Below are 57,671 nucleotides of genomic sequence, written 5' to 3' on the forward strand. Positions count from 1 at the left end.
CGGTAAACAGGTCTTGCGACCGGCCGCACAACCACCCTGGGCTGTGGTCCCACGCGCACTCTCACACCGGCATCTGCAGTTTGAGAAGTCCCCCACATGGTAGCGCCTGCGACAATTGCGCTCAGAACTAAACTACGAAACATGATGGATCTCCCGATCAGGAACTCTGGCAAATCGCGCCGGCCACACACCCTGGGAGCCAATCAGGACGCGATTTTTTTCGTTTCGCTCATGATGATCTGATGGGAGACAGCTAACGCAGCCGCCGTGCCAAACGGGGTAGAAGTGTAGCTCGGTGTGACACAACAATATGCCAATCAATAACTTGTGGATTTCTTGATTTTTGAGTTAGCACCGACCTGGGGCATTTTTGGCCGCTCGGCGATCAACTTGACTTCAGTTCTGCCTCACTTCAGCGTCAGGCTTTAACGATTACGGCGAATCTGGCGAACGTAATGATTGATGTTGTGCTTCATAGACAATGTGGCAAAAAAGCGACATGTGGCAGCAGTTTTAGTGGACTTCCCATCATCCTAAGGTGAGGATACGGCACCCCAAAGAGAGGATAAATCAGCATGCAACGCCGTGCGGAAGCACTGGAAATTCTGCATAAACTTCGCGAGAGTCTCGCAGATCGTATGTCCGAACGAATCATCGACTCTGTCGACGATCTCATCGATGACGCTCTAGGCGAATCCTATCGCGGGGAAATTGATCTGCTGTATGAGCAGTACGGCGCCAAACTGGTTTTGATTAATCAGATCATCGGGAATTTCCCGGTCGACAATGTTCCTCAGCCGCCACCTCATTTCGATGCCGAAGAATTTCGCTCGGAAGATCTGATTTCCTCCAAAGATTTCGCATCTTATAAGTCTCTGGAGGTGCATTATGATCTACCGGAGAGCGCGAATCCTTCAGGCGTAACCCCACTGGAACAATCGTCTCATCGAGAAAAACGAGAGTTTTCCAATCTTCAGGCGTCAGATTTTGAATCGACCTGGGGGCAGTTCCTAAGGCAGATTCGCTCACGGGATATTCTGGCAGCAGGCGAGGCATTTGCCTTGATGAGTGCTCTTCCTATGGAACGGGCCGAACTTGCGGCCTCACATTTCCTGGCGCGATGCGATCAGGACGCAGGGTTTTTCGATCATGCCCGGCAACTTGTCGAAGATGTCAGGCTGGCCAGCGTCAATGACGCTCTCGAAATCCTCTACGGCTCATTCGGGCTCGAAGGAAATGATGCACTCGCCACCTTAGTCTCATTTCGTCCCTTCCTGGCCCGTGAACTCAGTACATCACAGGATATGTGGGAATAAGACCGAATTCTTTCTGTCGATTTGTGTGGCCGAGGAACAGGAAGATCCCGAACATGCAAGAGGCTCGTGAATCCCATGCTTGGGTATGGGATCAACTCTGGATCCGACTGCTGGCAGCCGTCGAAGATCGACAGTCACCGTGGCGAACACCCGTATTGGCGACACTGGATGGGGCGACACTGGGTGGGATCGCTCTGGATGGTCACTGGCCAGCGGCTCGAACTGTGATCCTGAGAGACGTCTTGCCCCAAAGCCGTCACCTCGTGGCCCATGTCGATCGGCGATCTCCCAAGATCAACCAGTTACAGTCGAATCCTCACGCATCCTGGACTTTTTACGACCCTGCCGCTGCGATTCAACTGCGTATCAACTCCCAGATCTCACTGCATACAGAAGACGAACTGGCGAGTTCCCAATGGTCGAAAACGCCGGCTTCCAGCCGCAAAAGCTATCTTTCAACCGAGCCGCCGGGGGCTCCTCTTCCCGGGCCCATCAGCACCTTACCGGCTGAACTTCGAGGCCGAGAACTGACAGAGCAGGAACTCATGGCTGGCCGGCCAAACTTCTGTGTGCTTCTCGCCCGAGTGTTGGAAATCGACTGGTATGACCTGCATCCCGCAGGACACCTGCGACTCAAGTTCGACTGCCGGGCTGAACAGGTCGATCATCAGTGGATTGCCACCTGAGTCCTTCCTCATATCACTTCGTGGATGATGAGAGCAAATGGTCGAACAGAACAGAGACTTGATTTCTGCCCATTGATCAACTGACGATAAGGGGCCTTCTACTTCGAGAAATCTCCACAGCCACAAAGAGTCTCCGTCATGTTGCATCGACGCCAGTTTCTCCAACAGTCGGCCGCACTCACCTTATTGACTGCGGGATGGAATCGAAGAGGCTGGTGCAGCGACACTCCGGCGGAAGAACTCCCTCCTGTCCGTGCCATCACACGTGCCCCGGGCCACCACTGGTTTGGTTATTACGACAAGCTGCAATTCGACCCCACCAACACCAAAGTGCTGGGGATGAAAACGAACTTCGAGCATCGCTCCCCGAAGCCCGATGACGAAATCGAGATCGGCTATGTCGATCTTGCGAACAACGACGAGTGGGTCCGCTTAGGTGCGACGACCGCCTGGTGCTGGCAGCAGGGATGTATGCTGCAGTGGCTGCCTGGTTCGAGCTCGAAAGTGATCTGGAATGAACGCGGTTCCCACCACTATCAATCGCGAATCTATGATCTCTCGACAGGCGAAAGCCAACTCCTCGATTCGGCGATTTATACTCTGGCACCCGATGGGAAGTCGGCCATCACGACCGACTTCCGTCGCCTCAATGATGTCCGCCCAGGATACGGCTATACCGGTCTGGCCGACCCTTATAAGGACGAGTTGACACCCCACGCCTCTGGCATCTGGAAGATTGACCTGCAGACAGGAACATCCGAACTGCTCATCTCGATTGCCCAGGTCGCGGCACTCGGCCCGTCTCTTCCGGATATGCAGGGGGCTAAGCACTGGTTTAACCATCTGCTGATCAATCCTGATGGCAGTCGCTTCACATTCCTGCATCGCTGGAAACCAGTCAATTCCCGAGTGGCGTTCCGAACTCGCATGCTCACAGCCAGACGAGATGGCAGCGATCTGTTCGTGATCGATCCATCGGGAGAAACCTCCCACTTTGTCTGGCGCGATCCCGAAACCATCACCGCCTGGACAAAGCCGCAAGGAAAGCCGTTTGGCTTCTATCATCTGCGCGATCGCACCGCTGAGGTCGAAGCAGTCGGTGCGGGCGTGATGACAGTGAATGGTCATAACACATATCTGACTGGTCTCGAAGCAACGCCGACGGCGTGGATTCTGAATGACACTTACCCCGATCAGGCACGCCTGCAGCATCCTTACCTGTTTCATGTCCCAACGGGTCAGAAATATCCCTTGGGACACTTTCATTCACCGCCGGCTTACACGGGCGAATGGCGCTGCGATAATCACCCTCGCAGCACCCCCAATGGACGACTCGCCTGCATCGATTCACCTCATGGCGGAAATGGTCGCCAGCTTTATCTCATCGATCTGGAGCCAGTTCTGCGTTTTTATCACGATCCCACCTGAGTTCAGCGAGAACCAGGTATGATCGATCGACACTTCAGGAACTCGAGCGGATGGACCAGCGAAGTTTTGCAGGGATCGAGCGGGGATTATCGTGCCGCTCCTGAGGAGTCGCTCGAATCACTTCGCTCGAAATCTCCCGATAAACTCCGCTTGCCAAGCCAGCCTGAAACGCTTTCTTCACCCGGCGGTCTTCACCCGAGTGAAATGTCAGAATGGCAATCCGGCCACTAGGCTTCACACATTGCGGGATCGATTTCAGCAGAATATCCAGCGTCGAAAACTCATCGTTCACAGCAATTCGTAGGGCCTGAAACACCCGACGAATGGTTGAAGTCACGTCTTCCTCATCAAAGGAACCAATTTTCGCCAGCACTTTGCGGACAGCTTCGGCCAGTTGTCCCGTCGTGACGATGACCGATGACTCTTGCGCAGCGATCAGACCACTGGCTAACGGCTCAGCCCAAAGTTCATCAGCAGCATCAACAAGCAGTTGTGCCAACCCTCTTTGATCGATCTTCGCGAGAAACTCAGCAGCACTGGATCCACGCGCTGGATTCATCCGCATATCCAGTGGGGCATCGACTTTGAAGGTAAATCCCCGTGCCGGATCGTCAATCTGCATGGAAGAGAGACCAAGATCAGCCAGTAAAAAATCGGCACCGCCAGGTAACAGAGCAGGGATCAACCCCGGCAAAGCAGCAAAGTTGGTGCGCTGCACAATCAGCGTTTCGGCAGGAAAACCTGCACTCCGTAATCTGGCTTCGGTCTTCGGGAGTTCAATGGGGTCTGCATCAATTCCCAGCAGGCAACCATCCGGCTGGATTGCCCTTAAAAGCTTCTGTGCGTGGCCACCATATCCCAAGGTGCAGTCAATACCCCGCTCACCCGCTTGAGGAGCGAGAACCTGCAGAATCTCATTGACCATAATCGGCCGATGGGTTCCCGCAGGAGTCTTGCCACTCTTGAGGATTTTCTCAACATCTGCCGCATAGCGATCCCTCGCCAGTTCCTTGTACTTCTCGTGGAACTTTCGGGGATGTGTCCCTGCATATCGCACTCTTCGGGCGGGACGTTTCCCCGGATCCTGCTCTGGGACGGACATTGGTGCATGAGGCTCAACGGGAGAAGACTCAGGAGCTTCATCGGGCAATGGTGGGTCTGACTCGGTCATAGTCTTCCCATCATACCAACCCGCTGGGCATAGTCATCCCACACCAATCGACTCATTCGAGACAGCGAGGATGATGGCCAGTATCCCCGGCAGTGCCAGTACGACAGTCACATAGATCAACCTGCGGTGTGGGCATTTTGGCCAAAGGGCCGGAATGAGAAAGATCGCCAAACTCAAAGGCATGATTCCCGAAGCAAAGAATGTCAGCAGAGGGAGTTCGCTGTAGGTATTCGTTGCAGCCCCGAGTGTTAACGCAGGATAAAACACCGCTGGCCCTGTCCAGCAACCGATCGAAGAACCCAAGACAGAAAATTTCTCACGGAACGATTCGTGAGTTGCTCCAGCCAGATCGCAATTCTCACTCGATTTTTTCATTTGGAATGCCGGAACAATTCCCGCAGCAAACAAGGCACAGCTCATGGCTATCGCGAGTTCTGTAAAGATCAACGAATGGGCGTGAATCATCACTGTGACACTGGCCAGACCCCACAAGAAGGCGAGTAACATCCATGCTTTTCCAGCCAGTGCCGCTTGCCAGACCGTTGTCAGCAATAAGGCGATGGAAATCATGGTGATGCCCAGAATGCCCGCAGCCACTTGCCGTGGAATCAGCATTTCATTCCACGTCAAATCGCCCGGCGCAAGCCACCAGCCGGCGAACAGGAGTGCGGCAACATTCAAGCCCAGCGCGACCCAGCCCATGAATGCTCTGCCGGAAAATCTTTCTGCAATGAAAGTGGTCAAAGCCCCCACGATGAGGCACATCGCGGTGGCCGGGAACAGGCTGTACCAACTGTGCTCGAACAACAACCATTGACCCGATTGATCCAACCACCAGTCCAGCCGTTGTTCAAAGAGGTTCGGGAACGCGAAACCAGCCAGGATGCCGACAGGGAGAGCGGCTTTGGCAAGTGCTGGCCATTTAATGCCCACCAGAGGGATCAGGCCACCCCCCAGAAGTGCTGGCAGAATTAGATAGACAATCTGGTCTCGAATCACTTCGAATGGAGGAAGTGGTGGCATCGCGAAAATCCCCATTGATTCCGTTGAATCCTCATGCTGCTGAAGAGCAATCGCTTCGAATTTCAGGCATTGTCCGAGGTGTGCCGACGAGTCCTGCTCAGAGAATTCAACTTTGTTGGATGCGAGGAATTACTGCCGGTAACAAAAAAACTTACAGCAAATCCTCAGCGGGTCACGCTCAGGGAAGTTCATAAATGCGATAAGTGTCGTTCTGGTAGACAGGCTCTGTTTCAAACGGCCCGAGTCGATCGGTAATGAACAGTTGCAAACCCGTCTGTTCGTGGAGATCTTTCAATCCCGCTTTGGTGATCAAAGCGGGTTTCGCATCCGAACCATTGGCCCATTGTTTCTGCAGCCAGTTGGTAATGATCAGCAAGCGGTTGTTCCATTCGACAATTCCAGCCGCATCCTGTGGGCAATCCTTAAACGATACATATTCCGGTCTCTCGGCAAACCATTTGAGTGAAGTGTGCCCCGTCGGTGCGAAGCACAAAGTCTTTCGAGGCGTGTTCTTGAAAATCCACTCACAGGTGGCTTTCCAATCCTGATGCTGCTTGATGGCCACTGTGATCGCCTGCCATGAGCCATGCCTGCTGACTGCAAAACTCACGAGCAGAGCCAGCATCATGGCCGGTATCACAATTGCGAAACTGTTCAACAGCCACGGAGTCACACTTTTTCGTCGCTTCATTCGACATGCGGCCATGATCGACAACTCGCCGAGTGAGAACGAAAGCAGCAAGGGGACGAGCACATCGGCCATTCGGAAGAAGTAGAATTTCAAGAGCAGCATGCGCCAGGCATAACCCGCCATTTTCTCAGCCGGACGCGGGCCAAAGCCGATGAGAAATCCAGCGATGGAAAGTAAAATTGCCAGGAGAGCCGACCACCCCAGCAGTTGCCACGCCCTGCGCCGGGTGAATGAAGCACTCTTCAAGAACACACTGTGAGTTAGTACCACCCAGGCAGCAAAGGTTAATCCCGCTGCCGAGATCCCGCGCAGCCATGCGGTTGTGGGGATAGCCATCGGGTCGAGATGATGGGCCAGGCGATAGTACACCTGCAGATAGTTGGCCTGAAACCGAACGGTTTCATCGGCTCCACTCATCAGGCTCACCTGCAGAGCCGCTGCGATCGACCATAAAGCCGCCAGCCAGCCGGCCAACAGGCACAGGTTTGTCAGCAGACCAGTTGATCGTGTTCCGACATTCGTCTCTGAACCTGCACTTCGAATCGGTCGATCTTTATTCAAGATCGATTGCAGCACCAGGCTGCCGAGAATGATCAGCGCCCCCCATAATCCGACGATCGGATGCCACGCCACAGACCACGCCAGCAACGACAAACTGGCCCATGATTTCGTCAGAAACGATTCATCATCACTCAGGCAGGCCATGGCCCAGAACAAAAAACCATAGGCAAAAACTTTGGATTCGGCTCCACCAACAATCCACTCGCCAGAAACATTGATCGTCGCCACCAGGACCGGCCATAACCACAGTCCGGAAAGATAACCGCCACCAGACAATCCCAGCACCTGACTCAGGCGATAAGTTCCATAAGCCAGCACCAAAAGGCCTGCAGCTCGCACCAGTAAAGCAGTGGCTGTCATGCCGAAAAATGGGGGCAGCCAGCCGGTGCTCGCAAAAAACACGACATGCACGCTGGGAGAATTCAGGAAGAAATCGTTCTCGCACCAGGCGGGATTCGCAAAGTGTCGAGCTTTGCCCAGGTAGTGCGTTTCATTCACCGCAGGGATCGGGGCCAGTATCAGACTTGCAAGGACTAAACCCAGGCAGCCCACCACCCAGGTTTTCCACGATGAAGTCATCATGATTGCGGTTTCAGCATGAGGGCTCGCTGTGCGATTTGCCGGTTCAAAAACCAAGGGAAACCTCCGGCAATCACTTGAAACGAGGCTTACTGATCTGCTGCACGCAATCTATGGAGTCGTGGCTCCATGTGCCATATTTGCCGCTTTGGGCTATCAATTACACACAACTTTGCGTTCTAGTCCACCCCGACAAAATGATGTTGGGTGGCCCGGCCAACTTGTGGCTGGGTCGTTGTGTTCGACACAACGACAAGAAGCCGCGCCATGTGCGTCCCTTTATCTTACAACGTCATTGGCAGGTTGGGGTTGGTTGTCATCATCCGACCCCAGTGAAAGAGCGCTGGCAGTAAAAAATCATCCGAGACATCCATTTCATGGCATTCGACTCAATTCGCCATCACCATTGAGAGTCCTGTGAACTGGGGGCAAACGAAGACGTTTGACCCCAGCCACCCGGTTTTGAGTCATTCAGTTTCCGGCCACCAAGTCTTACGCCACCCAGTCATCAGCCACACCTCAAATCAGAAAATCCTGCAGAGTCGTGTGTCAAAGGCAGCCGCTTTAGGAAAGCATGTTTTTGTGAGCCACGACGCGCGATTTCAAGTTGCGATTTGAATTACTTCGTGGCTTTCTTGGTCGCTTTCTTCACAGCTTTCTTGGGGGCAGCCTTCTTTGTGACAGCTTTGACAGCAGCCTTTTTGACAGCCTTGGCGGCAGCAGGCTTTGCTTCGGCTACTGGCTTGGCAGCAGCTTTTTTGGTGGCTGGCTTCTTGGTACCACCAAAAATACGGTCATAGTTCTCGGAAAACTTCGGGCTCGCACCGCTGCGGATAATTGGACCACTCATGTCAAAACGCCTTCTCTTCCTGAGTTCCACCAGATGATTCAAACCGACTGATCTTCTCAGCCTCAGACAATAGGACTTGTTTGCTGTGAAGATACATCGACTCATTCATGGTCAACGCATTTCAGCAGATCAAGGATGATTGCGCGGCGATTGTTCTCTTGATCGACCGAAGTGTCAAGCGGCAAAGGGTTTCAAATCACTCCACAAGACTTGCCATCCCCCCTCCATTTCCGGTGAGGTCCCCGTCATTTTATGATGACGCGACCCGCAAACACAGAGATTCATCCTGCACGGAAAGTGTCGCTTCACCAAACCGGCTCCATGGAAACATCGAGCGAAACCTGGAGTTCGATTGTTGGAATCATGCTTCAACAGGTAATCTGCTGAATTGTGCGGCCAGTTCCATCAGGATAAATCTGACATCAACAAAATGTGGTTCAACCCACCCACTTCGGCTAGAAAGTTCTTCGCTCATGAAAGCGGTCGCTGTTTACCCTGGCAAACCTCACAGCATTCATCTGCGGGAGATCGAACCCCCGCAACTCGATTCGATTCCCGGTGGCCGGGGAGTTCTGGTCAGGTCGCTGGAAATCGGTGTCGATGCGACCGATCGTGAAATCAACGAAGCCCTCTATGGCAATGCCCCCACTGGGTTCGACTATCTGGTGCTGGGCCATGAAAGCTTTGGCATTGTCGAGGCCGTCGGTCCGAATGTGAAAGATCTGCAGCCGGGCGATTATGTCTCCTGTACAGTTCGTCGGCCTGGCGGTTCGATCTACGACCAGATCGGCCGCAACGATATCACCAGCGAAGAAACCTATTACGAACGCGGCATCAACCTGAGGCATGGCTTTCTTACCGAGCGCTGGGTCGATGACTGCGAATTCATGGTCAAGGTTCCCAAACAACTCAAGCACCTGGGTGTTCTCAGTGAACCAGCCAGTGTCTGTGCCAAGGCAATCGAACAGGCTTATTTGGCACAGCAGCGCCTGCAGGTCTGGAAGCCCGAAGTCGCTTACGTGATGGGTTCCGGTCAGATCGGCCTGCTTTCCACCATGATGCTTCGCCTCAAAGGTCTCGAAGTTTATACCGTGGCCCGCTCCAGAAAAGCTGGCAACAAAAAGGCCGAGATTGCCGAAGCCTACGGTGCCACCTACGTCAGCACTGCCGAAACGCCACTCGATCAACTGGTCAAGCAAACGAGTAAGCCTCAGTTGATTGTCGAAGCCACAGGCTCGAGCCAACTCGCCTTTCAGGCCATGGAAGTCTTGTCACACAACGGTGCCCTCGTGTGGACGAGCATTACTGGCGGGCAAGGGACAGCGACTGTCCCTTCCGACAAGATCAACCTCGAATGGGTCCTGGGAAACAAACTCCTTGTGGGCTCTGTTAATGGCAACCGTCGCCATTTCGAGCTGGGTATTCAGGCTTTGGCTCATGGGGAACTGGCCTTCCCGGGCGTCACCGAAAAGCTGCTCACCACCCGGGTCGATGGGCTGGAAAACTATGCCGAACTGATTCGCCGTCTCGTCGAAGACAAAGAGGCCATCAAGGTCTATCTGCGAGTGACCAGCGATTAATCGCCACACTTATCAGCATTGTGCTGCCAGTTGAGATGATCTCCTCACTTCGACTGGCAGTTTCCTTTATTCCTGCATGGGAAGACGCAACGTGAGCGTTTTTCCACTGCGGATGACCTGCACCGGAATCACTTGCCTTGGCCTGGTCTCTTTGAGTCCATACGCAATGAGATCCGCCTCTCGAAGAAGATGAGTCTGGTTGTCGTAAGCGACAATCACATCTCCTTTTTCGAAACCTGCCGACTTCGCGGCAGCATGGGGGCCATACTGGCCAATATGCTTGGCCCGTAAGGCCATTTTACCCTCTTCAATCGACAGGTCTTGTCTCTCGGCACTCGTCAGTTCCTCAAGCACCATCCCGCCGGTCGTCATCCGCCGCAATCCCCATGTGGAACTTCGCCACGTGAGATCGCCCGTTTTTCGCCAGCCGGCTGGCAATTTCAACAAAACCTTCTTCACTGATCCATTGCGGAGCACTTCCAATGAGATCGCCGCCCCGGCAGCGTCTGCCTGATGCAGCACCCATTGCACATCAGCCATCGAAAGCAGTGGCTGGCCATTCATCGTTTGCAACTGATCACCTGCCTTCAGGCCCGCCTCCTCTCCCCACGAACCTGCGACCACATCTTTAATGGTGGCACATTCATGAGGATCAAGAATCAATCCAATCGATGCCGGATGGGGATAAGGAAAGATCAGTTCCTCAGGGAATGGTTCCGATCGCGATCGCTGCAGAGTCCGCCTGGCATCGCCAATCTGGTGGCAATGAATACAGCTTTTGACCACATTTCCTGAGTAATCCAGCTTGGAGCCATATTGAGTTTTCAGAGCAGGAAACTGCTCCGGTGTGGCAAACTCGGGAGTAGCCCCTCGCTTGGCCGCCAGCGATGGCTTCACGTTCTTAAAGTCAGCATGCAGGCTTAATGTTTTCTGCAGTGCTTTGGCGAGCCCCTTGAGCGAAACATCTCCCACCCATTCCGTGCGATGCGAACGAGTGCCAAATCGGCCGTAGATGGTTTGATCTGCATTCAGGAAAAATACAGCGAACGATTGATCTGTATCGAACTGAAACAGCGAAAGATCCAGCCCGTTTGTTCCCACAATCCGCACGCAGACGAATTGATCGAGCAGTGGCCGGACGACAGGATCTTTTTCCATGAGGTCGTCGTCGAGTTTGACACATTCTTCACAGGGAATGCAGCGGAGCACAACCACCGGTGGTTTGCCCGTCTTTCTCGCCTCTTCCAAGCCCCGCGCAAGATCGTTGTAAATCCAGAAACCTTCCGACTCAACCTTGGCTTTATCAGCCCGCACTTTTTCTTCGCGAGTCGGCTTCGACTGGCCAAATGCCGCAGGTAACCCCACGTTGAGCATCAGACAAAACAACAGCAGGATTTGAACGCCACTTCTCATGATGACCCTTTCTGCAAGGAAGCTGCTCAACGACAAAGCGCCCGGGATGGCAGGGCCTGATGGCACTGGTCTGTCTCGTTCGCTGGCCTGTATCGTTCACTGGCGTAGTTGGCCACGTTCCAAGAGCTATCGAGTCACTCGCAGAAAAGCAAAATCTTCCTGCCGCTGATCCGCAAAGAAGAGGAATTGCAGCTAATCATCGCTTACGACGGTGTGGCGGTCTTGTTAAGAATCTGGCGGATTACCGTTTTGGACCGCTCTCTCTGGCCTTCCCGCATCACGCCCTTGAGCACAATACGATGAGCCAGCACTGGCCCTGCGAGGGCCTTCACATCATCGGGGATGGCGTAATCACGCCCACTCAAAAAGGCCTGGCTCTGCACTGCCCTGTACAGCGTAATCGCCCCGCGCGTACTGACACCTAATTGCAGTTCTTCATGAGTCCGCGTGGCCGTCACCAGATCGAGAATGTAGTCGTTGATCGAGTCATCCACTTTGACTTCGCGTGTGGCCAGTTGCAGTTGCCGTAATTCGTCACTGCTGATGACAGGGCCAATACGATCGACCGGTTGACCACTCCGATGATTGACCAGCACCTCTTTCTCGACGTCACGAGCGGGATAGCCGATCTCAATGCAGATCATAAAGCGGTCCAGTTGGTTCTCTGGTAGTGGATACGTCCCTTCGAACTCAAACGGATTTTGTGTCGCCAGTACAAAAAAAGGTGCTTCGAGTGCGTAAGTCGTCCCTTCGATCGAAACCTGCCCTTCGCTCATTGCTTCCAGCAAAGCACTTTGCGTGCGCGGCGTCGTGCGATTGATTTCGTCAGCCAGCAGAACATTGGTAAAGATCGGCCCTTTCCGAAACTCAAAATTTCCCAGGTTCGGCAGATAGACACTCGAGCCGAGAATATCACTGGGAAGCATATCCGGCGTGAACTGCAGGCGGGTAAAGTTGCAATCCAGGCTTTTCGAGATCGCTTTCGCCAGCGAAGTCTTGCCTACGCCGGGCGCATCTTCGACAAGAAGATGCCCTTCAGCAAGCAATGCCACCAGCGATTGACGGACAGGCTCGGGCTTACCCAGAAGTGCCAGACCGATATTCTGCTCCAGCCTGGCAACAAGTGCGTGTAGATCAGCCACCCGTGGTTCCTATCTGCTGGTCAAGAAAAAATCATTCCTTTATCCGACGCCATATCTTAGCGCGGAATGCCGACAAGCTGCCACCAAAGAAGACCATCTTCTGATGAAGATTTCGTGTGAATTACCACGCCAGGATTGCCCCCGAGTTTTTCGATACCAGCAGGAAACGCAAAAATCAGCTTGAATCTGCGCGATTTCTCCGCCACTTTGACAATAACTTTAATTCCGCCGACATCAGCAAACTCGCCAACCTTCCCCATTGATCCAGTAAATCATCTGCCACGAGAACCTTCGATGACTACTCCATCCTCGCCTCTGGATCGCCGGGATTTTCTCGCCACAACCTCGCTGGGCCTAATCGCTGCCAGCAGCATCACGAATCCCACCTGGGCCCTGGAGAAACCCCTGGCTCAATCCGCAACTGCCAACGGAACCACCTCAAAAACTGCCGATCGAGTTCGTGTCGGTGTCATGGGTCTGGGACGAGGGATGGCCCATGTGCAATCGGCTCTGGCAACTCCCGGCGTCGAACTGGCATGGATTTGCGATGTCGATGAAAAACGGCTCAACAGTGGTCTCAAAGCCATCGCAGCCAAACAGGACCAGGCTTCCGCTAAAATCGTGCTTCCTCAGACCACCGGCGATTTTCGTCGCATTCTCGACGATCGGACGGTCGATGCACTCGTCATTGCGGCTCCCAACTTCTGGCAAGCCCCGGCCACCATTCTCGCCTGTGCCGCCGGCAAGCATGTTTATGTCGAAAAGCCAGGGAGTCACGATCCTCAGGAAGCGATCTGGATGGTCGAAGCGGCCCGCAAACACAAACGCCACGTTCAAATGGGGAATCAGAGGCGCAGTTGGCCTGCCATTCAGGAAGCGATCAGCAAGCTGCATGAAGGAGTTATTGGCCGACTTACTTATGCCCGCTGCTGGTACAACAACCTGCGAAAACCGGTGGGCCCGCAATCTCCAGCCGCCATTCCGGCTGGATTGAATTTCGAGCTCTGGCAAGGGCCTGTCCCTCGCCGGGATTACGTCGAGAACCTCGTACATTACCAGTGGCACTGGTTCTGGGATTACGGCAACGGCGAACTGGGCAATAATGGCATTCATGCTCTCGATCTGGCTCGCTGGGGCTTAGGTGGCCGCCAGGGGGAGCGAGATCATCTGCTCGCAGTCAGTTATCTGGGTGGGCATTACCATCTGGGAAAAACGCAGGAATCCCCCGATACCGGCGGCTGCCTCTTTGATTACGGGACACATGGTATTCTCTGGGAAGGAAGCAGTTCTCACGCACGCAGGCCCGATAAGCTCCCCTTTGTCGAATTCTACGGCGAGCAAGGTTCCCTCTCGATCGAAGGCTCAGGCTATCGCGCGTTTGATATGGATGGTGCCGAGATCGCGAAAAATACGGGGACTGGTGGCGATCTGATTCACTTCGAGAACTTCATCGAAGCCATTCGCGGCAACCAACCTCTCCAGGCCGAGATTGAAGAAGGCCAGAAAAGCACCATGCTCTGCCACCTGGGAAACATCTCCTGGCGGACAGGCCAAACCCTGCATGCAAGAGAGGTTACTTCTCCTTCAGCACAACCAGCCGACCAATCCGATCCTTTCGTCAACTCGTCAACCAGTTCCTTGAGTCGTGCCAACGCTCTCTGGAACTCGACACCCGAGATCAATGGCCTCTGGACCCGCCCGCACTACGCCCCCGGCTTTGCACCGCAGGTGTAATACTTCCGTTCTTACCCTTCTTCATCGTGTGCCACTGTAGTCTTGATGGTGTGCCACTGCTGGCTCGCCAGCAGTGCTCCGACATCACTTTCACACATGCTCCAGGATCGAGCCTGGCGATCTTGCACGTGCTTCCGTCGAAGCCATGAGATGTCAATCAACGTGCATCAGCTCACCACACCCCAGAACGAGGTCGAAACGCAAGTTTCTCTCGTGTGGCACGCCCTGCAGGCTCTGCGAAAGGGCCTGGGCTTCCAGCGTTGAATCCTCGATGTGGGAAACCTGCTACAGATTCTTGACCTTCCGAGTCAGCCCACCAGCATTCAGAATCCTGTATACGCAGGTCATAGGGTCATCAGTAACGCCGTTTGACATCCTCTGTCGTCAAAAAGTCCTGCAACGCCTCATCGGAGACTTGTGGTGCAGTTCCCAGTGGTACTGCTGCAAGCATCATGGAGTTAATCACTCTCCGGTGATGTGGCAGCGGCGATGGGATGGTGGCGGTGTGCAGCACCCCTTGCAAGCTTCCGCTCCCGAGAGTCGCTAAGCTGTTATTGATCACTACGATCTGCGGTCTGGCGGGATCGAACGAGATGAGGGATGTTGTATATGGTGAGAGTTTTTCCTCACCCGGCATGAACATCGGGTTAAATCGCTCCAGCACTTCAGCGGGAGTTATCCCCAAGTCGACAGCACATTTGGAGAAGTCTGCCATGGCCAACTGCGAACGGACTTCACTTGGTTCATAGCCAAGCACCAACAGGCTCTCATCTGGCCCGCCGTCGCGATGCAATTTCGTCGATTCCTGCTGATCGAAGCGACCAGCCGACCAACACACAAAGTCTTTTCCCACACGCTCCCGATGAATTCTGGCCAACTGATTCTTGAGGATGATCTGAAAACCTCTCAGTGCTGGCGATTCGATGTCGGATCCGAAGTGAATGACACAAAATCCAGGCTCACTATGATCCGTCCGGCAGACCTTGCGATACACGGTTTCTTCGAGTTCCACACCAACCACCTGGCTGCAAGGCGAAGGGACTTGTGAAACCTCGATTGTATAGTTGGCTGACTCCCACATCGCGAGTTTATCCACTGTTGATCTATGAATCGCGCGGCACAGATTGTCGCTGCTCGACAATCTGGCAGTCGTTGGACATCTTCACGAAGTTGTTGGTTCACTCCAGGTTTAAGGAAACTTGCCTTTCAAAATCATCTCGCTGGTCACTTTGCCTCAGTGGTCACTTGGGTGGAACGGCATCTTTCATCACCTGCCCCTTCAACTTGGCCATTTCCGCTTCTTCGATCTCTCGAAGCTCCTGAATCTCGTGAGGAAAGTAGCCCACGCGAATTCTCCCGCGACCAATTCGCGAGATCGAAGTCTTTATCTCCGGCGGTGTCGAGTCAAAAAACTGCCAATTGCTGGAGTAGGCTGCTGTCATTTTTCCATCCACCATCCAGACCGAAGCGCGGTCCTTACCAAGATCGCTGTCGAAGTTGTAGTAAATCACGCAGCGGCCGAACTCTTGCCGTGATCGCGGAGTGGCAACGGCAAGCAACTCCTCGATTGATGAGCCTTGACGTAGAATTCCCTGATCCAAAGCCAGCTTCAATGGCGAGGCTTCTTCTCTCATTGCAAGATACGAATTGAGATCTCCAGATGAATAAATGTCCTTACTGTTGCAGAAAGAAATCCCGAACACGCATATGGCAAACAGAGAAAAGCCTATTGCGGTCATGATTCGCCAAAGTATGTTCATGTCGTAGTCGCCAAATCAGGTGCTAGAGCCAGTTAGCCAGCAATGCTCTACCTCTTCAATCACGGACACCCTCCTCAAAAGTACCCACCAATTTCACCCTTCTCCACTCTTCTCCCCACCTCCCCACCTCCCAACTGCCGGAAAGATCGCAGACATCCTCGTGTTCCCGACTGGTCTTGTCTTGACACAGACGAAAGAAGCTCTCTATTGTATCTGCGAGGATTACAAATGTACTGAAGCGGTGCTGATTTGATGGATACGCGGTTTACGGTTGCGGCTCATGTGCTGGGCTATCTGGCCTGGCAGGGTGAGCAAGGTGTAGAGTGGGTTTCTTCGGATGAGTTGGGGCGAAGTATCAATACCCATTCGGTGGTTGTCCGCCGGTTGCTGACCCAGTTGCAGAAAGCGGGGTTGATTGAAACTCGTCGCGGGGCCAGCGGTGGCTCACGCCTGGCCCGGGCTGCCAGTGCGATTCATCTGGGGGAAGTCTTTGATGCCGTGGTGGAATCTGGCACATCGCTGATCAGTTTTCCACGCGAAGTCGAGCGGGATGAATGTCAGGTCGGAGAACATATTGAAGCTGTGTTGCGAGAGGTGATTGCTGAGGCCGAAGCGGTCTTCCGCCGGAATCTGGGACGCACCAGTGTGGCAGAATTCTCTCAGATGGTTGTCAATCGCATGATCAAACTGGGGATCTGCTGCCCCTCGGAGGAAGAAAGCCGACCAGCGGCTGCCAGAAAACACCTTCCATCGGTTCGGCCTGTGGAACAGTCCAAAACTTCATCAGGTTCTCGAAAAGGCAAAACCACACGTTAATCGCGAGCAGATTCGCTGACGCAAACGACGTGGCAACGATATTCTTCATCACGAAAAATGTAACTTTCAGGATTACGAATATGCAGACTGATTCATCAGCCAGTCCTCCAGAACTGGCAAGACATCCGGAAGGGGCATCGACTCCAGCAGTTCAGCCGCGCACTTTGCGCTGGTGGCCGGCGGCATGCCTGGTAGTGCTGATGTTTCTGCTGCGCATGATTCCTGCCGTGGTCGAATCGCCCTCTTTACCGGTGATTTTTGCGAGCTTCTTAGGTCCTGCCGTCGCAGGTGTGTTGATCCTGCTGTGGTGGGTTACATTCAGTCGCTCGACGATTCGCGAACGGCTGCTGGGTGCCCTGCTCACAATCGCCTTGATCGGAATTTCCATCACACTTCTGCATCCGAGTCTGGCCAACATGAATGCCATCATGTATGTCGTGCCTTACGGAGCGGGCGCTTTTGCCGTGAGTTTATGCCTTCTGGCAGCCCAGCCCAGGTGGCGGTTGCCGGTGGCATTGGGAGCAGTAGCTCTCACCTTGGGATACTGGGATTTGTTGCAATCGGCTGGGGTGGACGGAACCTTTCAACCCGAACTCTCCTGGCGCTGGATCCCGACTGCTGAAGAGCGGTATCTGCAAACAGTTACCAGTCAGGCTACCGAGACTCCCAGCCCTGCTCCAGCGGAAAAGATCCTGCTGGCTGATGCCGCCTGGCCGGCGTTTCGAGGAGCCGCTCGTGATGGACGTCAACCGGGGATCGCCCTGAAGTCGAACTGGGAGGAGGCACCTCCGAAATCGATCTGGAAGAAACCGATTGGCCCCGGTTGGTCATCATTTTCTGTCGCAGGAAATCGGCTCTTCACTCAGGAACAGCGCGGCGAAGACGAAGCTGTGGTCTGCTTGAATGCGTCCACCGGTGAGACAATCTGGGCCACAACATACCCCAGCCGCTTCTGGGAAGCCGTGGCGGGAGCCGGCCCTCGGGCAACTCCGACGATTGCCGATGAAGGTCTCTTTGCCCTGGGTGCCAATGGAGTACTACTGGCACTGGACCCGGTCACGGGAGCCAAGCGCTGGACGCGCGATCTCCAGGTGGATGCCGGGAGAAAACCACCCATGTGGGGTTTTGCCTCATCACCTTTAGTGGTGCAGGGATTGGTGATCGTGCATGCCGGTGGTGCAGAAAACAAAGGTGTTCTCGCTTATCGGGCGGCTGATGGTGAACTGGCGTGGTCAGTCCCTTCGGGCGATCACAGCTACAGTTCCGCTCAACTGGCGACCTTTGATGGTGTGAGCGGGTTGCTCATGAGTACGAATTCCGGTCTGCAATTTCTGGATGTCGCCAATGGTCACACGATCTGGGAACATCGCTGGGCTGGCGACAATTATCGGGCCTTGCAGCCACTGGTGGTGGGAAACTCGGCATTCATTGCGACCAGCTTAGGGTTAGGAACCCGTAAGGTGACAGCACGTCAGAAGGGTGAACTGTGGGAAGTGACGGAAGACTGGACTTCTCGCGATTTGAAGCCGGATTTCAATGACTTCGTTGAATATCAGAACTCTCTCTACGGCTTTGATGGCAACATTTTTACCTGTGTTTCATTAGAAACCGGCAAGCGCGCGTGGAAACGGGGGCGCTACGGGAATGGCCAGGTTTTGCTGCTGCCCGATGCGGGTCAACTTCTGGTCACCAGCGAAACAGGCGAAGTGGTGTTATTGAAGGCTGATCCTGCGAAGCCTGTCGAGCTGGCCCGGTTCCCCGCCATCGAAGGCAAGACATGGAATCATCCCGTGGTCATTGGTTTCAAACTTTATCTGCGCAATGCCGAAATGGCGGCGTGTTATGAGCTGGCGCTGGAGCAACTTCCAGAGCAGCAGTCTCAGAGTGTGGTACAACAGGGAGATTGAAGGTCAGCGCAAGCACAATTGTCGAACGATTCCCGTGATGTCAGCTTATTACTGATCACAGAGCGTGGAGACACAACGTTCGCAGCGATAAACTGACGAATCCAGTTGGCAGCACATTTGGGAACTTGAACACGAGGCACTCAGGTTGAGCGGATCGAATCATCGCGAAAACTCCGCTCGACTCTGGTGGCCTCTGGCGATGGTCGGTGCTGTGGGGCTCTTCATCTTCTGGAGCTGGATCCAGCAACCGGCTGCGTCCTCACTCGTTGTGTTCTGTGCGCACGATGCTGTTTATGCCGAGCCGATTCTCCGCCGGTTTACTGAAAAAACGGGGATCCCGGTGGTTGTGCGATACGACACGGAGGCCACGAAATCGTTGGGTCTCGTCGATCAACTGATCAGTGAAGGTGCTACGACCGAGTGCGACCTCTTCTGGAATAACGAGCTTTTAGGCATGGTTGCGCTCGCTGAGAAAGACCGGCTGATCGCACATCAGGGGCCTGGCTGGAAAGCGCGATCGCCAGGAGATCGTGATGCTCTGGGCCGCTGGACAGGTTTTGCCGCTAGGGCGCGTGTCTGGATTGCGACGGATGAATTCGCAGCACAGCTAAAGAAAGAACAGCCTGACCGAACACCGGCCGAGTTGTTTGCCCAGTATTTCGAGAAGCAGGAGGATCTTTCGCGTGTTGCCATTGCCCGGCCACTGTACGGGACAACGTTGACTCAAGTGAGCCTGATGATACAGGAGGAGGGATTGGAAATGATTCAGAAGTCCCTGCGGGAGGCTGTGAGTCAGCGTCATTTGCGAGTGGTGGCAGGGAATGGTGCTGTCAAAAACCTCGTGGCTACCAATGCAGCGGTATTGGGTTGGACTGATACCGATGATGCGTTTTCGGCGATTGATGAAGGGGCGGCTGTTTCCATGTTTCCACTGCTCTATAGAAATAGACCCATCCTTATCCCGAATACTGTGGCTTTGGTTGCTCATCGTCGGCTGAAGGAGAATCACCCCAGACCGGAAGCGTTCCAACTTATCGAGTACCTCCTTTCACCAGAAGTCGAACTGGCGCTGGCTCAATCAGGAGCCCGGCAAATTCCACTGGGAACTGTTGCTGATGAGCAGCTTCCCGAAGAAGTGAAGCCGTGGATGACTCTTCGCCAACAGGCCTGGCCCCTCGCGACCATGGTCGAAAATGGAGAGTTGATCAAAGCCCGCGAACAGGCCGTCAACTGGTTAAGGCAAGAGGATGTCGTTCGATGAGAATGACAGAATCGGTCATCCTCACGTTATTGCGAGCGATTCTGATCACGAGTCTCGCATGGCCATTGGCGTGGTCAATGGCCTCGCTCTGGCGATCTGAGACCAGAATTTCTGTGCTCATCAGACCGTGGATCGCAGCCCTCGCTGTCATCGTCTGGATGGTGCCCCCCCTGCTCCTGACATACGCCTGGAATCGCACCGGGCTTTCCATGATTGAAGGCGAACTCGTCTATCAGGGGTTACTGCTGACGCGGATGACGCCTCTGGCCCTGCTGCTGATTTTGTGCGGGCCTCGGCAAGAAAGCTCATCGTCTGCGGAGTGGCTGGGGCGGGACCTGGCCCGAATGCATCGCCCTTTACCCAAGTGGCCTCAGTATCGCGGCTCGTGGTCGCGCTGGAAATGGGCTCTTGCTCTCGTGCTGCTGTTCACTTTTCAGGAGTTTGAACTGAGTGCACTCCTGGGGGTGAGAACATGGACTGATGATCTATTTGTCGATCATGCGGGAGGTTTACCGCTGAACCAGACCTTAAAACTGGTGATTTTTCCAGCCGTGATCGCGTTACTGCTGGCACTCGCTGGTCAAACTCAGCACAGTTTTTTCGTCTCAGGCAATCTTCAGCCACATCAAAATTCGACTGAAAATCGACCATCGAAGCCGGGAAGATGGAGTGTTGTCGGAGGAGGTCTGTGGCTGGTGCTGCTGGGTGTGATGTTCTCGCCCCTCGTCTGGCTGATCATGCAAGACGCGTGGGGGATGGGACAGTACCTGTGGCAAGGTGGCCGACAGCACGTGATTTTGTTGAATGAAGTGGTGACCAGCCTGCTGCTTGCAACCACAGCCACCATGATCGCCCTGGGATTGGCTCAATACACGACCAGAAGTCTGACACATTCTGCAGGTCGTCGGCAGTTTGAATTTGCCAGGTGGTTGGGTTATGGGCTGTTGACCATGGGCCTGTTGGGAGCATTGACTATCGGGCTGGTGCTTCGTGGTCTGAGTGTCACTCTGGCAGATGTCACAGGCTGGCGCATGAGCCTGCCTCTCTGGCTGCTCGCTGGTGTGGTGATCAAGATCTTTCCTCTGGCATGGCTGGTGGAATCGATGTTGCAATCGAGGCAACCGGCCGCTGCTCTCTCTCTGGCAGATCAGGTTCTCAGGCTGCACGGCCAGAGGATATGGCGTCGATTGGCCCAACCAGAAATGGGTTTCGATCGAACGATTCCCGAAGGATTCCCCACAGGTTCAACTTTTCAGAAGCTGGCAAACTGGAGGTTTCAAGCCGCCCTCAAGCCCAGGTTATGGCTCGGAGTGTTGATAGCGACGTTCGCCTGTGCGGATGTGCTGCTGACTGCGCTACTGGCACCCACCGGAATGGCCACTGGGACAGTCAGACTCTACAACTTCATGCATTACGGGCATTCCGCAGCATTGACGGCTGAAGCTTTGCTCCTGGCGATTGTGCCGTTCGCCCTCCTTTCGATGCTGGCCATGCTGATCTCTATCAGCGTGCGATCACAGGCGAGACGATTCCCGGGGACTCGACCCCCGGCCCTATAGTCCACGAGCCGCCAATGGTGATTGCCCGGCAGACTCGAAATTCTTAGGCTGAAGCCAATGTTTCTACCACCGTTCGTCACTGGCATCACTTCGGCTCACACAGCCTGTGAATTGAGGATTCTCTTTGTCAGCTCCTTCCGGTCTTTGTCAGCTTGATCACGTTTCGGCACAGTCACGAACTGTCTCGGCGCGAACTCTCTCGGCGCGAACTGTCTTATCGCGAACTGTTCAGGCCAGTGCCCGTCGTGAGCGGCTGGACGGGATCACCACCACAATTCCGTGCGGTCTGACAGCCGTCATGGGGCCATCCGGAGCGGGGAAGACGACACTTTTGAATCTGCTGACAGGATTCGAAGAGCCGAGCTCAGGGAAGCTCCACTGGCATCAGACTGCGAACAATCAGGTGATCGATAAATCCTTGACTTTGCCGATCGCGTGGATGCCCGCCGATTTCGGCCTCTGGCCCGACTTGACGATTGCTGAGCATTTACAGGCCACGGCACCTGTTGGCTCAACGTCAGCGCAGGTGGAAGAATGGATTTCACTGTTTGAACTGCACCCTGCACATCGCTTGCCCAGCCAGCTCTCGCAAGGCGAACAATCGCGGCTCAGCCTGGCTCGATCCGTCATTTCGAAAGCGCCGGTGCTTGTCCTCGATGAGCCTTGCGTTCATCTGCAGGCGAGTCTGACACATTCTCTCTGGAAGAGTTTGACTCGTTACTGGAAGGAGCAGCAGACGAACGTGATCTACAGCACTCACCAGCCGGAACTCGTGCTGGGATGTGCCGACCATCTCTTGATTCTCGACGAGGGAAAATTGCTGGCCAGTGGTCGGCCTATCGATCTTTATCGATCACCCGAGACACAGGAAGTGGCCTGGATGCTGGGGGCGACCAATTGGTTTTCGAAGACAGAGCAATCCTTCTGGTGGAGTGAAGAATTGCCGCATGAAAATGTACGTCCTGAACAGGTCGAGGTACTGGCGGCGAACGATTCCTCGATGGTGATGGAGAGTCTGGAGACCGTCGGGCCGCTCTCTGTACTGGAACTGCGTGCTCTTCGAGAACAGGCAACCCCACCGGATGCCCGCACAATCGTGGATGGTCCAAAACCATCAAGAACACTGTGGGTTGCCGGGCAGCGAAGTTTTCCACCTGTGGGGAGCCGCGTGAGATTGCGGTGGCTGCCACTGCTGCTCTTCGTGGCGCTGCTGCTCAGCATGTCTGGTTGCTGGAAAGCCGATGAACCCCGGGTGGTCATCGCAGAGGAAACGCGCTGGATGCTCCCAGCCGATGGGCCGCTTGTCCCGGCACCACGCGGATTGTGTGTTTCTTCCGCAGGGGAATTGCTGGTGCTCGATACAGCCGGCCGCGTGCTGGTGTATGACCACGATCATCAGCTCGTGCGGAAGTGGCATATGCCCGAGTATTCGGTCGGGAAAGCCGAAGGGATCTGTGTGCTGAATGACGGGCGGATTGCCGTCGCAGATACGCATTATCATCGAGTGGTGATTTTTCATCCCGATGGAACCCTCAGCCACATGTTTGGCCAGGAAGGGAAAGGGCCAGCGGAGTTCATTTATCCGGTTGCGATTACCCAGGACCCGGAAGGCTTTCTCTATGTTTGTGAGTATGGCTCGAATGATCGCTGCCAGAAGCTGACGACCGAGGGCCAGATGGTGCTGGAAATGGGGCGATTTGGTCTGGGGCCGGGAGAGTTTCAAAGGCCCAGCGGTGTCGTCTGGTCGGAGAATCGACTCTACATTGTCGATGCCTTCAACAGTCGGGTGCAGGTCTTTGATGCACAGACGGGGAAGCTCTTGCAGAACGATTTCAACCAGGCCGAACTGGCTTATCCTTATGACATTGCATCAGGTTCAAGAGAGGCCGGAAAATCGATCGATTTCTGGATTGTCGAGTATGCGAGTGGGCAGGTCACGAGGCTTTCGGCGAATGGTGAACTCCTGGGACGAGGTTTTGCTGCGGAACCACTGCGGACTCCCTGGGGATTGTGTTACGATCCGGAGGGAAGGCTTTATGTGGCCGATACAGGAAATCGCCGGATTGTCTGCTGGAAAATTTCTCGTTGAAACCCGGAGATTCAGGGTATTCACCAAGCCTTTTTCATGGCACGATTCGGCAGAAGTGTTTTTTCTTGAGTGGTCAAGATTTTTCTAAGTGATGTGGCAACAAGCACAGTACCTGCTGATGCGACTTTTTCCACCGGCTCGCAAGCCAGTGACGCCCTGGACTGTTGCGCCATTACTTATTTCGATGGCCTTGACCGTGGGCATTGCCTTCTGGCTGGAGGCCAGCCGGGTGTTGCTGTTGACCCGGCCTTGGTCACTCACGCTGGTGCTCTTGAGTGTGTGGGTCTGGTGGCTCCACATGGCGGGGATGCCGGGCTTACCCTGGCTAAGGTCCTGGATGGCACTGTGGGTTCGTCTGGCAATGGTCGGAGTTCTGGCATTTCTGCTGGCTGAACCCCGCGCTGTTCGTGAGAACGACCGACAATCGCTGATGTATGTGCTGGATACTTCCGATTCGATCGGCCGCTCCGCCAAGGATCAGGTGCTGCGCTATATTGCAGAAACTGTAACGAAAAAACCGGCTCGCGATGAAGCCGGGCTGGCTGTCTTCGGGCGTAATGCGGCTGTGGAATTACCGCCTCGTACCACGTTTCTGGCTGAGGCACTCAATACTGATATTCGTGGTGATGCCACCAATATCGAGCAGGCACTTTCCCTTTCAAGTGCCATGCTTCCAGATGATCAGGCGGGGAAGATTGTCCTGTTTTCCGATGGATCTCAGACTGAAGGGAGCCTCGACCGGATTCTCGATGAACTGAAATCCCGCAAGATTTCTGTCGATGTGGTGCCTATTGAATATGACTATGAACATGAGGTCTGGGTCGAGCGAATCGATCTTCCGACCAACGTCAAGATCGGCGAGACCTATGAAGCCGCAGTGATCGTCTCGGCCTTGTCGGCTGGTCAGGGCAAGCTGGTTGTGCGTGAGAACGGCCAGCCGATTGTGGAAGAAACGATTTCATATCGCGAAGGGAAGACACGCCTGGCAGTCCCGCTCGCCTTACGCCGGCCCGGATACTACGAATATACCGCCACCATTGAACCCGAGGCAGAAGCCGACAGCCTGGCGCAAAACAACATGGCCATGGGTGGGATTGTCGTCGAAGGGGAAGGGAAAATCCTCGTTGTTTACGATCCTGCGGGGAATCCACTCGACTGGGAACCACTGGTCGAATCTCTCAACAAGGCCAAAAAACAGGTCGACGTGATGGCCGGAGTCGACTTTCCGCGAGACCCTTCCTCACTGATTCCTTACGACTCGATTTTGTTTGTGAATGTCCCTGCCAATGAGTTCGATAGTGTTCAATTGCAGGCACTCAAAGACAGTGTTTTCGATTTGGGAACTGGCTTTCTGATGGTCGGTGGGCCAGGGAGCTTTGGCCCCGGGGGATATCATCGAACGGCTGTCGAAGAGATTCTTCCTGTCACAATGGATATCACACAGAAGAAGGTGCTTCCTAAGGGAGCACTGGCAATTATTCTGCATACCTGTGAATTTCCGGAAGGAAACACCTGGGGCAAGCGAATCACCAAGCAGGCCATTAAGGTTCTGGGCGAACAGGATGAAGTGGGCGTCCTGGCCTATGACTACAACGATGGTGAGAAGTGGATTTTTGAGCTTACACCGGCAGGAAAGTATGAAGAGCTGTCACTGCTGATAAACTCGGCTGAGATTGGGGATATGCCCAGTTTCCAGCAGACGATGCAGATGGGAATCGATGGACTCGAAGCGAGCGATGCTTCGTCGAAACACATGATCATCATCTCCGATGGAGATCCTTCACCAGCCTCGCCCGATCTTTTGAAGCGATTCATTGACGCGAAGGTCACCATCAGTACGGTCGCTGTTTTTCCACACGGCGATGTCGATACGCCGACGATGACATCGATCGCACAAATTACTGGCGGGCGTTATTACAAGCCAACCAATCCGAATCAGCTCCCTGCGATCTTCATCAAGGAATCGAAGACACTCCGCCGGTCGATGATTCAGAATCGCGACTTCTTCCCGGAAGTCTCTTCGAGTTCGCCAGTTCTGAAAGGTATCAGTTCATTACCTGAGTTGAAAGGGTATGTGCTCACGACCGCCAAGCCCGATGCCCAGGTGGTGCTCAAGGTTCCGCCCGGGTCCAAAGAGGAAGAGTCTCAACTGGATCCACTTCTGGCGATTCGCCAGCACGGGTTAGGGAAGACGGCGGCTTTCACTTCTGAACTTGGCAAGAACTGGGGAAAAGACTGGGTGGCCTGGGGCAAGTATGAGGATTTCCTCAATCAGCTCACCACGGATATCGCCCGCATCCGCAAAGACACACAACTGCGCTTGAGCACGTATGTCGAAGGAGCGCAGGGTGTGGTCATTGTCGAAGATTTTGCTCCGGAAGAGGGCTTTCTGGAAATCACCGGACGTGTGGGTGGCCCGAATGATCGATCAGAGAGCCTCACTTTCCGGCAGGTAGGGCCGCGTCGCTACCAGGCACTGGTTCCGCTCTGGGGGCAGGGTCGCTATTACGTTTCGGTGGCAGGTTCGGGAACAAAAATCGGAGTGGACGGTCAACCGGCTGAACGGAAGGAATCGACATTTGGCGGTTTTGTGCTGGCTTACTCGCCGGAATATCTGCGGTTTGGATCGAACCGGCAGTTACTCGAAGAGATTGCCCAAAGGACTGGCGGTCGTGTCTTGACGGGCGATCCGCAAAGTGACGAACTCTTCCCCAAAGAGCGCGAGCCACGACAGAGTTCACGCCCGATTTTTGACTGGTTTCTTGTGGCACTGGCCTGTCTTGTCCCTCTCGATGTCGGTTTGAGACGCATTCAGTGGGATTGGTCTGTCGTGGCAGGCTGGTTCAGGCCCCGCCGGGAAGTCACCTCGACAATGTCGACGTTGCTCGATCAGAAAAAGTCCGGTTCGCAGCAGACCGCCACGGAGACCGGCAAACCTGCCTCTGAGGCACTGTCATCGCGGAAAACTCCACCGCAGCGGACACCGGTCATTCGCAAGCCACCGGTGACTCCACCGCCATTACCCCCGGCAAAGACTCCCCCCAACTCGGAAAAAACTCAGACTGAAAAGCCATCACCAGGCGCTGCCAAATCGACCTATGAAAAACTGCTGGAGATCAAGCGACAACAGCAGAAGAAAGACGAGCCACCCGCGTAAGATGAATCGCTCCAGCAAAACTGTTCCATCAGGGGAGTCTTCTCAACCCGTGGGAAATCTTTCCGTCCAGTTGCAGGGATGATGTCTGCAGTTGACACTAGGGAGATGAGATCTTTGGCCAGGTGGTTGATCCTCTGAAGCTGCTCCTTTGATCACAGTTTGAAATGAATCTTGACAATCCTGAAGACATGCTTGCACACAGCCGTAAGTATGGCACACAGTTGTCACTTAAACACAGTCGTCACTTGCACACAGTCATCAACCAAACAGTCACCGCTTGCCAACAGTCACCACATGCCAGATGCCATCGAGCCATGCTGCTCGATAACAAAGCCTGAGAAATCTATGACCACTCCTCCTGCCAATTCATCTGTGAATAGCGCCTCTTCCCACTCCACATCGCCTGTCTCTGCCGCGAGTTCCGGCAGCTTCTGGAGCGATATGAAAATCCTCTGGCACATGATTGTGCGGCAAGGTCGCGGGCAGACACACGAAGAGCGGCTCGAAGATTTTTATAAAGGTCAGGCCTCCGGCTACGACTCTTTCCGCAAAAGATTGCTGCACGGTAAAAAGGATCTGTTCGACCAGTTACCGGCACCTCCCGGTGGTGTGTGGGTCGATCTGGGTGCAGGAACTGGAGAAAACGCCGAGAACTGGGGCGAGCGGCTTCAAGAGTTTTCGAATGTTTACCTGGTCGATCTCTCCAGTTCGTTGCTCAAAGTTGCTCAGGCAAGGATTGAGCAGCGCGGCTGGCAGAACATCAAAGCGATTCATCACGATGCGACAACATTTTTGCCACCAGAAGGCCTGGCCGATGTGGTGACGTTTTCATACTCGCTGACGATGATCCCGGATTGGCATAAGGCGGTGGATCAGGCCATTCGAATGCTGAAGCCGGGGGGTGTGCTGGGAATTGTCGACTTTTACGTCAGCCGTAAATATCCCCCCGAAGGGAATGTGCGTCATGCGTGGTCGACCCGTCACTTCTGGCAGATCTGGTTTGCGACAGACAACGTCTTTCTTTCGGGCGATCACTTGCCCTACCTGCAAAGCCATCTGGAGACAGTCGTCCTCAGCGAGCGGCGTGGCAAAGTCCCTTATATGCCGTTTGTTCGAGCACCGCATTATGTCTACGTTGGTCGTAAGCCATTGGTCTGAATCGTCCCGTCATCAGCAGAGGCAACACGAACAGTCATTTTACCGGGGATCAGGACAATGAACTTCTGGTGGTGGCTGAGAACGCTGGTGCTGGCTGTTACTGCCCTTGTTATGGGAATTGTTGTCACAGCCCTGATGTGGAATCTGGGGATTTATCCCAAAGAGATTTTCTTGCAGTCGACGTCGCCCCGCTGGTACAGGCTCCTGGTGAGTGTGATCTTCCTGGGCCTGATACCTGCCGCTATGGGTGGAATCGTCAGTAGTGCTGGTGCTTCCTGGTTGTTTCGGTGGCGTACCATCACAACAGGCTTGCTCACTGGCGTCTTTGTGGGTGGTCTTTCCAGCTTGTATTCTTATTGGCAAATGGCGTATCAGGCCATGGGAGTCCAAGGTCTCGCCTGGTGGATGCTGGCGCCTTTTGTCTTGCCTGCCATCAGTGGGACGTTAATGGGATTCATTATGCGTTATCGGAATGCTAAACAACGGTTCGCATGACAAATTGAGCTGAAGTAGCAGTAGTTGTGAAATTTCCTAGCGAGTATTGGCATGTCCACAATTCCTTCGCTTTCATCCGATGAAGAAGCTCAACTGGCGGAACTGGCTGATCAACTTGTCCGGCGGTTGCAGGAAGGGGGCTCGGTTGATCTGGAGGTTGTTTGCCGCCAGTATCCGCGTCTGGCAAGCGAATTGAGAATGCTCTGGGGAACAATTCTGATGACGGAGGGCCTGGCGGCCAGTTCTCATGCGAGCTTTGCTGGTGAATCTGGCATTGAAAGCGGCGAAGGGAATTCCCGCACCGTCGAGAGAGTCAGGACTGACTCGACATGGCGACATCTCTGGAACGATACTTCCGATGGAGAGCGAGGTGATGCTCCTCTCCGTCCGCGTGAAGTCGATGACTATGTGCTCCTCGACGAATTGGGCCGGGGTGGTATGGGTGTCGTCTACCGGGCGAGGCAGAAGTCGCTCGACCGGATTGTGGCACTGAAGATGATTCTGCAAGGGCGGTTGGCCTCGAGCATTGATATTGCCCGCTTTCGGTCAGAGGCCGAGTCGGCAGCCCGGCTCGATCATCCGCATATTGTCCCGGTCTATGAAGTGGGGACGTTCGAAAATCGACCTTACTTCAGCATGAAGCTGATAGAAGGTACAACGCTCGCCAGGCGGATTATCGATGGCCCGATCCCGAATCGTGAAGCCGCCGAGATCATGCTCCCTATCTGCCGCGCGATTGGTGATGCTCATCGACGAGGTGTTCTGCATCGCGATTTGAAGCCTTCGAATATCCTTATTGAAGTCGATGGGACACCTTATGTGAGTGACTTTGGGCTGGCCAAAAGATTCTCAATGGAAAGTGACGATCCCAAAGCGCCGGCCACATTGACGCAGAGTGGTGCCATTTTGGGAACGCCCGGGTACATGGCTCCCGAGCAGGCTGCCGGCCAGCGTGGTGAAGTCAGCACTTTGACGGATGTGTACAGTCTGGGGGCCGTTCTTTATGCGCTCCTCACGGGGAGGCCGCCATTTCAGGCTTCTTCACCTGTCGATACGATTCTGCTGGTGCTGGAGCAGGACCCGGTACCGCCGCGAATGCTGAACCCGAAGGCTGATTCCGATCTGGAGATGATTGCCCTCAAATGCCTGCAGAAGCCGGCCGATCTGCGGTATGCCACTCCCGATGCGATGGCAGATGATCTTGAGGCCTACCTGCATAATGAACCGATTGCAGCGAGGTCTTCGCATTTCACACAGGTGATTACCCGCGCGTTTCGGGAGACACATCATGCCCAGGTGCTGGAGAACTGGGGCCTGTTATGGATGTGGCACAGCTTTGTGGTGTTGCAATTGTGCCTGATCACGAACTTGATGCACTGGCAAGGGGTGGTTTCGCGATTGCCTTATGTTGCTTTGTGGTCGGTGGGAGTGGGAATCTGGGCCTTTATCTTCTGGGAGTTGCGCCGACGTTCCGGGCCAATCACGTTTGTCGAGCGGCAGATTGCCCATGTCTGGGCGGCAAGTACCATCTGCAGTACGCTGCTGTTCTTCATCGAATGGATGATGAACCTCCCAGTGCTGACCCTTTCACCGGTGCTGGCACTTCTGGCAGGTGCGGTCTTTCTGATTAAAGCCGGAGTGCTTTCGGGCAAGTTCTATGTGCAGGCACTGGTGCTTTACGCCACCGCCTTTGTGATGGCGGGTATGAAGGCCTGGACAGACTGGGATCTTGACTTAACAATTTACGGCATCGTCGTCGCCTGGAGCTTCTTCGCCCCAGGTCTGAAGTATTACCGCCAGCGGCATGCGGTTTAATTGCCTGACGATCGACCTGATGTTTGTGCCGATCGGTCCGTACCGCAAATTGCTGTGTGATTTGTCTATCCAATTGATACACAACCACATTGGTTGTAGTTTTTTCTGTGATCAGGCGTTGATTCTCAACCGCCATGTTTCATGGAACAAACCAGGGCCGCTTAAAAAGACTGCAGAGAACTGATGAGAAGATCTTCCATTATGAGACTGTGGTTGGTGCTGATTCTGGCGTTTCAACTCACCAGTCAACTGGCTTTGGCTCAAAGGGCTTCAACAGAAACATCCAGGGAACGTCGCCCCAATATCTTATTGATACTCTCTGATGACTGCGGACATGCCGAGTTTTCGATTCAAGGTCATCCCCGTTACAAGACCCCGCATATTGATTCGATTGGTAAGAACGGTGTCCATTTTCGACAGGGATATGTCTCTGGATGTGTCTGCAGTCCATCGCGAGCAGGGTTGTTGACCGGACGGTACCAACAGCGATTTGGGCATGAGTTCAATATTCCGCCAGCCTATAGCGAGACGAACGGGCTCCCACGATCAGAAACTTTGCTCCCTCAGCTTCTCAAGGAAGTTGGCTATCGAACGATTGCACTCGGGAAATGGCACCTGGGCTATGCACCACAGTTTCATCCCATGGAACGGGGCTTTACCGATTACTACGGATTTCTGCAGGGATCGCGAAGCTATTTCCCTCTCAAGAAACCAACTCGTTTGAATCAGATGCTGCGCGATCGGGCTGCGATCCCTGAGGAGAAATTCGACTACATGACAGATCATCTGGCCGATGAGGCCATTGCCTACATCAAACAATCGCAGTCTCAACCGTGGATGATCTATCTGGCATTCAATGCGACTCATAGCCCCAACGATGCCACGGCAGCCGATTTGAAGGCGGCTGACGGCAACAAGATTTATGCGATGACCATCGCTCTCGATCGCGCTGTTGGCAAAGTTCTCGATGCCCTGAAGGAGTGTAACCTGTCGAAGGATACCCTGGTGATCTTTATCAACGATAATGGCGGAGCAGGTGGGCACGACAATGGTGCGCTGCATGGGAAAAAAGGCTCAACCTGGGAAGGAGGAACAAGAATTCCTTTTCTCGTTCAATACCCTGCGAAGATCCCTCCTGGTCAAGTGATCGATGAACCTGTGATTGCTCTCGATCTGTTCCCGACCATCCTCGAAGTGGCTGGTGTTGGCGATGAGGAACTGAAGAAGTGCCAGTTTGATCGTCAGAAGCTGGATGGCATCAGCCTGATTCCAAGAATGACTGGCAAAACCCAACGTCTGGTCGATCGACCGCTGTATTGGAAGTCTGGAAAACGATGGGCAATTCGACACGGAAACTTGAAAGCGGTCGCGGGTAACGAAGATCAGGGTGATCAGGCCGGGTTGTTTGATCTCTTCAGCGATCCTTACGAGCAGCAAGACCTGTCTGCGACACACTCCCAGCAACTTCACCAGCTTGAAGCCCTGTATCACCAATGGGAATCCACTCTCGAAAAACCCCGCTGGGGCTCATCACCTGGGAAGAAAAGCGGCAGTGGTACAGACGATCGTTCTACCGATAATCCTTGAACCGCGGAGTCTCTCGAACAGGCAGTTCTCCTTACTGAGAGCCTGCGTGAATCGCGAGTTGTTCTTCCACTTCCAGATCGGGCAGGACCGATCCTGCAGGTTGATTGAGCACTGCACGAGCATTGGAGTAGAGCCGGCCGATCAGCGTGCCAGTCCCTGCCGATTGCGGGATCAATTCCAATCCAATCACGGCAGCCTCTCCTGCATCGACAGTGGCAGAAGGGGAGAGCAGCAATTCACCAGCTTTTGATCGCACCTGCCAGTTCCTGCCGGCTTTCGGATCGGTCACACTGGCCAGCTTCCAACCTGCTGGGAGTTGCATCCCGACGACGGGCTGACAGGGATCAAACCCGTGATTGCGAACCACAACGATCACCGAACGCTGGCTTTCGACCGATGAAGGTTCCTGACGATCCAGAATATCAAGAGTGACAGGCAATCGGTCATCCGCGAGCGTGACAGGATGATCAAGTTGATCCAGTGGAATGTCATTGCGACTGAGAGTTGCCCGCAAACAGCTTTCCTGAGATGGACGACGGCCTGTGAATTCCATCGGCAACCAGGCAACTTCACCTGGTTGGAGAACTTCAATCTGCCATTCGATCAGTCCCGGTTCGACCGCTGTTGCCGCCCCAAGACGAGTCGCTTCCAGGGCGTCGTCAAAAGCGAGTCGGACGGCCACTTTCGAAATGGGTTGTGAAGTCACATTTTTGACGCGAATGGTACTTCCCAATGGAGAATTGATCTGGCGATGATGGCTGGCCACCAGCTCAAATTCGAGATGACGGGGAATAATCCGCACTGTACTGGAAACTTCATCAAGAGACTGTTGACCCGCCATCACCCGGCAACGAACGACATGATCTCCGAGAGTTTTCGCCGTCATCGGAATGGCGATTTCTCTCGACTCCCCAAAAGCCAATTGATTGACAGGGATGTGAAAACTTCGACTGTTTTGAGAAGTCAGTCGGCGTTCTGGCAGATGATGATGATCTGCTTCCTGATGGCCAAGAGGTAAGGCCGATGTTGATTCCAATTCCAGAGTCAGACCTGTGGCTGCAGCCACGCCCGTGTTTCGCACCTGCACGAGTAAAGTCCCCTGACTCCCCAGTTGACCGACAACGGGCTGTACTTGCAGCGCCGCCTGGGGAAAAGCCAACTCAGGATTTGCTGGCTCTTGGGACTCAGACGAAGGCTTGCCAAAAGGTGACAGTGATCCAGCAGGTCGGGAATTCGCCCTGGGATCAAGTTCCTGCATCGACTTGGGTGTCAACGTTGCTCCGGCTGCTGCCGGTTGACTGGGCAGATCTCGATTGGAAGATTGGCCTGGCCCCAGTAATCCCGCCGAGCCCGGCGTGTTTCTTCGATCAGCAGGCGGATGATCGTAGGCCCCCGATGGAGTGTTGCCCGGCCCATAGGATTTTTGTGGATAGCCACCCATTTGATAGCCACCTGGTTGACGTGAATTTGCTCCCGGGGAGTACTGATTGAAGGGCGGCTGGTTTGATGATCTTTCCACCGGAGGGGGTTGGATCTGATACAGACCCCGTTGAGGTGCTGTGGGATTCCCCTGCGGAGGCATTGCAGGGGCAGACTGTCGGTAAGGCCACGCTTGATAAGAATATCCTGCTGCTGGAGGTCGAGCAGGAGAGTTACCTCTCGACTGGCCAGATCCGTATTGCGCTGCATGATGTGGGCCAGCACCTGTGGCAGGAGGACCCATTTCATATTGAGCCAGACTGGTATTCGACAGCCCGAGACAAACCAGCGGCGTGACAAGTCCCCAGAGAGTCTGCCTGTGCAGGAATCGCTGATGGACAAGGGATTGGAGTTCCATCATCGCTTGCTGAATGAGTGATGTCAGAAACTCGTCGTATGGCATAGCCTCACCGATTCCTCAATCGATTGATCATCCGAATCTCATGAGCAGGGACGAGACAGAACCAATCACTGCTCATTGGAACTCAAAACCAAAGACAGCGTGATACGAAACCGAAAGAAGTATCTGCGTACCTGATCACATTCAAAAATTTAACCTCAGAAGTGACGCCTCATGAGAAAGACTTGAAACAACCTGATGAATTCTCAAAGAGACTTTTCATTGACTGACCAACACGCGAACAAGGCAAGCTGATCCCAAAAGGCAAAGCTTGCGGGCTGGGGAAGCTTTCCTGAGGTGGCGGAGGTGCCTCACCGTCAGTGTCCTTGCGAGGCTTGTTCGACAGGTGTACGAGAAGATGACAACTTGGAATTGAGCGGAGAATGGTTCAGAATCGAGTCTCTGGGGAAGATCTAATGACTGGGGAGAAGCTGCCTCCCATCAGAAACGATTAACAGGCATCGATTTCCGGGATCGACATGGGTTTGGAACTTCAACCGTTGAGCGAGAAGCTGAGAGTCTTTGCGATTCAACTGGAAACAGTTGCAGAAGCCGCTCGCGAACGGCTGGAAACTGACGACCAGTATCAGCAATCGGAATGGTATGGATTACTGAGCAACAAGCTGTTGCCACAATTGACTGGCGAACCATTTCTGGTGGTGTCGATTGTTGGAGGGACGAATACCGGCAAAACCACCATCTTTAATCATCTGGCAGGTGAAGCGATTGGCGAGGCCAATCCTCATGCGGGATTTACGCGTTATCCGGTTTGTCTGGTGCCGACTGATTTTGCGAAGTCGGCTTCATTGCACGCTATCTTCCCGGGCTTTCAGGTCGCAGCACTTCCTGAGAATCGGATGGTGCAACAAGAGCGGCTGACAGGCAGTACCTTCCCGTCCAACCCAGAGCGGTTCAGCGATGCGGACAATCTGCTGTTCACCACGATTGGCGATCATCTTCCCGCGAATCTTCTGCTGCTCGATACGCCCGATATCGACAGCGTGGTGACGGAGAATCTGCTTCGAGCTTCGATGATCTGCCAGGCCAGCGATGTCTTGATTGGTGTGCTGACCGATCAGAAGTACAACGACGCAGCCGTCAAAATGTTTTTTCGAGAAGCAGCTCGCCAGAAGAAAAGCGTGATTGTGGTCTTCAGCAAGCTCGACTGGCCTGATCCTGAGAAGACCTGGGAGCAATGGCTGAAAACCTTTGTCGCCGAGACAGAAGTGAATCCTCTGGCTGTCTTTGCAGTGCCGCGCGATAGTTCGAAAGAGAAGCGGCAGTTGCGCGAACTGAAGCTGGAGTTTATCCCACTTGCCGGCGAACTTTCCGAGCGGGCGATGAGCCACGGGCATGAGATTGAAGCCGGTCGAAGTGAAAGTAATCAACTGGTTCGTCTTTTAAGCGATTTGCACTTCAGTGAACTGAAGCTGCGAGCGACGCGCGGGGCTCTGGAGAGTGTGGTGCTGGGGAGCAGCCAGTGGCTGGCGGGGTTTCGCAATAAAGCCGAATCACTGCGGGAGCTGGCCTCAATTCTGGAAAACTCTTTAAATGGACAGCGATTGAATTGGCCGGCAGCTCCCAGGCCGATCGTCATCGAGACCCTGTGGAAGATCTGGTCTCAGGAGCGGGCTCCTCTGATTCAAAGGATTCATTGGGGTTACGGTAAAGTGGGCGAAGTACTGCTCGCACCCGCCAAATGGCTGACGTCATCCTCGGCTAAACCTGCCTCGCCGGTGGAACAATATCGAAGAGACGAATGGCAGGTGATGTCGCTGGCGACAGCCAGGTTGTTTGAAGAAATGGATCGAGCGACCACGCTGGTTTCCGAACGGGCAGAACTCAAGGAATTCCAGCATCGACTCAAAGCGGTCCTTTCGAGCACAGGCCGCGAGAAAGTGCTGAAGGAATTGCAGGAATCGCATCAGCAATGTGACCTGCATCAGGAGATTCAAGAGCTGGTTGAGAGAGACTTTCATGCGTTTTTAGCAGCACAGCCCGGCTTGAAGCTGACTTTGCAGGTGTTAGATCAGGTCGCTGCTTTTGGCCGCGTGGGAGTGACCTTTGCTTCGATCATGTTTGTTCCCGGATTGGTGGATGTCGCCACACAGGGAGTGATGCATCTGACAGTGGATGCTGCGGCCACGGCGGGGGTAGCGGGTGGCGCGGATGTCGCGGCCCGATTTGTCTCTGGTCAGTCGATCGAACAGCTTCAACGATGGCTGCTGCAGGTCGATCAAAAATTTGTGGAACGACGAATTCGCTGGTATGAAGCAGCATTGGCGAAAACTGAACTGGGCCAGCTCAACGAGCGACTGGGGCAAGCGAGCCAATTGGCTCATGCCAAGCCATGGATCGACTTTTCACAGACGATTGCCAGTCTCGATGAGCTGTTACATCGTCTGTAGTCTGGCCCACGATTTTTGTCGCGATCAGCACTCGATCCACGAGAATAAAGCCGACACTCAATGGCGGCGCAAAAGCCTTAACTTCTTCTCGGAAGCAAGGCTCTTACGCCACCTGAACATGAGATGCTTGTGGCATGTGAATTAGAAATCACCCAGTGATTGACCATCGGCCATGGTGCTGAGATTGCGCCAGGTATTCAGGTCGATGTTTTCACTGACAAAGCGGGCTGAACCATCCCCCAGAAGCACATGAACACCACCCGTATGTCGGCTGCGAGCAGAGAACATGATGGGATTGGCAGTATCGTTGGCAGCACAGGGAAGCTGAATAGCGGAGTTTGTGGCTACGCAAAAACCCGCCGCCAGTCGATCGGGTACAGTCGTGTTGGGGGGATTGTGAGCTGTAAATCCGACGAATGGCACATACCAGATCAATCCGCGAAGATCGGAACCATTCTGGCCCTGGCGAATTTCGGCAACCAGCATCACGTTGGTTGTACCATCGGTAATTTCTGACATTTTGGTGGTCTTGCAGTTTTTGGATCCTGCATTGGCGCGATTGGCATCTGTCGTCGTGTTGAAGGGTGCCGCCATGTAGGTCACACCGTTAAAGGGAGATAAACGAGTGGTGGTCGTGTTTCCCAGGTTGACGGCATAATTGTAATTGGGAACGTTGTTCCAGGTTCTTGAAGCCGAATCGCTCGGACAAAGGAAGACTGGATACGTGACCCGGAGAATGTTCACATTATTCCCGGCGGCGTACTGGATATTCTGATCCCAGCTGTTGTAGACAGGTGCGAGATCAATGTAGGGCATAATGGCCCGCATCCAGACATGGCCGCTCTGGTTCTGATCGGTGATCGCGTTGGCATCGGCTCCATTCCCGCCCATTGGGAACGAGTTGAAGACATCATGATAGTTGTGCATTGCCAGGCCGAGTTGCTTGAGTGAACTGCGGCATTGAGTTCGGCGAGCAGCTTCGCGGGCCTGTTGTACCGCGGGCAGCAGCAGTGCAATCAGGATCGCAATGATCGCAATCACAACGAGAAGCTCGATCAAAGTGAAGCCATAACGAGGATTCTTAGGCATATTTCAACTCACAAAGAAAGGAAGATGGCTTGTGACCTGCTCAGAATTGAAGCGGGTTGCGGCCGTGACAGTGCTAGTCGATCGCATGAGAAAAGGAGCGTGATAGAAGTGAAAGTGAATGGACTACTTCTTATTCGAAGAATTCGCGGGAGGCTTCTCCGTCAGATCAAATGGGAACATGTTGGGGCCATCTGGCTTCACTTCAACAACCAGCTCTGTGCGCCGGTTGTATCGTTCCGGAATCAGTTGTTTGGGTACGGGTTGTTTGCTGACCTGTGACATCGCCTCGACAGGGTCAGAGGAAGTTGGCGTGCTGGTTTCTTCGGAAGCTGTAATCGCAACTGAATATTTCCCCGGGGGTACGCCCTCAGTCGATGAGAGTGCAAACTTGCCGTCGCGGATCGTGGCGCCTGCAGCCGTTCGTTTATCCCCCGGCTGGGTGTCGAAGGGTTCGAAACGAATCGTCCCGGTTTTTAATGGCGAACCTTCCCATTGCACGGTTCCGGCAATTGGCAGCCGACCTAAAGGGTCACCCGATCCGCAACCAGTAATCGAACCCAGGCAGAAAAATGTGACGACAATCGCTGTTCCGAGTGGGCAATAACGCCACGTCGATAAGCCTAATAGGGAGAACATTGTGGTGTGACTCACGTTGCAGAAGGGCAACTGGGAAAAGGATTACAGATATTTGATATCATTATATGGTGATTTGTTTCGATGGAATATGTGCGAGTTCAAATTATTCTTTGAAATACTGAGTAGTAAGACCATTAAGTGCGTTTCAGCACACAAAAACATATTCGTTTCTGGTGTAAACACTTTAAAATAAGGTGCTTATACCAATGTAGTAGAAAGTGTTTTGCACATTTGTATATTTATCAGTTACGAATTTTCTTTGTGAAAATTGTAAGGTACTGAACATAATAAGGTGTGGCTGAAACCCTGAATGTCTGAAGTCTGCCTTCAGTTTGCATCTTTATGCACGTGGTGATTGATTCCTGCGGGTCTTCAGATCTGTTGTGGAATTGCTTCCGCAAAAAAAGCAGCTCCCCGGCAACGTTGATCTGCCGGGGAGCTGCTTCTTGGATGATTCCAGGTTTCAAGCCATGATCAGCTCGTGGTGATCTCCGAATTCTTCAGCCCCAGGGACTGGAGAATCTGGCTGGTGGCGTGGGCTTTATTGAGCACATAAAAGTGCAGGCCCGGGACGCCGTGATCAATCAGATCCTGACATTGCTGCACGGAGTATTCGATCCCGATTTCAAGCTGGGCGGCTTTGTCATCGCGGAGATGGGCGGCTTCCAGTTGTTTGAGAAGTTCAGCAGGAACTTTCGTGCCGCTGATTTCGACAATACGCTTCACCCGGGAATACTCAGTGATCGGCATGACCCCAGGAATGATCGGTGCATCAATGCCCTGTTTGAGGCACATTTCCCAGTAGCGGTAGAAAGTGTCATTGTCGTAAAACAGTTGCGTGAAAACGGCATGACCACCAGCGGTGATCTTTTCTTTCAGAAAGCCGATATCCGCTTCCAGCGAGGCGGCTTCGGGATGTTTTTCAGGATAGCCGGCCACTCCAATTCCCATCTCGGGAAACTCTTTTCGAATGAGTTCCACAAGCTGGCGGGCGTGGCTGAATCCTCCTTTGACAGCCTTGAATTCGGTCTCGCCTTGAGGAACATCTCCACGCAAAGCCATGATGTTCCGCACGCCCAGTTGCCAGGCCTGACCGAGCCAGTCAATCAGTTCGTCGCTGTTGCTTCCCACACACGTAAAGTGGGCCGTGGGTGCCACGCCCACCCGATCGATAATCTCACGGCACCAGTCGAGTGTTCGGCTGCGAGTCGAACCACCAGCTCCGTACGTACACGAAACGAAGGCTGGGTTGTAGGTCGAAAATTCCTGCAATGCGTGCCTGAGCGCAGCATCACCTTCTGCTGTTTTAGGCGGAAAAATCTCGATCGACAGGGCAAACTGTCCGCTGGCATATAAAGAACGTAGATTGGTCGACGGCAGAGCGTTTGGAGTCGTCAAAACGGTCATCCTGGCTATCCTTGCACAAACTTATTGACGCGTTCAATCGCTTCCAGCACATTGGCCCGGCTGTTAAAGGCACTTAAGCGGAAGTAACCTTCACCGGAGGCACCAAATCCAGAGCCCGGCGTACCAACCAGATGGGCCTTCGACAACAATTGATCGAAGAAGTCCCAACTGCTGAGTCCATTCGGTGTCTTCAACCAGACGTAAGGGGCATTCACACCCCCATAGACTGTCAGCCCGGCCTGCTTCAGACCAGCGCACATGAGACGGGCATTCTCGAGATAGAACTCGACAAGCTGCCGCACCTGCGATTGTCCTTCAGGAGTATAGACAGCTTCGGCACCTCGCTGCACGATGTACGAGACACCATTGAATTTTGTGGTGTGGCGGCGATTCCAAAGGCCGTGAAGTTCCACCTTTTCACCAGTCGATGTGCGGGCCGTTAAACCTTTGGGAACGACGGTAAAGGCACAACGGGTTCCTGTGAAACCGGCCGTCTTACTGAAGCTGCGAAACTCGATGGCACATTCGCGAGCTCCTTCGATCTCGTAGATCGAGTGGGGCACATCGGCTTCGGTGATAAATGCCTCATAAGCGGCATCAAAGAAAATTATGGCTTCGTTCTTGCGGGCGTAATCGACCCACTTCTCGAGTGCTGATCGCGAAGCCGCCATACCCGTCGGATTATTCGGCGAGCACAGGTAGACAATATCGACCTTCTGCTCAGGAAGGGCCGGTACGAACTGATTGGCCTCAGTCATCGGTAGATAAACCAGACCGGCATAACGACCGCCGGAATCTGCTTCGCCTGTATGACCTGCCATGACGTTGGTATCGACATAGACCGGATAAACAGGATCAGTCACGGCGATGACATTCGACTTGCCAAGAATGTCGAGAATGTTGCCCGTATCACACTTCGAGCCATCAGAAACAAAAATTTCGTCGGCCTGAACCTGGGCACCACGCGATTGAAAGTCGTGCCTGGCAATCGCTTCTCTCAGGAAGTCGAAGCCTTGTTCGGGGCCGTACCCTCGAAAAGTTTCTCGGCGGGCCATTTCATCAACAGCGGTGTGCATGGCGGAAATACAGGCTGCGGGCAATGGCTCGGTGACATCGCCGATCCCCATGCGAATGACTTTTGCCTGCGGATTCTCCTTGGCGAATTTGGAGACACGACGGCCAATCTCCGGGAACAGGTAACCAGCCTTGAGCTTCAGATAATTGTCGTTGACGTAAGCCATAATCCCGTAATTCTCAATCACTCAATGAGGTTTTCAGTCGCTGGTTCTCAAATGGACTGTCACGATGAGACCGGCATTTAACAGATTTTAGAAGAGTGATGCCCAACATGCACATCACTTTGACTTTGTCACAGGCATGATTCATGGAACATCTTGCACGGCAGGCGGGAGATTATCGGTTGGAAATGACTCATCTGCCTCGCATGACGTTCTTGAAAAAGGCTTACAGTTTACCGAAACGATCCTCAGCAGGGGTTTTCCCTGGATGCCGGACGATTCCTCGTGAAGGATTAGCCGCAAGATGGCGCAGGATGCCATAAATCGATTCGACATCTGAGGCATTCGCCAGCTTGGCCACTTCATCGGCGGTGAGCGAAGCTTTATTTCTGACAACGACTTCGACCGCCTGACTCTGCAGGGCCAGAATCTGGGCAGCAGCTTTCTTGCCCGCTTCGACACCTGGCTGATGATAGGCGTTGATATTCACCAGTTCGGCATACAGGCCTACAGCCCGCTCATACAAAGCGATCAACGCGCCCACTGAGTGCGCATTGACCTCGTTGACAGTAATCGTGATTGAATCACGTCCACTTTCATACAACGCCTTGCGGGTTCCGGCATAGAACCCGTAGAGGTAATCTCCCGAGGTGACACCCGCGTCGACTTCGATCGAATCTCCGTGGCGATCTTTGAGAACCTCAATAAACGTGGCGAAGAAGTTATTCAGGCCATCTCGCAACTGCTGCACGTAAGCGTGCTGATCGGTCGAGCCTTTGTTGCCGTAAACGGCAATTCCTTGATTAACCTTCTGGCCTTTTCGATCGAGTTCTTTGCCCAGAGACTCCATGACGAGCTGCTGCAGATATTTGCTGAAAAGTGCCAGCCGGTCTTTATAGGGGAGGAGCACCATGTCTTTGCTCCCTCGGCCCTGTCCGCAGTGGTACCATGCCATCGCCAGTAGTGCGGCAGGATTTTCTTTGACCTGGGGAACCCGTGTGAGCGAATCCATCTGCCCGGCACCTTCCAGCAGGCCGTCGATATCGAGCCCCTGGAGTGCCGCAGGAACCAGCCCCACAGTGGACATGACAGACGTTCGTCCGCCGACCCAGTCCCACATGGGGAAGGTCTTCAACCAACCTTCGCTTTGGGCCGTCTGATCGAGTTTGCTTCCGGCCTGAGTAATCGCCACGGCCTGAGGGGCGAAGGGAATTCCAGCCGATTGGAAGGCCGCCTGGGCTTCGAGCATCCCATTGCGAGTTTCAGGTGTTCCCCCGGACTTGGAAACGACGACAACCAGTGTGGTCGCCAGTCGGCTGGCCAGTGACGACAGCACGAGATCAATGCCATCAGGATCCGTGTTATCAAAGAAGGACATGTGGAGTTTGTCTTGGCTGCTGGCCAGGGCTGTCGCAATGAATTGCGGCCCCAGAGCTGATCCGCCAATACCAATCAGCAGCACATTGGTAAATTTGCCACCACTGCCACGAATTTCGCCTTCATGCACCGCCTGGCAAAAGGCTTTCACGTCGAAAATGGCCTGGAGAATATCTGCTTCCAATTCGGGAGTCGGAGCCAGTTGCGGGGCACGCAACCAGTAGTGGCCCACCATGCGGCCTTCGTCCTTGTTGGCAATTGACCCTGCTTCAAGCTGCGCCATGGCGCTGAATGCCATGGGGAACATTTCGGCAATCGCCGACTGCTCGGAAGGACTCATCCGCACTCGACTGAGATCGAGCGAGAATCCCAGCTCTTCGTTGCGATACAGTCCAGTACTGTACCTGGCCCACAATTCCGCCTGAGGTGTGATCGACAATTCTGCTGACATCGCCTGTCCCTGCATGTGAACGTGTACCAAGAACATCAAACTGATGGGCACGACAGCAGCTTCAAGATTCGAACCGGTGTGCCACTCGCATTGAAAATGCTAACAGGCAGAAACGGAAATCAGTAGAGCGCACGTTTCTGAAAAACTCGCTCTCCCGCATGGAAGCATGACGAGGCGATCAGGTGGTCATGAGAAACATGATCAGCATGGCAATCCACACCGCATCAAGAAAATGCCAATAAACAGCCGTCATTTTCACACTGCTGTAATATTCGTGATCGAAGCGTCCTTTGAGGCTGTAATAGATCACACCGTACAGCACGCCCAGACCCGCGACAAAATGGACGGCATGCAGCAGGATGAGCAGGAAGAGAAACCCCCAGATGCGGGTTTCTTTCAGTACCTGCCAGTGAATTTCAAGCAATTGCCAGAGGCTGATCGTTTGTGAGATGAGGAAGAGAGTGCCCATAACCCCAGCGAGGATGAGCCACTGCCGAAATGGTTTCTGCCTCTCGCGTTTGACGGCTGAAAGTGCTTTCTGAATCGAAACACTTCCTGCCAGCAGAAACGCAGTCGAGATCCACAGCCCGATGGGAAAATCGCCAGAATCGGTGGCAGTTTCAGGCAGGCGATTGCGAACGATCACAAATGCCGCGATCCCACTGATAAAGAAGATTGCCAGAGAGGCAATCATCAGGTAGACACCAATCTCTACCTGCACTATGACACGTCGGGCAGGCATGGCAGGCTCTCAACCCTTTCGGCTGATCATGAATTCGTGATCGTCACCGCTTGAACAATGAACAGACAATTTCTGTTGCCATAGATTCTATAACTGGAAGCCACCGTCGTCCTGCGATCCGCCAATGGCACTTACCATCAAATCGAAGAGCCCATGACCATGACCAGCCACAGGCTCTTTCCTTGAACGAGAATAATGCCCGACTGACTTATTTGGCCTTATCGAGCATTTCCACATAAGTGCGGGCAGCAATGTTGGGATAATACTCCATCGAGTCAAAGACGAGCAGACCGATGAAGAGGGCCACAAAGACCAGTGAGAAAGTACAGATCAACACGTTCAGGGGTTTATCGTGCCGCATGTGCATGAAGTAAACTGCCACGAGAAGTGCCTTGATGGTGGCAATCCCCATCGAGACAAAGATTTCCGCTGTCCCCAGGGCCACTCCCGAGAGTGCCACTGTGAGGGCAGTCAGAGCAATCAGCGAAGCGAAGACGGCAAACAGAATCCACAGCGGCATGATGTGCGAGTAACTGGGCACACCTGGATAATGCCCATGCCCATCATGAACGTGGCTATCATGCCCGTGTCCACCATGCGAGTGCCCGTCATGTCCGTGTCCTGTATGGTCCATCGTTGCAGCTGTCATCACAAAACCTTCCAGGAGAACCGACGTAGAAACTTCAATACCATCGCGCGATCGACTCTTGTTGAACCGCACGTCACGGAAGCAATGTGGTCGTTAGTGAATCAGGTAAAGGAGTGGGAACAAATAGATCCAGATCAGGTCGACCAGGTGCCAGTAAAGCCCCACATATTCCACCGGCCCGAAATATAGGGGGGTGAAGTGCCCTTTGATCGAACGCACGAGAATCCAGGAAATGGCGGCAATCCCCGCGATAATGTGAATCCCGTGCAGGCCGGTGAGACAGTAGTAAATACTGAAAAAGAGGCCTGCATTGGGCGGCACTTTGACAGAATCGACCATGGCCTGTTCAGCCGCCGTCAGTCCATTTTTATTGACTTCTTCATGAGCGTGGTCGCCCGCTTTAGCATCATGGCCATGTGACGTATCAGCCGCATGATCATCGTGAGCTCCAGCAGAATGCCCGGCAGAGCCATGCGATTGAGCATCATGAATCATGTGAGCCGCGTGGAGGAGTGCCTCAGGGGTCGGAGCGAAGTACCGGGCAGGAAAAAGACCTTCGCGGAACTTGGTGGTGTATTCGACATACTTGATGCCCATGAAGACAAAGGCACAGGCAATTGTCACGACAAGCATCGAGATTAGAACCTGACGCTGTCCTAACTGAGCAGCCCGTACTGCCAGAGCCATGGTCAGACTGCTCACCAAGAGCACGACCGTGTTGATGGCTCCCAGTTCCTTATTCAGGAACAGGTGGCCGAAGGCGAAGAGCTCTGGATAGAGCACCCGGTAGACCACATAGGCACAGAAGAGACCGCTGAAAAACAGGACTTCGGTCACGAGGAACAGCCAGATTCCAAGCTTACCAGCATCGAACTGCTGCTCGTAGGACTCGAAGTGGTGAGCCAGATGTGGTTGATGACCATGTCCATGATCATGCCCGTCACCAGAGTGAGCATGATGCTCTCCCGGTGCTGTTACAGGGGACACAACGTCTGCTGTCGACATGAATTCATCTCTCCCGGACACACAAAGGCAAACTTCAGATTCTTTGCAGATTCACCGCCAATCTGCGAGCAACATCGCTACTCGCAGATCAAACGACTAATGATCTTTCGAAGGGACGTAGCTGGGGTTTTTCACATACCCATGCTCGCTGTCGCTCCACTTCACAGACTCGACGGCATAAGGATCACCCACTTCTGGCGTCGTGGCAAAGTTATCATGAGGAGGTGGCGAAGAGCACTGCCATTCCAGAGTCGCAGAACCCCAGGGATTGGCAGGAGCCTTCGGTCCAGTCCACAATGATTTCACGAGAATGCCGACGGCAGCCACCAGTGCAACACCCAGCACGAAAGCACCGATCGTCGAAAGCTGATGATAGAACTCATACTCCGGCAGATAATCGGCATAACGGCGAGGCATCCCGCGAGCACCCATCACGAACTGTGGGAAAAACGTGAGATTGAACCCGATGAAGACACCAATAGCGGCCATCTGGCTGCTGAATTCGTCGTACATCCGGCCTGTCATCTTCGGCCACCAGTAAGTCAAACCACCCAGGAAGGCAATCAACGTGCCACCCATCATCACGTAGTGGAAGTGAGCCACGACGAAGTAGGTGTCATGCAGGTGAATATCGACCGAAAGTGCACCCAGGAACAATCCGGTGAGACCACCGATACTGAACAGGAAGATAAAAGAAAGAGCGTAAACCATTGGTGTCGCAAAGCTGATCGAACCCTTGTACATCGTGGCCAGCCAGTTAAAGACCTTGATGGCTGATGGGATCGAAACACTGAACGTCAGGAAGCTGAACATGGTCGCGGAAACGGCGGACTGACCACTGGTAAACATGTGGTGTCCCCACACCAGGAAGCCCAACAGAGCAATCGCGATCGAGCTGTAGGCGATGAAACGATAGCCGAAAATATGCTTGCGGCTGAAGGTCGAGATCAGTTCGCTGATCACACCCATCGCCGGCAGAATCATGATGTAAACGGCAGGATGCGAATAGAACCAGAAGAAGTGCTGGAAGAGGACTGGATCACCACCCAATTCCGGCTGGAAAATTCCAATGCCGACAGCACGTTCTGCGATGAGCAGCAGCAGCGTGATTCCCAGCACTGGGGTCGCCAGGACCTGAATGATCGCGGTGGCGTAAGTGGCCCAGAGGAAGAGCGGCATGCGGAACCAGGTCATGCCTGGTGGACGCATCGTGTGAATGGTGACGATGAAGTTAAGACCGGTAAAGATCGAACTGAATCCCAGAATGAAAACGCCTGTGGTGGCCAGAATCACGCTGGTATTTGTTGTTGTACTGTAGGGGGTGTAGAAGGTCCATCCGGTGTCGAGCCCGCCGAAAATGATGGCTGCTACCAGATAAATCGCTCCAAAGATCCAGAGATAGAAGCTGCCCAGATTCATGCGCGGGAAGGCGACATCTTTGGCACCGAGCATGATCGGTAGGACAAAATTTCCCTGAGCGGCTGGAATGCCGGGGATGATGAACAGGAAGGTCATCACAGCACCGTGCAGCGTGAACATGTGGTTATACATGTCCGGGCTGAGGAACTGTTGACCGGGAAAGAACAATTCCGATCGCAGGAGCAGAGCCATGACCCCGCCGACGAAAAAGGCACCGAGTGTGGCAAAGAGATACATCACTCCGATGCGCTTATGATCGAGAGTAAAAGCCCAGCTCTTCCAACCTCTGGTGAAGGTCAGATAGTTATCGACCACGGGCTCAGCACCAGGGCTGCCGCCGGTCAAACTTGGATTCTCAACTATGGTGGCCACGAATGCCCTCCTGACTGACTCAGACTTTGATGATGTCTTTTGCTGTGTGATCTGCGATAAAAACGATGAACGATTACTTGGAACTGCTGTTCTTGAGTGACTTGATGTAGGCAATCAAACCCTCGATCTGCTTTTCACGCAACTGCCCTTTGTAAGAAGGCATCTGGGGATTGTAGCCGGCAGCAATCTTGGCCATCGGTTCGAGAATCGATTCTCGAATGTAATTCTCATCCACGGTGATCTTTTCACCCGTTGTGATGTCATGTGTGGTGCCGAACAGACCCAGGAAACTCGGGCCAACTTTCTTGCTGCCATCAATCGAATGGCACTGCATACAGCCTGATTTGGTGAAAGTAATTTTGCCCAATTCGGCTGGATCCATGTTATCCATGGTCTCCTGAATTTCGGCGAGCTTCTTTTCGACACCCCCCCCCTCGTAAACGAAAACCTTGCGGTTCATGCCCGAATGTTCTCTACCGCAGTATTCAGTGCAGAACAGGACATTCTCACCGGTTTTTGTCGGCTGGAACCAGAGCTTGTTATATCGACCCGGGACCACGTCCATCTTGGCGCGGAAAGCGGGAATGTAGAGGCTGTGAATCACATCATCCGAGGTCATTGTCAGTACTGTCGGTTGATCGATGGGCAGATGCAGGTCGGAATCTTGCAGCCCGCCGGGATAGGTGAAGTTCCACGCCCATTTTTTCGCGTTGACCTGGACTTCGTAGGCGTTTTCCGGAGGCGTCCGCATATCAACGAAGCCCACGAAGCCCCAGCCAAAGATCACAAAGATGAGAGCCGTCGGAATGAGTGACCAGGTCGCTTCCAGGGCCGTGTTATGGCTGGCGGACGGGACGACCACTTCCGTGGTGCCGACGCGGCGGTACTTGAGTGCGAAGTAAACACCCAGGCCCACAATCAATACGAAAAAGAAGACACTGAGCCAGAAAATGAACATGAAGAGGCCATCGACCTCTGGTGCAAAGGTCGAGTTTGGCTCAGGCAGCCAATAGCTGCTGGTCAGTTGTGCCGGCACGAAAGAAACAGCGAACTTCGACAACCACATAACCCACACTCCACAGCATCCAATGACATCCTGAACCGGTCATTGATTCAAGATGAATTGCTTTTCGATCAACTGCCGCCGCCAACCATCGACTTTATTTTGAAAACTAATTTCGTACGAAAGGAAGAGCCACAAAAATTACGTCAACAATCTCCACGGATCACAACAGGCCAGTCGTCGCAGAAACCGCAGTGTTGGCATTTCCTGTTGTTGAGCCTGATTTGGCTGTTGGTGAACTTGGTTTGGAATGCCGCCAATGCCATGTCAGCCATAGGGACAGGACCGCTGTCATGAAGAAGCCACCCAGTTTCATCAGATTTAATGCCGCCGGTCCATATCGCCCCGCTTTGGCATCGTAATGAAAACAGTAAAGGAGAATCCGCTCGAAAGGTGCTCCGACTTTACCTTCCGAGGCTTCGACCAGTGAGAGCTTGAGTGTTCGGGGATCCTGCTCAATTCCGTACAGATATCGAACGATTCGCCCTTCGGGACTGCACAGGACAGCAACAGCCGTATGTGCATACTCTTTGCGATCGGTAACGTAATGGTACTTAAACCCGATCGAGCGAGTGATGCGGTCAATCGCGTTCTGATTTCCAGTCAGGAAGAAGAGACCATCAACGCCTGCGGGACGGCCATATTCCTGCAGATACTTCTGTCGGGTTTCGGCCGCTTTTTCAGGTGACTCTCGTGGATCAATACTGATGGATACCACGCGAAACTGATTGCCGATCTCCCAGTCCACCTTGGAAAGACCTTTCATCAGCCCTGTCAGTTGCAGGTTGCAGAGCATGGGGCAACCGCTGTAATTGAGCGAAAGAATCACCGGGCGGTCGCCACGAAAGATTTCCTTCAACTTCAACATGTCGCCATTGGAAGCCAGAAAATTAAGGTCGAGTGGAATCTGGTCACCCAGATGTTCATCCACACCGACATCATCCAGGGCTTTCGGCTGACGATCATTCAGAACTGAACGCACCTCGCCACCAGTCGCCAGACCACCAGAAACAACATCTCTGGCTGAGACGCTCTGAAAACTGAACAACGACAATATCGCGAGAGCCATGGTGAAGCAGAAAGCTGGACCATCATTACGGGGCCTGACAGAGCCACATGTCGCCAAGGCAGACACCAAGCGACGAACAACAGGAAAAGCCAGTGGCCCTCCAGTGGATCGAGATCGCTGTGCTGACTTGTGACAGTTACCGAACATCCGCTGTTTCCGCCTTTGCGTTCTTCGCTGCTTCTTCCTTCACGACAATCTGCATCGCTTCTTCAATGGGAATCGCGACAATCTGCTTCTCTTTATCAATCCAGCCATAATCCTTGAGTCTGGTCTTCTGCTCCACAATGATGGTGTCGTACTCAGCATTGCGGGAGTCGATAATCTTTTTCACATCTTCGCGATTTCGGTAATCGAAAAAGAGGGCCTGAGCACCCACAATGCAGACAAAGACAATGATGACCGAGGCGACACCCGCGACGGCAATGTCCTTTACATTCAAATCGTCGTACTTGGCCATGGTGCCTGCGATTCCTTGAAACGACCTGATCGAATCAGGTTGTCTTTGAATTGTATCGATTTGCTCTCGCACGACTGGCGAGACTCTCAATTCCCGAGCAAATTCCAGAACTTTAGAAACCCACTGAACAAACTTATCACCTCGTGCCTGTCACGGCACCTCCAGCACTGCGAGTCACCTCATTAGATATTGTGGAACTTGAGTGACTCATCCAGTCGCGGATCATTCAGTGGCAGCAGGCTGTGCTGTCCTGCCGCCTTAACCAGAGCTGCCACAAACAATCCCACCAATCCGACCAGTGCTCCGATTTCCACCAGACCAAAGACTGGTGATGGTGCAAACTGAGGATAAATCAGCCAGTACAGATCGACGTAGTGCATCACCAGCAGCCAGACTGAAACGAAAGCGAGTTGAACTTTGCTGCGCTTGAATTGTCTGCGGAGCAGCAGGAGTGCGGGGATGAAAAAGTGTCCGAAGATCAAAACCAGAGAGACATATTCCCACCCACCATTCTGACGTGCCTGGAACCAGAGCGTTTCTTCGGGAATGTTCGCGTACCAGATCAGCATGTACTGTGAGAAACCGATATAGGCCCAGAAGCAGGTGAAGCCGAACATGAGCTTGCCGGTGTCATGCCGATGCTCCACCGAGATGGGCGAAAGGAGGCCTGCGGGCTTTTGCAGCAGAATAATCAGCAGATTCAACAGGGCAAAAGAACCCACCATAGAACCTGCGAAGTAGTAGACGCCAAAGATCGTGCTGTACCACTCTGGTGCGAGAGACATCATCCAGTCGATGGCAGCGAAGGTGCAGGAGAGAGCGAAGAGGAAAATCAGCGGGCCGCTGCGTTCTTCCAGCTTGATGGTGATTGAGGGATCGGGAGTCTGATCCTGCTTGAGTGAGTTCCTCAGGAGGAACCGGGTAATCACAATCCAGATGGCAAAATAAGCCACTGCTCGGACTGTGAACCAGCCGGAATTCAAATAGCTGGCTTTGGCCTGGACCAGAGGATGATCAGCCACAAAGGCGGGATTGTTCCACGGGTAAACTTCACCATTCCCCATCAGGACAGCGACCAGGATTGGCAGAAAGAGGACTGAAAGAGGCAGCACGGCGGAGGCAATCAGCTCCTGCATACGTCGAATCACGACTCCCCAGCCGGCTCTCGTCAGATGTTGCACGAGAACAAACAGCATCGAGCCCAACGTAAAGCTGAGGACGTACATGAAAGCCGTCAGGTAGGCGAACAGGAACTGCCTCAAACCGCCGGTAACGGCGGCAGCGCCAGCAGCCACAACGAGGCCCGCGACACCTGTGATGAGAGCAGGGAGCCAGATCTTGCCGGCCAGAGCTCCCAGCGTCTGATGCTCCTTCCAGGAACCTGCCTGAGCGTGGCTGCCAGTCGTTGAGTGTTCAGGAGTCAAGGCGTGAGACATGCCATTCACCGTACGCGTTCGAGATCGATGGACTGTTTAGTTCGACTTGGCCAAGGTGTTCGGATTTGGCGTTTGTCAGTGATTCAATCATTCGTGGAGCAATATTCTTAGGCGACCCCTGCAGATCAGGGGGCCACATCTGTCAGTTGATTCACCTTTTCTGGCGGAACATCGGACAGCGGAGCATATTTACTTTTCTGCAGCGCCCGGACATACAACAGGATCGCCCAGCGGTCACGTTCTGGAATTTGATCACCATAGCCCGGCATCTTACGGACACCGTTGCTGATCGAATGGAACATCCGGCCAATCGGTTGTTTTCGCAAACCCTCCGAATGGAAGGTGACGGGGGGAACCCAGGTTCCTTCAGCCAGTTCAATCGCGCGGATGCTCACCAACCCATTGCCAGCTCCACCGAGGCCGTGACATGTGGCACAGTAGATGTTGTAGCGCTCCTGGCCACGCTTCATCAGCTCGGGAGTGACTTCCAGCGGAAAGTCTTCAATCCAGGGGAGCTTGTCGAGAGGATCAGGTGGTGTCGCGGGAGCGGCTGGTGTGGCTGGTGCGGCAGCACCATCCTGATTGGCAACCAGATTGGTCATCGAGACGGTCGTGGCCGCCACTGCATTGAGCCCGCCAGGTTTCAACCCGCGGTAGAAGGCGTCGTCAGCCTTCAGCTCACCTTTAGCGATAGTCCCTTCGACCCAGGGACGCATGGCCCGGCCATCCTGCCACAATGTCGAGGTGGTCTGTGTCTTTTTCTTCGGCTGCGAAACCATGTCAAAAATGACACGAATGCGTGGTTCGCGCGAATAGGTCGACCGCTTCCACGCAACCATGGAAACGGGAACCATGGCAAGGAGCAGGCCCAGAAAGACGGCTGTCCGGAATGCCCATGGCAATGGGGCGGAAGCCTCCTTATGACAAGTTTCGACGTATTCAGCACCCAGGCCAGTCAGCAGTTGAATCGTCTTTTCACTTTTGTACTTCGGATCGCGAGCGTCAATGCTGAGGAAGAATTTGTCGTTGGTGACACGCTGAAAGCGAGTACTCTGAAACAAGGGATGAGTGAAGAGCGGGAGACGGTTGAGAGCCAGCATGCCGAACAATGTCGTAATGGCGGCAAAGAGCACCATCAGTTCAAACATCACGGGTGCAGCCGACGGAATCGAAAAGAGCGGCTTACCACTGATCAGATAAGGATACCACTCTTTGTTCGTGAAATAGATCAGCAGGGTCGCAGTAATAATCCCCAGGCCACCTGCGAAGAAGGTGAACCACGGGAGGCGTGTGAACTTGATCCCCATGGCGTCGTCGATCCCGTGAATCGGGAAGGGCGAGTGGGCATCGAACTTCGTATAGCCCTGCTGATAGACCTGACGAGCAGCCTTCACCAGTGCTTCTGGTGTCGAATATTCAGCCAGAACATAAGCGACGGGTTGCTTAGGATCCGCCGCCGGAGCCACACCTCGAACAGCTGCTTCGCCCGTACCGGGAGAGGCTTCGCCATGAGGAGTGGATGTCACTGGGTTTGTTTCAGAGTGTGAATGGTCGGCCATAGCCTGCTTTACTTCAAATTTCGAGGAGATTCCGTTTGGTCGGATCCGGAAGGACCGTTCCAACTTCGCTCACAACCAGCACTGGAAGAAACCATAAAACTCAAATCGACTGAGACACCTTCATCAGTGAGCTGCATCGTGCTCGTGATGACCGACGGCATGATTGTGCTGATGCACCACACCCTTCACTTCGGCCATGGCCACGATCGGCAGGAACCGGCAGAAGAGCAAGAACAGCGTGGTGAACAGCCCGAAGCTGCCAATCAACGTGAGAATATCGACCCAGGTCGGGCTGTAATAACCCCAACTGGAAGGGAGGTAATCGCGGCTCAACGAGATCACAACAATCACGAAGCGTTCGAACCACATCCCGATGTTGACGAAAATCGAAACAATCCACATGACCAGCGGTGATGTTCGACACTTCTTAAACCAGAAGACCTGCGGACTGATGACGTTACAGGCAATCATTGTCCAGTAGGCCCAGGCATAGGGGCCGAACATACGGTTGGTAAAGGCAAACTGTTCGTATGGGTTACCGCCGTACCAGGCAATGAAGAATTCCATCGCATAGGCATAACCCACGATGGTACCTGTGGCCAGAATCACCTTGTTCATGTTCTCCATGTGGCGGAGGGTAATCAGATGTTCCAATCCGAAGAGTGCCCGGGCTGGAACCAGCAGTGTGACCACCATCCCGAAGCCGCCGAAAATCGCACCCGCGACGAAGTAGGGGGGGAAGATTGTGGTGTGCCAGCCGGGAATTTGTGAGGTTGCAAAGTCGAATGACACGACTGTGTGGACCGAGAGCACCAGCGGCGTGGCCAGAGCCGCCAGGAGCAGATAAGCCCGCTCATAGCGATGCCAGTGGCGGGCTGAGCCTGTCCAGCCGAGTGACAGCAGGCCGTAAAGATTGTACTTCCAGCGGGTCGTGGCTCGATCCCGGAACGTGGCGAGATCGGGGATCATCCCCATGTACCAGAAGAGGAGCGAGACGGTGGCATAGGTCGAAACCGCGAAGACATCCCACAAGAGTGGACTGCGGAACTGTGGCCAGATCGCATGCTGGTTCGGGCCATAAGGAATGAGGTAGTAAATCACCCAGATGCGTCCGACGTGAATCGTCGGGAACATCCCGGCACACACCACAGCAAAAATTGTCATCGCTTCGGCAGCACGGTTGATACTCGTACGCCAGTTCTGTCGGAAGAGGAACAGAATGGCTGAAATCAGCGTTCCGGCGTGACCAATACCGACCCAGAACACGAAGTTGACAATGTCCCACGCCCAGAAGACAGGCGAGTTGTTACCCCACACACCGATACCGGTGAAGAGAAGGTAAGTCACCATCAGTCCCAGCATCATCGTCAGCGAAGTTGAGATGGCAAAGGCCACATACCACGCCAGCGGTGGGTGGGGTGACTCGGCAGCATAGCAGACCGAATCGGTAATCTCGGCATAACTGCTGTTCCGAGTCACCAGCTCAGAACGCCGACCCGGTGTCTCGATTGTGTTGTCGATATCAACAACATCGAGCATCGTGGGAGAAATTGCTGCCATAGTATCTCACGCTCAGTGCGGGGAAATAAGTCAGTGTGTTGGTATCAGTTCGAATCAGTGCAAAATCAATCAAACAGCTCTCGGTGATCTCTAAGCTGTCAGCTCAACATCACCTGCCAGCTCAACTTAGACTGCTAACTCAACATCGTGCCCTTCAGGATGTCCTGGAGAGTTGCCTTGCGGGCAGCAGCTTCTTTCTTGGCTTCTTCGGGCTTTTTCGTGGCTGGTTTTTCGGGATGGTCATGATCGTCGTGCCCATCCTTGCCGTGCGCATGATCGCCGTGCTTGGCTTCACCGTGTTTATCATGGCCGTGACCATGATCATCGTGGCCATGACTGCCGTGCCCACCATGAGCATGCTCCGATGGTGGAGCAAGTTCGGGGTGGAGGTTGCGAATGCGGGCCAGATACTTGGTGCGAGGTCTGGTATTGAGCTCTGCAAGAATCGCATAGGCTCGTGGCGAGTTGTGATTCTTGCTGACATTCCAGTCGGATTGACGAAGATCGCCGAACTCGATGGCTCTGGCGGGGCAGGCCTGCTGACAGGCTGTCACAATCTCACCATCACGAATCTCCCGCTGTTCGTTTTTGGCGACAATCTTGACGTGCTGAATCCGCTGGACGCAGTAGGTGCATTTTTCCATCACACCACGTTCGCGAACGGTGACTTCCGGATTGAGAATGAGGAGTGTCAGATCCTGACCATCGGCCTGTGCTGTCTCGTACTTCTTGTTGTAATCAAGGAAGTTAAAGCGGCGAACCTTGTAGGGGCAGTTGTTCGCACAGTAGCGAGTACCGACACAGCGGTTGTACGCCATGTCATTAAGCCCTTCGGGGCTGTGAGCCGTTGCTGCCACAGGGCAAACCTGCTCACAGGGAGCGTTCTCACACTGCTGACAGGTGAGCGGCTGCATCACCATCTGCGGGTCGTTCTCGGGGCCTTTGAAGTAGCGGTCAATCCGCAACCAGTGCATTTCGCGACCGCGGGCCACCTGATCGCGACCGACAATCGGCACGTTGTTTTCCGACTGGCAGGCAATCGTGCAGGCATTGCAGCCCACGCACTTCGAGAGATCGATTGACATCCCCCAGGCGCGGTTTTCACTGGAAGGCTTTTGCCAATCTTGATCGGGCCAGAGCGAATCCAGCGGTGGAATGTGAACCACATGCTGCGCGAAGTCGGGATGAGACTTATAGTCTTCGAGTGTCCCTTCCCGCACCAGCTTGCCCACTGTTTGAGCCACTTGTTTCATGCCACCCACATCAATGTTGTGGTGATCCTGAGTCGTGGCGAGCTTGTAGGTACGACCCGTTTTGGCAACCTTGGCACCCACGACGAGGTTGGCACCGGCTGGCTTGATCGAGGCGGTATCGACACCCACAGGATCAACGTCAGCCGAGATCAACCCACCGACATGGCCGGCGGCTGTGCGACCATATCCGATGGCCACACCAATCGAATTGAGAGCCTGACCTGGCAGCAAGTAGACTGGCAGATCGATCGAGCCTTGACCCACGGCCAGCGAAATGACCTCGCCATAGCCAACTTTGAGTTGTTTGGCAGTGTCAGGGCTGATGACGGCTGCGTTATCCCAGGTGACTTTGGTGAGTGGATCAGGGGCTTCCTGCAACCAGCCGTTGTTGGCAAACCGGCCATCAAATGTGCTGGTGGAAGGAACGAAGACCACCTCGATCTCACTGCTGGCACTGGCAGTGGGCTCGGGAATCGCGAGACCTTCCTTGAGAGCCACTTCGACGACGGGAATCTCTTCTTCCTTGCGGAAGCCATCATGAGCCAGCCGACGGAATTCTTCGGTAAAGCCAGCAACCGGTAGAATGTTCTTCAGCGTGGCCCGCACAATATCCAGCGATACAACATCGGCTTCGCCAGCGGTTTCCGCCAGCACTTCCAGATCGGACTTGGTGCTGAAAATCGGTGAGATCAGCGGCTGACGCAGCATCAACCGGCCATCCCACGACTTCAGATCTGCCCACGATTCCAACTGGTGGGAACGAGCCAGATGCCATGTACTGGCCAGTGAAGTCTCATCGACGTACTCACTCAGATGAATCCGGTGCTTGACCTTGGAGTAAGCGTCCGCGAAGCCAATTTCTTTCGGAGCGGCATAAACCGGGTTACCACCCAGCACCAGAGCGATATCAACCTGACCAGCGGCCATCTCCGCAGTCAGGGCTTTCAATTGCTCAGCCGATGAAGGGGCTGCCTGATCGCCCGTTGATGTGGGATCGGCGATAAAACGAACCGTCTTGCCAATGTTGCCCAGTGTGCTGTTAAGGCGATGAGCGCGGGCCTGGACATCTTCGCCATGGAGCAGACCGACAACGACCAGCGATTTCCCTTTGCTGGCCACAAGATCGCCAGCGGCAGCATGAATCCAGCGCTGCTCCGGCTCACCCTCTTTAGCACTGAGTGTTTTTCCAGAGAGAACTTCGCCAACGGCCTTTTCCAGTTTGGCCAGGAGGCTGGCCATGTCGGCACTCCGCACAGCCAGACGATGATCCGCAGCGCCGCCAGCGCTGGAGAGCTGGCTTTCGGCGACATACATGCGGTTCATGGGGCCCGCTTCGGGGTCACGCCGGAGAGCCCACTGCCGCAGATTGGCTGTAGCCTGGGGATGACTGCCAAACAAGTCGGCATCGAGAGCGACAATCGTGTCGGCTTCGGTGAGATCGATCACTGTGCGAAGTGGCTTACCAAAGGCTTTGACTGTACCGAGACGGTCGTTGTCGAAACTTACAGCCTCGTATTCGTACCACTTGGCTTCCGGGAACTTGGCCAGAAATGCTTCTTTGAGGCGGGCTCGCGATGCAGACGAACTGATTTCAGCGAGAACTCGCAGACCTTTGCCGCCAGATGTTGCAGCGGCTGGGAAGAGCTTGCTGGCGAACGAGTTGTAACTGTCCCAGCTGGAAGGAGAGGCTTTGCCTGCCTTGATTTCTGCCACATCGCGGGAACGATCGGGGTCGTAGAGATGAAGCAGCATCGCCTGGGTGTAGCCGTCGCTGCCGCCGCCATTTAAAGGATGCTCAGGATTACCATCGACCTTGATCGGACGACCATCGAAGGCGGTCACTTCCAGAGGACGGACAACACCACCAATTTCGAAGGCCGAGGCGAACTTCTGGGGTTCGCCGGGAATACGATCCGAGGGGCGATTGACGAAAGGAGCGATGATTTCGCGCTCCCAGCGGCAACCACTGACACCGGCTAACGCCAGTGAGGCACCCATGATCTGCAGCCACCGGCGGCGGCTGACCCCTGTCGGGAATTCAGAAGCCGCGACTGGAAATTCGCGATGCAGAAATTCGACGAACTCAGGGGTCTGCTCCAATTCATCGAGACTTCGCCAATATTCATTGGGAATGAACGACTGGCTCCGCAGACCGGGAACATCGGCACTTTTCGACGGCGAATTAGCGGCAATCGACATGGTCGTATGGATCTCTTCAGCGGGCAATTGGCTGGCAACCGGGCGTTTGAAAATTGCTGTCGGATCACTTTTGAAATCTGCGAACTGATTTCAGTCGGCAGGGCTCAACACAGCTCATCCAGATCAGCGGCTCTTCGCAAACGGATCATTTCAACAGACAAATCAAGAAACAGTCAGAGTCAGAGGTCAAAATTGTCAGGACTATCGGTGGCAGGTCGAGCAGTTTTCCTTGGTCTGGATGTGGAGATTCTTTTTAATCTCAGCTCCAATCGCCTCGGCTGACTGACCTTCTGGGGGAGTCCAGTCCATTTGTGTGACCAGTTCGGGTGGCCTCAAGTTTGGCTCTGGATTACGATGACACTCCAGACACCACGCCATCGAGAGGGGCTTTTTCTGCTGAACTTCTTCCATTTTGTCGATGCGGCCGTGACAAGAAACGCAAGCCACACCTCGACGAACGTGAGCACTGTGATTGAAGTAGGCATAGTCGGGCAGATCGTGGATCTTCACCCACAAGACTGAGTTGCCCGAGGCATAGCTCTCACGGACGGGGAGCAGTTTGGGGCTCTTCGAACGCACTGCTGTGGTGGTGATCGTGCCATTTTCATCAGCACCGCGGTGGCAT

General features: G+C 54.0%; 45 protein-coding genes (2 of these 45 cut by a window edge). 17 read left to right on the forward strand and 28 right to left on the reverse strand.

Annotated features, from left to right (window positions below; all coding sequences use genetic code 11):
* Nucleotides 1–143: the start of a hypothetical protein gene (locus A6X21_RS24090; RefSeq protein WP_131818425.1), read on the reverse strand. It extends 166 nt beyond the left edge of the window; only the first 143 of its 309 coding nucleotides appear in the window; it begins with the start codon at nt 141–143; its stop codon lies off the left edge, out of view.
* A gap of 432 nt (nt 144–575) precedes the next feature.
* Here A6X21_RS24090 and A6X21_RS18215 point away from each other — a divergent pair, with 432 nt between their 5' ends.
* From A6X21_RS18215 to A6X21_RS18225, 3 genes are all read left to right on the forward strand, one after another.
* Nucleotides 576–1,316 carry a hypothetical protein gene (locus A6X21_RS18215; RefSeq protein WP_068850759.1) on the forward strand — a complete coding sequence of 247 codons (741 nt, stop codon included), beginning with the start codon at nt 576–578 and terminating at the stop codon, nt 1,314–1,316.
* A gap of 53 nt (nt 1,317–1,369) precedes the next feature.
* On the forward strand, nt 1,370–2,002 hold the full coding sequence (locus tag A6X21_RS18220) for a pyridoxamine 5'-phosphate oxidase family protein (RefSeq protein ID WP_068850762.1): 633 nt from the start codon (nt 1,370–1,372) through the stop codon (nt 2,000–2,002).
* Between the two features lie 138 nt (nt 2,003–2,140).
* A complete protein-coding gene (locus A6X21_RS18225; protein ID WP_068850764.1) occupies nt 2,141–3,430 on the forward strand; it encodes a hypothetical protein in 1,290 nt (429 codons plus the stop codon).
* Between the two features lie 34 nt (nt 3,431–3,464).
* Here A6X21_RS18225 and rsmH read toward each other — a convergent pair whose 3' ends face one another.
* The 4 genes from rsmH to A6X21_RS18245 form a co-directional block, all read right to left on the reverse strand.
* On the reverse strand, nt 3,465–4,601 hold the full coding sequence (gene rsmH, locus A6X21_RS18230) for a 16S rRNA (cytosine(1402)-N(4))-methyltransferase RsmH (protein ID WP_205847497.1): 1,137 nt from the start codon (nt 4,599–4,601) through the stop codon (nt 3,465–3,467).
* A 33-nt stretch (nt 4,602–4,634) separates the two neighbouring features.
* A complete protein-coding gene (locus A6X21_RS18235; RefSeq protein ID WP_131818426.1) occupies nt 4,635–5,624 on the reverse strand; it encodes a hypothetical protein in 990 nt (329 codons plus the stop codon).
* A gap of 178 nt (nt 5,625–5,802) precedes the next feature.
* Nucleotides 5,803–7,458, reverse strand: coding sequence for a DUF6798 domain-containing protein (locus A6X21_RS18240; protein WP_068850771.1), 1,656 nt, complete (start codon nt 7,456–7,458; stop codon nt 5,803–5,805).
* 616 nt (nt 7,459–8,074) lie between these two features.
* Nucleotides 8,075–8,305 carry an RNA polymerase subunit sigma gene (locus A6X21_RS18245; RefSeq protein WP_068850774.1) on the reverse strand — a complete coding sequence of 77 codons (231 nt, stop codon included), beginning with the start codon at nt 8,303–8,305 and terminating at the stop codon, nt 8,075–8,077.
* Between the two features lie 473 nt (nt 8,306–8,778).
* On the opposite strand from A6X21_RS18245, the gene A6X21_RS18250 reads away from it, so the two are divergent.
* Nucleotides 8,779–9,885 (forward strand): glucose 1-dehydrogenase, encoded by a 1,107-nt coding sequence (locus tag A6X21_RS18250; protein ID WP_068850953.1) that lies wholly within the window; start codon nt 8,779–8,781, stop codon nt 9,883–9,885.
* 66 nt (nt 9,886–9,951) lie between these two features.
* Here A6X21_RS18250 and A6X21_RS18255 read toward each other — a convergent pair whose 3' ends face one another.
* From A6X21_RS18255 to A6X21_RS18265, 3 genes are all read right to left on the reverse strand, one after another.
* Nucleotides 9,952–11,298 carry a Trx7/PDZ domain-containing (seleno)protein gene (locus A6X21_RS18255; RefSeq protein WP_068850777.1) on the reverse strand — a complete coding sequence of 449 codons (1,347 nt, stop codon included), beginning with the start codon at nt 11,296–11,298 and terminating at the stop codon, nt 9,952–9,954.
* 203 nt (nt 11,299–11,501) lie between these two features.
* Entirely contained in the window at nt 11,502–12,440 is a 939-nt protein-coding gene (locus A6X21_RS18260) for an AAA family ATPase (RefSeq protein ID WP_068850781.1), read from the reverse strand.
* A gap of 56 nt (nt 12,441–12,496) precedes the next feature.
* Complete coding sequence (locus A6X21_RS18265; RefSeq protein ID WP_068850784.1) at nt 12,497–12,700, reverse strand: hypothetical protein; 204 nt, start codon at nt 12,698–12,700, stop codon at nt 12,497–12,499.
* 34 nt (nt 12,701–12,734) lie between these two features.
* On the opposite strand from A6X21_RS18265, the gene A6X21_RS18270 reads away from it, so the two are divergent.
* Nucleotides 12,735–14,174 (forward strand): Gfo/Idh/MocA family protein, encoded by a 1,440-nt coding sequence (locus tag A6X21_RS18270; RefSeq protein ID WP_068850787.1) that lies wholly within the window; start codon nt 12,735–12,737, stop codon nt 14,172–14,174.
* A gap of 355 nt (nt 14,175–14,529) precedes the next feature.
* Here the strand turns inward: A6X21_RS18270 and A6X21_RS18275 are convergent, their stop codons facing one another.
* Entirely contained in the window at nt 14,530–15,255 is a 726-nt protein-coding gene (locus A6X21_RS18275; protein WP_068850790.1) for a hypothetical protein, read from the reverse strand.
* A gap of 160 nt (nt 15,256–15,415) precedes the next feature.
* The gene (locus A6X21_RS18280) at nt 15,416–15,787 is read right to left on the reverse strand and encodes a hypothetical protein (RefSeq protein ID WP_131818427.1); all 372 of its coding nucleotides are present in this window, start codon (nt 15,785–15,787) and stop codon (nt 15,416–15,418) included.
* A 399-nt stretch (nt 15,788–16,186) separates the two neighbouring features.
* On the opposite strand from A6X21_RS18280, the gene A6X21_RS18285 reads away from it, so the two are divergent.
* The 10 genes from A6X21_RS18285 (at nt 16,187) to A6X21_RS18335 (ending at nt 31,778) form a co-directional block, all read left to right on the forward strand.
* On the forward strand, nt 16,187–16,750 hold the full coding sequence (locus tag A6X21_RS18285; RefSeq protein WP_068850797.1) for an Rrf2 family transcriptional regulator: 564 nt from the start codon (nt 16,187–16,189) through the stop codon (nt 16,748–16,750).
* 80 nt (nt 16,751–16,830) lie between these two features.
* The gene (locus tag A6X21_RS18290; RefSeq protein WP_068850801.1) at nt 16,831–18,657 is read left to right on the forward strand and encodes a PQQ-binding-like beta-propeller repeat protein; all 1,827 of its coding nucleotides are present in this window, start codon (nt 16,831–16,833) and stop codon (nt 18,655–18,657) included.
* 145 nt (nt 18,658–18,802) lie between these two features.
* Nucleotides 18,803–19,918 (forward strand): type 2 periplasmic-binding domain-containing protein, encoded by a 1,116-nt coding sequence (locus A6X21_RS18295; RefSeq protein ID WP_083233709.1) that lies wholly within the window; start codon nt 18,803–18,805, stop codon nt 19,916–19,918.
* The gene (locus tag A6X21_RS18300; RefSeq protein ID WP_131818428.1) at nt 19,915–21,477 is read left to right on the forward strand and encodes a hypothetical protein; all 1,563 of its coding nucleotides are present in this window, start codon (nt 19,915–19,917) and stop codon (nt 21,475–21,477) included. The genes A6X21_RS18295 and A6X21_RS18300 overlap by 4 nt, the downstream gene beginning before the upstream one ends.
* Nucleotides 21,478–21,601: 124 nt before the next feature.
* The gene (locus tag A6X21_RS18305) at nt 21,602–23,566 is read left to right on the forward strand and encodes an ATP-binding cassette domain-containing protein (RefSeq protein ID WP_068850808.1); all 1,965 of its coding nucleotides are present in this window, start codon (nt 21,602–21,604) and stop codon (nt 23,564–23,566) included.
* 91 nt (nt 23,567–23,657) lie between these two features.
* A complete protein-coding gene (locus tag A6X21_RS18310) occupies nt 23,658–26,723 on the forward strand; it encodes a VWA domain-containing protein (RefSeq protein WP_068850811.1) in 3,066 nt (1,021 codons plus the stop codon).
* A 441-nt stretch (nt 26,724–27,164) separates the two neighbouring features.
* Nucleotides 27,165–27,881 carry a class I SAM-dependent methyltransferase gene (locus tag A6X21_RS18315; protein ID WP_068850959.1) on the forward strand — a complete coding sequence of 239 codons (717 nt, stop codon included), beginning with the start codon at nt 27,165–27,167 and terminating at the stop codon, nt 27,879–27,881.
* Nucleotides 27,882–27,938: 57 nt separating this feature from the next.
* On the forward strand, nt 27,939–28,376 hold the full coding sequence (locus A6X21_RS18320; RefSeq protein WP_131818429.1) for a hypothetical protein: 438 nt from the start codon (nt 27,939–27,941) through the stop codon (nt 28,374–28,376).
* Nucleotides 28,377–28,427: 51 nt separating this feature from the next.
* On the forward strand, nt 28,428–30,191 hold the full coding sequence (locus tag A6X21_RS18325; RefSeq protein ID WP_068850817.1) for a serine/threonine-protein kinase: 1,764 nt from the start codon (nt 28,428–28,430) through the stop codon (nt 30,189–30,191).
* Nucleotides 30,192–30,392: 201 nt separating this feature from the next.
* Nucleotides 30,393–31,778, forward strand: a complete 1,386-nt coding sequence (locus A6X21_RS18335; RefSeq protein ID WP_165603857.1) for a sulfatase family protein — start codon at nt 30,393–30,395, stop codon at nt 31,776–31,778.
* A gap of 31 nt (nt 31,779–31,809) precedes the next feature.
* Here the strand turns inward: A6X21_RS18335 and A6X21_RS18340 are convergent, their stop codons facing one another.
* Entirely contained in the window at nt 31,810–33,219 is a 1,410-nt protein-coding gene (locus A6X21_RS18340; protein ID WP_068850826.1) for a COG1361 family protein, read from the reverse strand.
* Nucleotides 33,220–33,284: 65 nt separating this feature from the next.
* Here A6X21_RS18340 and A6X21_RS18345 point away from each other — a divergent pair, with 65 nt between their 5' ends.
* Both A6X21_RS18345 and A6X21_RS18350 read left to right on the forward strand, forming a co-directional pair.
* Nucleotides 33,285–33,554, forward strand: a complete 270-nt coding sequence (locus A6X21_RS18345) for a hypothetical protein (protein WP_068850829.1) — start codon at nt 33,285–33,287, stop codon at nt 33,552–33,554.
* Between the two features lie 582 nt (nt 33,555–34,136).
* Nucleotides 34,137–36,065: a GTPase domain-containing protein gene (locus A6X21_RS18350; RefSeq protein WP_068850831.1), complete on the forward strand. Its 1,929-nt coding sequence runs from the start codon at nt 34,137–34,139 to the stop codon at nt 36,063–36,065.
* 141 nt (nt 36,066–36,206) lie between these two features.
* On the opposite strand, the gene A6X21_RS18355 is transcribed toward A6X21_RS18350, so the two are convergent.
* The 17 genes from A6X21_RS18355 to A6X21_RS18440 all read right to left on the reverse strand — a co-directional run.
* Nucleotides 36,207–37,154: a DUF1559 domain-containing protein gene (locus A6X21_RS18355; protein ID WP_068850834.1), complete on the reverse strand. Its 948-nt coding sequence runs from the start codon at nt 37,152–37,154 to the stop codon at nt 36,207–36,209.
* A 123-nt stretch (nt 37,155–37,277) separates the two neighbouring features.
* Complete coding sequence (locus A6X21_RS18360) at nt 37,278–37,790, reverse strand: hypothetical protein (RefSeq protein ID WP_068850837.1); 513 nt, start codon at nt 37,788–37,790, stop codon at nt 37,278–37,280.
* A gap of 474 nt (nt 37,791–38,264) precedes the next feature.
* Nucleotides 38,265–39,197 carry a methylenetetrahydrofolate reductase [NAD(P)H] gene (gene metF / locus A6X21_RS18370; RefSeq protein WP_068850843.1) on the reverse strand — a complete coding sequence of 311 codons (933 nt, stop codon included), beginning with the start codon at nt 39,195–39,197 and terminating at the stop codon, nt 38,265–38,267.
* A gap of 5 nt (nt 39,198–39,202) precedes the next feature.
* Complete coding sequence (locus tag A6X21_RS18375; RefSeq protein ID WP_068850846.1) at nt 39,203–40,438, reverse strand: LL-diaminopimelate aminotransferase; 1,236 nt, start codon at nt 40,436–40,438, stop codon at nt 39,203–39,205.
* 223 nt (nt 40,439–40,661) lie between these two features.
* A complete protein-coding gene (locus A6X21_RS18380; RefSeq protein WP_068850849.1) occupies nt 40,662–42,263 on the reverse strand; it encodes a glucose-6-phosphate isomerase in 1,602 nt (533 codons plus the stop codon).
* Nucleotides 42,264–42,441: 178 nt separating this feature from the next.
* A complete protein-coding gene (locus A6X21_RS18385) occupies nt 42,442–43,005 on the reverse strand; it encodes a cytochrome c oxidase subunit 3 (protein WP_068850852.1) in 564 nt (187 codons plus the stop codon).
* 208 nt (nt 43,006–43,213) lie between these two features.
* Nucleotides 43,214–43,654 carry a cytochrome C oxidase subunit IV family protein gene (locus A6X21_RS18390; RefSeq protein ID WP_068850855.1) on the reverse strand — a complete coding sequence of 147 codons (441 nt, stop codon included), beginning with the start codon at nt 43,652–43,654 and terminating at the stop codon, nt 43,214–43,216.
* Between the two features lie 93 nt (nt 43,655–43,747).
* The gene (locus A6X21_RS18395) at nt 43,748–44,659 is read right to left on the reverse strand and encodes a cytochrome c oxidase subunit 3 (RefSeq protein WP_083233710.1); all 912 of its coding nucleotides are present in this window, start codon (nt 44,657–44,659) and stop codon (nt 43,748–43,750) included.
* Nucleotides 44,660–44,755: 96 nt separating this feature from the next.
* Nucleotides 44,756–46,450 (reverse strand): cytochrome c oxidase subunit I, encoded by a 1,695-nt coding sequence (gene ctaD / locus A6X21_RS18400; RefSeq protein WP_083233711.1) that lies wholly within the window; start codon nt 46,448–46,450, stop codon nt 44,756–44,758.
* A gap of 73 nt (nt 46,451–46,523) precedes the next feature.
* A complete protein-coding gene (gene coxB / locus A6X21_RS18405) occupies nt 46,524–47,516 on the reverse strand; it encodes a cytochrome c oxidase subunit II (protein WP_068850858.1) in 993 nt (330 codons plus the stop codon).
* Between the two features lie 160 nt (nt 47,517–47,676).
* Nucleotides 47,677–48,561, reverse strand: coding sequence for an SCO family protein (locus A6X21_RS18410; RefSeq protein ID WP_165603858.1), 885 nt, complete (start codon nt 48,559–48,561; stop codon nt 47,677–47,679).
* A 157-nt stretch (nt 48,562–48,718) separates the two neighbouring features.
* On the reverse strand, nt 48,719–49,039 hold the full coding sequence (locus A6X21_RS18415) for a hypothetical protein (RefSeq protein ID WP_068850967.1): 321 nt from the start codon (nt 49,037–49,039) through the stop codon (nt 48,719–48,721).
* 182 nt (nt 49,040–49,221) lie between these two features.
* Nucleotides 49,222–50,475 carry a quinol:cytochrome C oxidoreductase gene (locus A6X21_RS18420; protein ID WP_083233714.1) on the reverse strand — a complete coding sequence of 418 codons (1,254 nt, stop codon included), beginning with the start codon at nt 50,473–50,475 and terminating at the stop codon, nt 49,222–49,224.
* A 125-nt stretch (nt 50,476–50,600) separates the two neighbouring features.
* On the reverse strand, nt 50,601–52,001 hold the full coding sequence (locus A6X21_RS18425) for a quinol:electron acceptor oxidoreductase subunit ActD (protein WP_165603859.1): 1,401 nt from the start codon (nt 51,999–52,001) through the stop codon (nt 50,601–50,603).
* A 156-nt stretch (nt 52,002–52,157) separates the two neighbouring features.
* Nucleotides 52,158–53,594 (reverse strand): NrfD/PsrC family molybdoenzyme membrane anchor subunit, encoded by a 1,437-nt coding sequence (gene nrfD / locus A6X21_RS18430; RefSeq protein ID WP_013112226.1) that lies wholly within the window; start codon nt 53,592–53,594, stop codon nt 52,158–52,160.
* A gap of 134 nt (nt 53,595–53,728) precedes the next feature.
* Nucleotides 53,729–57,046, reverse strand: a complete 3,318-nt coding sequence (locus A6X21_RS18435; RefSeq protein ID WP_068850868.1) for a TAT-variant-translocated molybdopterin oxidoreductase — start codon at nt 57,044–57,046, stop codon at nt 53,729–53,731.
* Between the two features lie 201 nt (nt 57,047–57,247).
* On the reverse strand, nt 57,248–57,671 hold the 3' portion of the coding sequence (locus A6X21_RS18440; protein ID WP_068850871.1) for a cytochrome c3 family protein. Its footprint extends 266 nt past the window's final position; the window shows 424 of its 690 coding nt (coding positions 267–690); its start codon lies beyond the right edge, outside the window; its stop codon occupies nt 57,248–57,250.

Source organism: Planctopirus hydrillae (assembly GCF_001707835.1).
Classification (GTDB): domain Bacteria; phylum Planctomycetota; class Planctomycetia; order Planctomycetales; family Planctomycetaceae; genus Planctopirus; species Planctopirus hydrillae.

Coding starts and splice junctions, on each gene's coding strand:
- A6X21_RS18215 (WP_068850759.1), top strand. CDS start 576: ATGCAACGCCGTGCGGAAGCACTGGAAATTCTGCATAAACTTCGCGAG.
- A6X21_RS18220 (WP_068850762.1), top strand. CDS start 1,370: ATGCAAGAGGCTCGTGAATCCCATGCTTGGGTATGGGATCAACTCTGG.
- A6X21_RS18225 (WP_068850764.1), top strand. CDS start 2,141: ATGTTGCATCGACGCCAGTTTCTCCAACAGTCGGCCGCACTCACCTTA.
- rsmH (WP_205847497.1), bottom strand. CDS start 4,601: ATGACCGAGTCAGACCCACCATTGCCCGATGAAGCTCCTGAGTCTTCT.
- A6X21_RS18235 (WP_131818426.1), bottom strand. CDS start 5,624: ATGCCACCACTTCCTCCATTCGAAGTGATTCGAGACCAGATTGTCTAT.
- A6X21_RS18240 (WP_068850771.1), bottom strand. CDS start 7,458: ATGATGACTTCATCGTGGAAAACCTGGGTGGTGGGCTGCCTGGGTTTA.
- A6X21_RS18245 (WP_068850774.1), bottom strand. CDS start 8,305: ATGAGTGGTCCAATTATCCGCAGCGGTGCGAGCCCGAAGTTTTCCGAG.
- A6X21_RS18250 (WP_068850953.1), top strand. CDS start 8,779: ATGAAAGCGGTCGCTGTTTACCCTGGCAAACCTCACAGCATTCATCTG.
- A6X21_RS18255 (WP_068850777.1), bottom strand. CDS start 11,298: ATGAGAAGTGGCGTTCAAATCCTGCTGTTGTTTTGTCTGATGCTCAAC.
- A6X21_RS18265 (WP_068850784.1), bottom strand. CDS start 12,700: ATGGGGAAGGTTGGCGAGTTTGCTGATGTCGGCGGAATTAAAGTTATT.
- A6X21_RS18270 (WP_068850787.1), top strand. CDS start 12,735: ATGACTACTCCATCCTCGCCTCTGGATCGCCGGGATTTTCTCGCCACA.
- A6X21_RS18275 (WP_068850790.1), bottom strand. CDS start 15,255: ATGTGGGAGTCAGCCAACTATACAATCGAGGTTTCACAAGTCCCTTCG.
- A6X21_RS18285 (WP_068850797.1), top strand. CDS start 16,187: ATGGATACGCGGTTTACGGTTGCGGCTCATGTGCTGGGCTATCTGGCC.
- A6X21_RS18290 (WP_068850801.1), top strand. CDS start 16,831: ATGCAGACTGATTCATCAGCCAGTCCTCCAGAACTGGCAAGACATCCG.
- A6X21_RS18300 (WP_131818428.1), top strand. CDS start 19,915: ATGAGAATGACAGAATCGGTCATCCTCACGTTATTGCGAGCGATTCTG.
- A6X21_RS18310 (WP_068850811.1), top strand. CDS start 23,658: ATGTGGCAACAAGCACAGTACCTGCTGATGCGACTTTTTCCACCGGCT.
- A6X21_RS18315 (WP_068850959.1), top strand. CDS start 27,165: ATGAAAATCCTCTGGCACATGATTGTGCGGCAAGGTCGCGGGCAGACA.
- A6X21_RS18320 (WP_131818429.1), top strand. CDS start 27,939: ATGAACTTCTGGTGGTGGCTGAGAACGCTGGTGCTGGCTGTTACTGCC.
- A6X21_RS18325 (WP_068850817.1), top strand. CDS start 28,428: ATGTCCACAATTCCTTCGCTTTCATCCGATGAAGAAGCTCAACTGGCG.
- A6X21_RS18335 (WP_165603857.1), top strand. CDS start 30,393: ATGAGACTGTGGTTGGTGCTGATTCTGGCGTTTCAACTCACCAGTCAA.
- A6X21_RS18340 (WP_068850826.1), bottom strand. CDS start 33,219: ATGGGTGGCTATCCACAAAAATCCTATGGGCCGGGCAACACTCCATCG.
- A6X21_RS18345 (WP_068850829.1), top strand. CDS start 33,285: ATGATCTTTCCACCGGAGGGGGTTGGATCTGATACAGACCCCGTTGAG.
- A6X21_RS18350 (WP_068850831.1), top strand. CDS start 34,137: ATGGGTTTGGAACTTCAACCGTTGAGCGAGAAGCTGAGAGTCTTTGCG.
- A6X21_RS18355 (WP_068850834.1), bottom strand. CDS start 37,154: ATGCCTAAGAATCCTCGTTATGGCTTCACTTTGATCGAGCTTCTCGTT.
- A6X21_RS18360 (WP_068850837.1), bottom strand. CDS start 37,790: ATGTTCTCCCTATTAGGCTTATCGACGTGGCGTTATTGCCCACTCGGA.
- metF (WP_068850843.1), bottom strand. CDS start 39,197: ATGACCGTTTTGACGACTCCAAACGCTCTGCCGTCGACCAATCTACGT.
- A6X21_RS18375 (WP_068850846.1), bottom strand. CDS start 40,438: ATGGCTTACGTCAACGACAATTATCTGAAGCTCAAGGCTGGTTACCTG.
- A6X21_RS18380 (WP_068850849.1), bottom strand. CDS start 42,263: ATGTCAGCAGAATTGTCGATCACACCTCAGGCGGAATTGTGGGCCAGG.
- A6X21_RS18385 (WP_068850852.1), bottom strand. CDS start 43,005: ATGCCTGCCCGACGTGTCATAGTGCAGGTAGAGATTGGTGTCTACCTG.
- A6X21_RS18390 (WP_068850855.1), bottom strand. CDS start 43,654: ATGACAGCTGCAACGATGGACCATACAGGACACGGACATGACGGGCAC.
- A6X21_RS18395 (WP_083233710.1), bottom strand. CDS start 44,659: ATGTCGACAGCAGACGTTGTGTCCCCTGTAACAGCACCGGGAGAGCAT.
- coxB (WP_068850858.1), bottom strand. CDS start 47,516: ATGTGGTTGTCGAAGTTCGCTGTTTCTTTCGTGCCGGCACAACTGACC.
- A6X21_RS18415 (WP_068850967.1), bottom strand. CDS start 49,039: ATGGCCAAGTACGACGATTTGAATGTAAAGGACATTGCCGTCGCGGGT.
- A6X21_RS18420 (WP_083233714.1), bottom strand. CDS start 50,475: ATGTCTCACGCCTTGACTCCTGAACACTCAACGACTGGCAGCCACGCT.
- nrfD (WP_013112226.1), bottom strand. CDS start 53,594: ATGGCAGCAATTTCTCCCACGATGCTCGATGTTGTTGATATCGACAAC.
- A6X21_RS18435 (WP_068850868.1), bottom strand. CDS start 57,046: ATGTCGATTGCCGCTAATTCGCCGTCGAAAAGTGCCGATGTTCCCGGT.